Source organism: Bacillus sp. FSL R5-0439 (genome assembly GCF_038008805.1).
In the GTDB taxonomy this organism is placed as follows: domain Bacteria; phylum Bacillota; class Bacilli; order Bacillales; family Bacillaceae; genus Bacillus; species Bacillus safensis.
On the sequence record NZ_JBBOZW010000001.1, the window covers coordinates 2,359,723 to 2,417,393 of the forward strand.

Sequence of the window (57,671 nt, forward strand, 5' to 3'; positions counted from 1 at the left end):
GGGTTGATTTCTTTCAAGATATTGACTACATCTCAGAGCAAGGCTATCAATATGAAGAAAGGAAGGAAGCGTCATGACGTTTACAGCTGGAGATTGGCTGCGGATCTTTTTACAGGTGCTTGAACGCCTGCCACTCACTTTTCTCATTATTGTAGTGTCATTGTTTTTTGCCATCTTGATAGGGCTTTTATTTGCATGCATTCGTATTAAGCAAATCCCAGTGCTGAAGCAATTGGCTGTTGTCTATTTATCTTTTACACGAAGTACGCCATTAATTGTTCAGTTATTCTTAATTTATTTTGGACTGCCTCAGCTTTTACTTGTGGCAGGAATTCAAATCAACCATTGGGATCGTGTGTTATTTGTGATGATGACGTTCTCTTTACATACGGGTGCTTATTTATCTGAAGTTTTTCGCAGTGCGTATTCATCAGTTGGAAAAGATCAACTGGAAGCCGCCTACATTGTTGGGATGACAGATACACAGGCCTTGATCAGGATCATTATCCCGCAGGCCTTTCTCATTGCCCTACCAAACCTCGGAAATTACACCATTGATCTTGTGAAAGACACGGCGATTGCCTTTACGATCGGGCTCATCGATATTATGGGACAGGTGAAGATCATCTTAGGAAATAACTATGGAATCGGCATGTTTGAAGTGTATGTAATCATTGCGATTGTGTACTGGCTCATTTGTATGAGCATTGAACTAGTCACCATGCTGCTTGAAAAGAAATTTGTAAAAGGCCGCACCAGCCTGTCACGTTAAGGAGGCGATTTAGATGCAAACCATTGATATTCAATTTGCGATTGACCAAGTACCTCATATTCTAAAAGGCGTTCCTTTCACCTTATTAATTGCACTAGTTTCTATGGCTGTGAGTCTTGTGATCGGATCTGTTTTTGCTTTTATTCGTCTCTTTCGCATCCCTGTACTCAGGCAGCTGGTCACGCTCTACGTCTCCTTTTTTAGAGGTACGCCTCTAATTGTTCAACTGTTTGCTTTCTTTTATGGGCTTCCTTTTGTTCTAACTAGCATGAGCGGCACATTCGGGCTGACCTTTCACCCGGACATGGTCTCCCCATTAGCTGTTGCCCTCATTACCTTCAGCCTGCATTCAGCCGCCCATTTAACAGAGGTGGTCCGAAGTGCACTTCTTGCAGTAGACAAAGGGCAGCTGGAAGCGGCAAAAATTGTAGGCATGACCACAAGGCAGGCGATGCTTCGCATTATTTTGCCGCAGGCATTTGTTGTGGCCTTACCGAACCTAGGCAATCAGCTCGTTCAGCTATTAAAAGCGACATCTCTTTCGTTTACAATTGGGGTACTCGAAATCATGGGTATTTCCCGGATCATTGCAAATGACGGCTATCAGTTTTTAGAAACTTATCTCGTCTCTGCTTTGATCTATTGGCTGCTGAGCATTTTCTTTGAATTAGCTTTTGCATTATTAGAGAAACGTGTCAGCGTGTACGGCAGAACTCTCGGACGTTAAAAAGTCGATCAGGCACAAAAACCTGATCGACTTTTTTTATTCACCCTTTTTTGGTGTGTTAAACAGTTCTTTTGGTGCGGGATTGAGCTTTGGTGCTGAGCCGAATACGACAGGTGAAGAAATATATCTGAACTCTCCTTTTCCATCCATGCTGCGGCCATGTGCCCATCTGCCTTCCTTGCTTTCTTCCCCTCTTGAGAAGTTAAACAAATCATAGGATACTTGCTGTTTTTCTAGTGAACGAGGGAAAGTGGTTGGTACGACGACATCCCCTTCTCGCTCTTCTAATTCCTTAATTGCTGCAAGCCACATATTTTGATGATATGTATCACGAGCAATGAGGAAGGAAAGCATATCTTTGACGCCGCGGTCATCTGTCATCTCGTAAAGCCTTGTGACCTGAAGTCTCCCCTGTGATTCTGCATTTAAATTGGCTCTGAAATCCGCCATTAAATTTCCGCTTGCAATGATATACTTGGCATTCCACGGATACCCTTGACTATCCGCTGCCATCGCCCCTAAGCCGGCAACAATTGCATGCTGCGGATTCATTCCGCCCATAACAGCCGCAAGTGCTGGATCACTTTGATACGCCTGTTCCTGTTCTTTTACCGGTGCTTTATCAAGTAGACGAGCGATCATTGTCGCCAGCATTTCGACATGACCAATTTCCTCTGTACCAATATCAAATAATAAATCCCTATATTTTTGGTCTGCCCGGCAATTAAAGCCTTGAAATAAATATTGCATCATCACACTAATTTCACCATATTGACCGCCTAATACTTCTTGCAGCTTTTTCGCGTAAAGCGGATCAGGTTTTGAGGGCTTTGCTTCATATTGCAATTCTTTGATGTGATAAAACATGATGTCATCTCCCTTATCATGAAACATCTTTTCAATTATCACTATTCAACCGCAGCTCTCTTTATGAAATGACCTGATCACATAAAAAAAGAGAATGGCTTATGCCATTCCCTTTGTTATCTTACTTATTCAGCACTGACTAAAATTTTCACTTGATCTTTTTCATTGATTAATGCATGGAAGCCATCCTCGATCACATCGTCCAGCTTGATTTTTTTCGTGACGAGTGTGTCTGCAGAGAAATAGCCTTTTCTCATTAAGTTTAATACAGATGGGAATACGTCTCTGTAGCCGATAATTCCTTTTACTGTACGTTCTTTGATGACGATATCATTCGGCATAATTTCTGCGCCTTTTTCCCAAATGCTCACAATGACTGTTTCACCTGAAATTCTAGTTGATTGGATTGCTTGCTTCAATACAACAGGTACACCTGTCACTTCAAAAGATACATCGACGCCACCGTTTGTACGGCTTGCGATTTCTTGAACAACATCTTCATATTGAGAAGGATCTACAATGATCGCTCCAAGCTCTTTTGCTTTCTCTTGGCGTTCTTTCGATAATTCAACTGCATAAATATCAGTAGCACCAGCTGCTTTTAATGCTTCAATGACAAGTAAACCAATTGGTCCGCAGCCAAACACAGCCGCTGTATCCCCAGCTTGTACTTTACTAGAACGTACCGCATATAAAGCAACTGCAGAAGGCTCAACAAGCGCGCCTTGCTCATAGGAGATTTCGTCTGGTAATAAATGAAGTAATTCTTCATCAACTGATACATATTCAGAGAATCCACCGCCGCCTCCGGCAAGTCCTAAAAAGCCCATGTTTTCATCTAAGTTATAAGCACCTTGATGCCCGTGAGTTGCAAAAATAGGTTCAACAACCACTCGATCGCCTACTTTGTAATTGCTCACGCCTTCTCCTACTTCAACAACTTCCCCAGAGAACTCGTGTCCCAGCGTAACTGGTGCTTTTTCTTTTGTAAGTGGATGAGGTTCATTCACAGGAATGAAGATCGGTCCGCCTAAATATTCATGTAAATCACTACCACAAATGCCGCACCATTTTACTTTCAGTTTCACTTTACCTGGAGCAACTGTTGGTTCGTCAATTTCCTCTAGTCGAATGTCCTTTTGATCGTGCCAGCGTAGTGCTTTCATTTGTAAGACTCCTTTTCTCATCAATTTAATTAACTTACTTAAATAATGATAACATAATTTTTTTAATTTTCTAAGTAGGATGCACTATTTTTTTGACAGTCAATGGACGAAAGATGACAAAACATAGCAATAGACAGATAAGAAGCATACATATACACCCAATGATGACGGACATTCTGATTGATAAAACATGAGCGAGCCCGCCGAATATTCCTGTCATGGCTATTGTCAAAATGGCTTCAATGAAAGCATAAAAGCTGGCTATCCTCCCCATCAACTCTACTGGGATATTTGTTTGATAGAACGTCATAAAACCTGTATTCGCAAAAGCTAAAAAGAAGGCTAAAACAAAAAATCCAACAGCGGCTGCAAATAGGGTGCTGGAAAATGCATAAATAAGATAGCCAAACGCCACAAACAAACTGCCGATTCCAAGCATCAGCGAAACTGACAGCCTTTCGACAATGACCGAATTAAGACTTGCCCCTGCGATGATGCCTGCTCCAGCCACACTAACAAGAAGGCCATATTGGGTATCAGTCAGCATCAGTACTTCTTTTGCAAAGGCTGTTTCAAGTGAGTCAATGGCCGTAGGAAGGACCGATATCGCCGCACTAAATAATAAATATACCGCCATGATCTGGCGTGACGTCAGACTAAATCGCAGAACAAGCTTTGCATCCTCTTTTAACATTGAAAGGGAAAACCCCTTTTGGCCAGCATCTGTTTTGAGCAAATTCGGTAAACACATCGTTAACAGAGCAGATATCAAAAGGCAGAACGCATTTACATAAATTGAAAGAACAGGCGTCCCGATGAGAAAAAGTAGACCTGCTGCTGCGGGTCCAAGTAAAAATCCACCGGATTGTAATAAAGAGCGAATGGCATTAAACCGTTTTCGGTTATCGGCCGGGATGAGTCCTGTCATATACACCATCGACGCTGGATGAAACATCGCTTGTGCCATCTGTATGAAAAACACCATGACATACAGGATGAGCAGATGTCCTGAAAATAAGGCAAAAGGGATGCATGCAATGAGCAAAGCACGGGTAATATCTAAACTGATCATCACATTCCGCTGATTCAGCCTGTCAATCAAACTGCCAGACCAGCTATTGGTCAAAAGAGAAGCTGCCGGTCTTAGCAAATAAACTGCTGTTACAGCAAGTACAGAGCCCGTTTCTTGAAAAATAAGCAGATGGAGGGCAATCATATAAATCCATTCTCCTATGTTTGCGATCCCGATGGCTCCAAGCAAAATACTCATATCCCGCCAATGTTTTTTCATCATTGTCCCCCCTATTTGTCATAAAAAAAATCCCGCCCCCAAGACATTTCTGTCTTGAGGACGGGATTTACTCCGCGTTGCCACCTCAGTTCATTCATCTGTTGCCAGATGAACCTTAGCGGGTGATCATTCACCCTTCTCTGTAACGGGAGAAATTCGCTGCACCACCATCCGAGAGAATCCGGTGCAGAGCTAAGAGGCTTGGTTCCATCATGCTTCCCAGCTCCTTCTCAGCTTCACGGAGTTCTCTGTGTGGGGCAGCTATGATGTACTCTTCTCTATTGGCGCTGTGTCTTTTTTTCATCACGATCTTCAGCTGAATTGTTATATATTGTACTGCCGCTCGATCAAAGCGTCAATGTTTTTTTATGTTAATCCGCATAAATCATTTTTCTAGTCATGCCACCATCAACAACCAAATCTGTACCGGTCACAAATTGATTGTCTTCATCTGTTAAATAAAAACAAGCTTTCACAATATCCTTTGGCGTGCCGACTCGATTGGAAAGATGCTGCTGATGGTCAACTTCTCGAAGACTTTTCTCATCCTTCGTTTCAATCCACCCAGGGGAAATGCTATTCACCGTAATGTGATCCTGACTAAAAGAAACCGCCAAGGCATGAGTAAGCGCGGAAATCCCGCCTTTTGATGCAGCATAAGCTTCCGTATGAGGCTCTGACATGGTCGCACGGGTAGATGAAATGTTCACAATGGAACCGCCTTTTGGATTCTCTTTCATATAACGCGCTGCTTCTCTAGCACATAAGAAAGTCCCTCTTACGTTTGTATGCAGGACATGATCCCACTCATCGACTGTTAACTCATAAGGCGATGCTGTGCACATGACGCCTGCATTATTGATGAGAATATCAATCGTTTTGCAGCGCTCCACTGCAAACGACATTAAGCGCTGAATATCCTTCTCCTGTTTCACATCCGTTTTGATAAAATAAACTTCATAGGACTCTTTTCTCAGCTGCTCCTCCAAACGCTTCCCCTTCTCTTCATCTATATCCGCAAGCATCACACGCGCCCCTTCTTTTGCATAGCCGCAGGCGATCGCTTCACCAATTCCATTGGCTGCGCCTGTGATGATGACGGTTTTTCCTTTAAAATTCAGCATTTGATTGATTCCTTTCTATGACTGGTTTGAATGATTTACTTTTACCCTTTCCTGAAAAGAGCAATCCAGTCATCTACCTCTATTGATTCTATTTGATCCTCTGTCATTTTCAATCTATAATATTGCTTTATTTTCTCGTTAGCATCTAACAAGTATTCTGTAACAATCTCTTCTTCCTTTAAATTTTTCGTTGTTCGCTTGACCCATTCCTGAAAAGGATAACGTTTTTTTCGTTCCATTGATCTCACTTCTTTTAATCCCTCTTCTAAAAACAATTTCCCCCATTGTTTTGTCGATAGACAGGAGACATGACTTGGGTCTCTCAATCGTTCTAGCTCATTGATAAATAGTGCAAGCTCTTCATCATTTGGCGAAACATTATCAATAAAGAAAAACAGACCATTTGACTTTAATACACGAGATGCCTCTTTGGCAAACTGTTCAGGGTGCGGGAAATGGTGTGCTGCAATTCGGCATGTGACCATATCAAATGTGCCATCTAAAAAAGGAAGGCTCTCTGCATCCGCTACTACATAAAAAATTTGTGGATACGCTTTTAAATGAAGTGATGTATGAGAAAGCATTTCTTTCGTTAAATCCGTCGCAAACACTTGTTTCACATATGGAGCCAGTGTTTTTGCGGTATGCCCGCCACCAGTTGCTATATCGAGAACGACCCAGCTTTCTTCTGGAGCTGCCCATTCAACAATTAGATCTAGGTCTGCTCCCTTTGCATGAGTTTGACTCGTCACATACTTTTCTGCATTTCTCCCAAATTGTTCTATAACTCTTCTTTTGGCTTGATCTGTATTCATCTGATTCCTCCCCTTTGAAATAGATTGGATTTTCCACAATAAAGAGCCGTCCCATTTTATTGAGCGGCTCCTTTCATGTTAAAAGTTTATCGAGAAAGCATCCCGTGCGGGTCAATCACAAATTTCTTCGCCACACCCGAATCAAAGTCACTATATCCTTTAGGAGCTTGATCAAGGTCAATGACGGTCGCATTGACGGCTTTGGCGATCTGTGCTCTTCCGCTTAAAATGGATTTCATTAGACTGCGATGATATTGCATAACAGGGGTTTGACCTGTCACAAAGGTATGAGCTTTCGCCCAGCCAAGTCCAATTCGCACTTTCAGAGAACCGACTTTTGCATCGGCATCCACTGCTCCTGGATCTTCTGTGACGTAAAGCCCTGGAATTCCAAGCTTGCCGCCAACTTTAGTAATATCCATAATTGTATTTAAAACGGTCGCTGGTGCTTCTCCCTGATCTCCATGACCCGAAGCTTCAAAGCCAACACAATCGACAGCACAATCGACTTCTGGCTCCCCTAAAATATTCGTAATTTGTTCGCCGATTCGATCATGTTTTCGTAAATTGATCGTCTCGCAGCCGAAGCTTCTTGCCTGCTCCAGTCTTTGCTCATTCAGATCTCCAACAATCACAGCAGATGCGCCAAGAAGCTGAGCCGAATGGGCTGCTGCAAGACCTACTGGGCCAGCACCTGCAATATATACGGTCGAACCAGGCTTTACTCCTGCCGTATAAGCACCATGAAAACCTGTCGGGAAAATATCGGAAAGCATTGTCAGATCAAGGATTTTTTCCATCGCTTGATCTTTGTCTGGAAATTTGAGCAGCTGAAAATCTGCATATGGAACCATGACATACTCGGATTGACCGCCAACCCATCCGCCCATATCTACATATCCATAGGCAGAGCCTGGACGGTCCGGGTTTACATTTAAGCACACATGGGTCTTTTGTTCCTTACACATGACGCAGCGTCCGCATGCAATATTAAACGGAACGGACACGAGATCTCCTTTTTGAATAAATTCCACATCTCGCCCAACTTCAACGACTTCACCTGTAATTTCATGACCAAGGACAAGTCCTTCAGGTGCAGTCGTACGCCCTCTTACCATGTGCTGATCACTTCCGCAAATATTCGTCGTCACTACTTTTAAAATGACGCCATGCTCACATTTGCGCCCCACATTGGCTTTAGGTACACCCGGGCCATCTTTTAAGACCAAATCAGGGTATCCAATATCCTCAACTGCTACTTTTCCTGCTCCTTTATAAACGACACCTTTGTTTCCCGACATGATTTCATTCCTCCCTTTTGTTTAAAAATGAAGTCTCTACAATTTTCTCTATTTCTAAAGCAATTTCCTTCTTCAAACCGCACATTATGTGAAAAAGAAGGAGGTACATGTCTACATGAGAAAGAAAAATGTGTCTTCCAGTGAAATAAAAAAGAAAATATTGAAAAAAAAGCTAAACTTTTGCAGAACGGTGTCGATATAAGAAATAAGCCAGACAGGTATCCTTAATCGACAAACAAATTCCTTATATATACTATCATTCCTTACACACCTGGCTGGCGCCTACCTTACATACAAAAGGCTCTTCTGATGAAGAGCCTTTATTTATTTTTACATTCAATTGCAGACAAAGAGGCTCCTCTGACGAAGAGCCTCTTTTTGAGTGCTTGTTCATTACCTGGGAAATATTTTCATCATTTTAAAGCTTTGATACAGATGTATGTATCATAGTGATAAACCGAGACTTCTCTAAAGTGATATGCTGAAAACAGATGGCTGATCTCTTGTTCACTGTACGATGAAAAAGATGTTGACCGTTTTTGTTCCTTTATCAGCTCCTGCTTTTGAAAAGATAAAAATACTTCACCATCCACTTGAAGGACGCGGTACACTTCCTTCATAACTTGCTCAATATCCTTCAAGTAATAGATCGTCTGCACCGTAAATAATTTATTGAATGATCTGTCTTCAAAAGGTAATTGCTCAGCCTTACCAAGCGTAATAACGGCTTTGTCCTGTTCCGCAAGCTTCTTATGTTTTCTTTTTGCATATTTAATCATATGACGAGAGGCATCCACTCCATATACTTTTCCGCGGTCAAGTTTTTCTGCTACCTTTGATAAGGTGATGCCTCTTCCAGTCCCAATTTCTAAAATTCGGTCATTTTCCTGTATATTTAAGAGTTGAAGCGTCCATTCATTGATATTATGATGATTTTTTTCCATATAGCGGGCAACCCATTTTGAGAACAAGCCTTTTGGTTCTCTCATTTGTTTCCCAATCCAGCTTTGAATCAATGTTAACACCTGCTTTTCACCAGTAAATATAACTATTTACAAATTTTCTTACTTTTCATATCGGCTCTCACCTAACAAAAATTAAGACCTAGTCCTAATTTATTTGTCCTTTATAAGACGCTCCTTTTCAGAAAATGTTTCGCAGAAAGTGAAAATTTTTTGACCTGAATAGGCGTTTTCATTATTTGTGCTCAGATTGATTTCGTTTTCTGCATGAGCTGCATAATTTATAAATGTATCTTGATAAGATAAAGGTGGTGCTAGATTATGGGCTTTGGCGGTTATTCTGGAGGCTACTGCGGTGGCTACGGTGGCGGTTTTGCAGGCGGATTCGCATTGCTTGTTGTACTGTTCATTTTGTTGATCATCATTGGTGCAAGCTGGATTTGCTAATGTAAAAGGAGCAGGAAACCATGACGTTTCCTGCTCCTTTTCTTTAATACCAATAAGTCCGGTATTGATACATATAACGTCTGAGCATTTCCTCTTGCTCTCTTTGCATGCGGTATGGATTGCCGTACCCGTGCTTTAAGGAATGCGGAATAGATGCATATCCGTGCCCCACAGACGGAAATCTCATATATGGTGACATCGACATTTATTGATCACCTCACAATCTCCTTTTACGGTTATCATATGTGCAGGTGATCAATGTGGAGCGTGTCTAAACCTGGTCCTTCTCCCTCGTATAACAATCAAGCATGGCAAGCATCATAAACATGTCAATCTCCTCCTTTTCACTTTTTTCATTTCCTGTTTTAGTTCATATACTTTAGTTGTTTCTGTTTCATTTCTTCATAAAATGTTTCGACTTCTTGTTCGTAAAGAACAGTCTCAATATCCTTGTATTTACGTTTGATCGTCAATGTAATAAAAAATAAATGGATTGTCATATACGCTCACCTCCCTTCAGTTCGCAGCACGCGAAATAGCCCGCAGATCTTCTTTATCAGTTGACCTGCGGGCACACAAAAATACAGCTCAAAAGACATTGTCTTCCAACCTGCAATGGATGATACGTGTGAAATCCTCGTTTACTACTTAAACAGTTATAAAGCGTGCACCGTATAAGGCAAAGGAAGAACACGAACTCTTCCACAGGCTGATGACATGATGAAATTGTTGGTTGAATTGATCACAAGTAGATACGAATAACATATTCTTCAGCCTCCTTTACGTTTTTTTAATTACTTTGTAAGTATATCCAGCAAGCACCATTTTGTAAACCTGTTTTTAGTAATATAGATGATTTTTGTGTTTTTGACTAAATTTCTACAGTTATTCTTGTCCGATTGTCCAATACAATGAAAAAAGCCCCTCAGGCACATGAGGAGACTTTCGAATTAATCTTCATCTAATTCTTGCAGTTTCTTTTGAAAGAAAATCGCACGTTTAACACAAACAAAAGCTGCTAATAAGAAAACACAATCTATTCCCATCATCAGCATTTTTGGAGATGCTTCGATGTGCTGGTTCGGTAAGATCGTACCAATATATAAAAAGGTGCTGACAGCAAGCAAAATAAAAGCGTACTGCTTGTAATCTGTCACTAAATCACTCCACTTTTTCTTCACTTGTTTCACCTTCCAGTTATCAATGTCTATTCATAGCTTAACATAGTGAGAGAAAGCGAGGAGCATGTAAATCTATCCATTCGCCAGCGCGCTTAGTCCTTGCTTGATATCATGTAGTAAATCATCAACATCTTCAATCCCAACGGAAATACGAATTAAACCATCTGTGATGCCAAGCTCCTCCCTGCGGTCTTTTGGAATGGACGCATGGGTCATCCGGGCAGGGACAGAAATTAAGCTTTCAACAGCTCCAAGGCTTTCTGCGATCGTAAACAGCTTTAGCTGGCTCAAAAATACATCAACATGTTCTTCTTTTCCAATATCAAAAGAGATCATTCCACCGAAGCCAGATGCTTGTGTTTTCGCAAGTTCATGGCCAGGATGAGTACCGAGACCTGGATAATAAACACGTGTGACAGCTGGATGTTGCTTTAAAAACTCAGCGATTTTCTGTGCATTTTGTTGATGTGCTTCCATTCTTAGCCCAAGTGTTTTCATCCCTCTCATGAGAAGCCATGAATCCTGCGGTCCAAGAATTCCGCCTGTCGAGTTTTGAACAAAGTGCAGTTCTTCTCCAAGCTCTTTCGTCGCTGTGACGACAAGCCCGCCCACAACATCACTATGACCGCCTAAATATTTAGTCGCACTGTGCAGAACAATGTCCGCACCATATTCAATCGGCTTTTGGAAATACGGTGTGAAAAATGTATTATCGACAATCATCAAGATGTTGGCTTCCTTTGTCAATTCGCCGATCGCTTTTAGATCCGTCATTTTGAGTAAAGGATTGGTTGGTGATTCAATGTAAACGGCTTTTGTTTCAGGTAAAATGGCTTTTTTCACCGCTTCAGGATCACTTGTGTCAACAAAGGTTGCAGTAATGCCAATTCGGTTTAGCACCTTTGTGATGACGCGGTAGGTTCCGCCGTACACGTCATCTGTCAGGACAATATGATCCCCGCTGTTAAACAGCATCATCACCGCCGTAATGGCTGCCATTCCTGAACCAAATGCGTAACCGTTTGCTCCTCCTTCAAGATCACGAATGACTGTTTCCAGTGCGGTTCTTGTTGGATTTGCTGTTCTGGAGTATTCATACCCCGTATGTTCGCCTGCTTTTGGCTGCTTATACGTGCTCACTTGGTAAATAGGTACAGACACGGCGCCTGTTCTTTCATCACCCGTTGTTCCGCTGTGAATCATCATTGTTTTTGGTTTCATTCTATTTTCCTCCCTCATAAATTCCTTTACTTAAATATCGCTCACTGCTGTCAGGAAAAATGGTGACAATGACTGTCCCAGGTGCTGCTTTCTTTGCTTCCTCTAAAGCGGCAAATAAAGCGGCACCAGAAGAGCTGCCGATGAGAACACCTTCTTTTTCAGCTGCTTCTTTCACCATTCGAAACGCATCATCATCACTGACAGTGTAAATCTCATCGAATAAAGCCTGCTCCATATAATCTGGGATAAATTCAAGACCAATTCCTTCCGTTCTATGCGGGCCCGGATCCCCACCATTTAAAATTGACCCTTCAGGCTCCACAACAACCGTTTTTAACGACGGATGCTGCTCTTTTAAATAGGCGGCACAACCTTGAAAAGTCCCGCCAGATCCTGCTCCTGCGACGAATACATCGATATTCTCTTTTAAGTCGGACCATAATTCCGGACCGAGCGTTCTGTAGTAAGTCAATGGATTTACTTGGTTTTTAAATTGTAAAACACAATAGGCATTGTCAAGGCTTGCCTCTAGTTCAAGGGCTCGATCAATCGCACCCTTCATGCCTTCATTTCTTGGCGTATGAATAATCTCTGCACCGAGCGCCTTCATCACCTGTTGTTTTTCTTGACTAAAATGTTCTGGTACACAAAAAATGGTCTGCAATTGATGCTTTCTTGCACTTAGGGCAAGCCCAATTCCTGTGTTTCCAGCAGTTGCTTCAATAATCGTTCCGCCTGGACGCAGTTTGCCAGATGCTAATGCTTCTCTGATGAGCATATCACCTAAACGATCTTTAATACTTCCACCTGGATTCATCATCTCAAGCTTTGCATACACCTCAACGCCTTCTGGGACGCCAATCCCTGACAGCTTTAAAAGCGGTGTGCGGCCAATTAATTCGGTAATATCCTTTATGACAGCCATATAATTCCCTTCCTTTGCATGGAAAAGAAGGGGGAAACCCCTTCTTTTATTGTGTTTGCTTTATCATACGCAAGACAAGGTCGGTTGAGTGAATCGCTGCTTGCTCAAGGAATTGATCAAAGGAGATATTGGATTCTTTCCCTGCAATATCTGATAGCGCACGAACGACAACAAATGGCGTACCAAAGAGCTGACAGACCTGTGCAACAGCTGCAGCTTCCATTTCCACCGCATATAGCTCTGGAAACTTCTCTCTTACAAACGCTACACGATCCGGATCATTCATAAATGAATCTCCTGTTGCAATCGTTCCTTTTGCCACTTGAATATGATCGATCTCTAAAGCAGATTCCTCTGCAAGCTTCACAAGCTTTTCATCCGCAATGAAAGCAGCTGGAAGTCCCGGCACTTGTCCATATTCGTAATCAAAGATGGTCACATCTACATCATGATGTCTCACATCAGTAGAGATGACAATATCACCTACATTTAATGAGTGATGGAAACCGCCAGCAGATCCTGTATTGATCACATAATCTGGCTGAAAGCGGTCAAGCAGTAATGTTGTGCTGACCGCTGCATTTACTTTTCCAATCCCTGATTTTAATAAAATCACTTCTTTATCTTCATAAACACCTGTTGTAAATTCACACCCAGCGATGTTTTCTTGTGTAGCATTCTTTAGTTGATCTCTTAAAATCGTCACTTCTTCTTCCATTGCACCTATAACTGCGATTTTCAAAACAAAAACATCCTTTCATTCCCTTTTCTTCGCTTCTACGATCCAAACAAAATCATTCATTTGATGAAAGGATGTGCTAAAACCTTCTTCTTCAAAGATTTCCTTTAGCACATCAATGGATGGATAATATTCCGTTTCTAAATCCTCTGCAAGCTGATCGAACCCTGCAGCTCTCGCTTTGTCGATTTCAGCTTGATGTGCTGCTTGATTTTGAAACATTGTATCAGCAAAGACTATTTTACCATCTGAGTGAAGGATGTTGCTATAGGTGTGAATGGCTTGTTTTTTTTCTTCATCCGTTAAATGGTGGAATGCATATGAGCTGACGATCGTATCCGGCTCAAAAGGCGGCGCTGGAAATGATAAAAAATCCCCATCATGAAGTATATTTGGTATTCCTTTTTGAAGAGCTGCTTTCTTCATGGCATCTGATGGTTCAACACCAAACACGTTTTTATCAGCTGCAAGCAGGAGCGCTGTTAGATTCCCCGTACCGCTTCCAAACTCAAGAACATATTGGCCTGAACGGCGGGTAATTTCTTTTAAAATAGCCGGATACCGGCGAAACACTTCTTTATACTGCTCGTCATGACCACTCACCGTGTCGTCATAAGAGTCAGCCCAATGATCAAATAAAGAAAGAAATTCACGTCCCATTTTCTTTCCCTCCACTTTATCTTTTTATTCCTATGCGTATAGTATGTTTTATTCCGTCGAACAGTTCCTATCCTACCACAACTTCTGTTTCTTTCCTACTAAAAAATACTGGGAGAGGTAGAAAAATATTTGCCCTTCTGAGGGAGAGAGATTAAGATGAATGAAGAGTATAGAGAGGTGAATCAAATGGATTTTCAGCTGGATTTTTTAAAGGATAAAATTGAATTTTTTGAAGCAACATCTTTAAAAGAACTTGAACAAAAGATCCAAAAACAAATTGAACATAATCAGGCGATTCTGCTGACCGTTCATTCTGTCAGTCATCAAACGACTGTGATCGATGAGCGGATTTTGTATACAGCAGTTGTTCATTTTAAAGCGAATGTCTAAACAAAAAAAGATAGCAAATATGCTATCTTTTTTTCGTGTTTATCTTAATTTTTCAACCTTCACAGGTTTCCAGCCTTTTTCATCTACCCACGTAATTTCCACGCGGTAGCGTTCACCTGTTGATTTATCACGGATGGTTCCTTTTGCATCTTGAGGACCTCCGTTATTTCCTAACCAAAGAACGGTCATTTGATCTTCTGAAATTCCTGTCGCATAGGACATGGCTTTGATCATTTCTTTCCAGTCTGTTGAGCTCGAATCATAGGTTGCTGTATGTGAACCGGATTGCTCTGTTCCTACAGGCTCCCAGTCATCGTTTTCGTATGTTTTGTCGACGTCACTTGTTTTGCCGCCGTCTGTTTCTTTGGCGTCTTTTAACGCATCTTTATTAGGTTTTTCTTCATCATCTATCTTCTTCGTATCGTCGTCTTGATCAGACGAATCATCTTTTTTTGCATCTGAATCATCGGATGTGTCTTTCTTTGGATCTTTCACATCTTCTTCTGAGTTTTGTTTATTTTCACTTGTTGCAGGTGCCGTTTTAGATGGCTCTTTCGCTACATCTGGATCTTTCGGCTTATTAAAAATTAACAAACTCGATGCGACAACCAAAATAAGCACCACAACGATACCAATTAATATGTTAAGCACCATATTTGCCTTTCTGCGCTTATCACGATGTTCAAATCGAGAATTTCTACTCAAAATCTCTGCACTCCTTTGCCTCTGTTCCCTAAGTCGTTTCTATTCTAACATGTCATGTAGGGATGTTCTATGTCTGTTTCTTTTCAATTTCATTGACCTTTTTTACAATATCATAAAACGCATCATTTGTCTTAGCCCGGCCACTTGTCTCGTCAAGGTGAACAACGACAAGGGCGTATTTTGGTTTTTCTACCGGAAAGTATCCAGCAAACCACTTATGATAAAGCGGATTCCCCTTTTTGTCTTGACCGCCGGTTTGGGCAGTACCTGATTTCCCCGCTACTTTGTATGGCAAATCTTGAAACCTTCTTCCGGTTCCCTTGTCAGAGGTCACCACCTGTCTTAAGAATTTTTGCAGCTTTTGAGCTGTATAGCGGTCTATGCTGCCCCCTTCAGGCCGTTTGTTTTGAAAGGACAGCATCGTTGTTCCGTTTTGATACAGCACTTTTTCTGCGATTTTCACTTCTTTTCGTTCTCCTCCTCTTGCAATCGCAGCCATCATATTCGCGATTTGCAGAGGAGTCGTTTTGACATTTTTTTGTCCTATTGCGGTTTGTGCAATGGCTTTTTTGACATGCTTGTCTCTTTTATCTCCCCACACACTGCCTGTTTCTTCACGATCAAACTGTTTGAAGTGCTGCTTATGATAGACATCCCCTTCCCAGCCAGTTCGATCTAAGAGTCCAAGCTTTGCAGCCGTCTTTTCGATGATTTGATCATCTGTTTGAATGAGCCTTTCAGCAAGTGTCGCAAAGGTATAATTGCAGCTCTCTGAGAAACTGTCCGTCAGATTTAGCACTTCCTGTTTTCCTTCCGGCTCTCCATATAAATTCTTTCGACAGTCATACATGGTTTGTGGCTGGTTAAGGTTTTTTTCGATTGCTGCGGCAAGCACAGCCGTTTTAAAGACAGAGCCAGGTGCAATAGCTGTCAGCATGTAATTTCTTGCCTCATGCCGGTTTTTGCTTGTGACATTTGGGGTACTCGCCATCGCCAGCACACTGCTTTTTTCAATGTCGAGCAGAACGGCACCGCCTTTTTCAACGCCTTGTTCTTTGAGCACCTTTTCCATTTCAGCCTGCATGTCCTCATCTATTGTTGTCTGTACCTGAAGTGGATAAAAGGAATGAGCTTCTGCTGTATATTTGACGTCCATACCGAACAAAGGGTTTCCCCTTCCGTCCACATGATATAACAATTTTGTGTCTTGCTCGGGTAATAGAAATTCGTCAAAGGTGCTTTCCAGCCCAAATGTGCCGATTTCAGTACGAATGGAAAGCTCTTTTTTGTCAGGATAACGCTTTCTCAATAGTTCTGGATTCTCGCTTGTGAAACCTAATGTGTGGAGGGCAAGTCTTTTTTTGTCCTTCTCTTTCATATATACGCCGTACACACCTGAATATTTCATATCATTGATGTCTTTCAGCTTTTTTTTCGAAATGTCATCTTTTAAAATGAGCGGTTTTTTCGTTTCTGTTAACTGTTTTTTGAGTTCATTCTCTTCCATCTCAAGAATTGAGGCAGTTTGCTGCAAGCGCGGAAGATCATATTGCAGGAAAGGAAATAAGATAACCGCGGGCTGTTCTTTTGTAAGAAGTGCTTGGCCGTTTCGATCTAAAAACTCACCGCGTCCGTCTGAAATGACGACTTCTTCTGTTCGCTGTTTGACACTTTCTTGTATTAAATTGATATCAAGCTTTGAAAACGATTCTGTGAAGAACAGCTGAATTTCTGCCAGTCTCATCAGAAGACCGAGAAATAGCATAAAAATAATCGCACCTGTCCATTGAATTCTTCTTTTTTTGCGCATAAAAACACCTCGTCCCTATTGTGGACGAGGTGTTTACGTGATAAACGTGATTATGAAATTTTTACAATTTGGACGAACATTTCTCCGCCAGGTGTTTGAACGGTTACTTTGTCGTCTACTTGTTTACCTAAAAGGCTTTTTGCAATCGGTGAATCGTTTGAAATCTTGCCTTCAAACGGATCAGCTTCTGCACTTCCCACAATGGTGTAAGACTCTTCTTCGCCGTCTGGTAATTCAACGAATGTCACCGTTTTACCAAGTGAAACAACATTTGAATTTCCTTCATCTTCGATAATTTTGGCATTACGAATCATATTATCAAGCGTTGTAATACGGCCTTCTACAAACGCCTGCTCTTCTTTAGCAGAATCATATTCCGAGTTTTCAGAGAGGTCTCCAAAACTTCTAGCGATTTTAATACGCTCTACAACCTCTTTACGTTTAACCGTTTTCAAATGTTCAAGCTCTTCTTCTAATTTACGCTTTCCTTCTTCTGTCATTGGAAATACTTTCTCTTGTGCCATGAATCATTCACTCCTTCTATTAATCCTCATCATACAAACTTTCTGCACGTGAGTGACGACTGAAATATACAAGAATGAGGACATGTTCAGGCCCTCATTCCTTCTGTCCCATATTCGTAAAAGTCCATCTTACATGGCGTCCCTTTTAGATGCAACTATTATGCCTTTTATTAGACAGGACCACTCCGCAGCGGTCTAAAATCGCACAAACTGTGGAAAGGCACAGGAAGCTCCTGTACCTCGTTCGGCCATTTCGATCATATGTAGAAGAATAGCTTACCCATTCTCCAACTTCCAATACATAATATGGTCAGTGTACGATATGTCTATGCTATATTATTACAAAATTGCATTTTGATCAAGAATTGTTTGAAAATTTGTGATGATTTGTTTGTCGTTTTTTTAATATACTTTTTCAACTTCATTCTTTCGCTATGTTGTAGTGATTTCTCCATCTCTTCTTTTCTTCATTGTTTTATTATCATATCAAACCCTCAAGATTCTTTCTGAGATTGATGCTTTCATAAATGTTCACATATAATTAACAAATATTAACAAGGAAATATTTGGTTTTTGTTGAATTCTATCAATGCAAGACCAAATACATGCTAGGGAGTGTTTTAAATGAACATGAAGAAAACAATTGTTTCTGTTCTATCCATCTCTACCTTATCTTTTTCACTAATGGGCATGGCTTCGGCCAAGGAAACAGCGGATTTCACAGTCAATAGCAGCTCGTCTGGATTTCAAACATTAGATGTGATTTCAATTCAAGATTACAGTATATCTTTAAGAGTTGGTGAGCCACCCTACTCGGTCTATGATGCTGCAGCTACACGTTATTGGACAGATAACCAGAGTGTAGCTTCTGTTAGTTCTAGTGGACAAGTGACCGCTCATTCACCTGGCAAAGCCACGATCACTCTTTATAAAGGTACGTCTGTCTTAGGACAAGTTTTTGTGAGAGTTTGGTAAGATGATGCTGAAAAGACCTTTACACTGTAAAGGTCTTTTTCTTCTCTACCTATTACTCTGCACGGTTTTGAAGAATGGTTTGAATTTTTGTGACCATTAAGTCTATCGCCACATGGTTTTGGCCGCCTTCTGGGATGATGATATCGGCGTATCGTTTTGTTGGTTCAATGAATTGATTATGCATCGGTCTGACAACAGATACATATTGTTCGATCACAGAGTCGATCGACCGGCCTCTTTCCTTCGTATCGCGTAAAATGCGGCGGATGATGCGAAGGTCTGCATCTGTATCGACATACAGTTTAATATCCATTAAGTCTCTCAAACGTTCATCTTCGAGCGCAAAGATACCTTCAACGATAATGACATCCTTCGGCTCAACATGAACAGTCTCTTCTGAACGTGTGTTCAGTTTAAAATCATATATTGGTTTTTCAATGGATTCGTACCTTAAGAGCTGTTCCAAATGCTCAAACATCAGGTCATTGTCGAATGCAAGCGGATGATCATAGTTCGTGAGCAGGCGCTCTTCAAATGGCATATGACTTTGATTTTTGTAATATAAATCTTGCTGAAGCATGAGGATGGAATGTCCTTTAAATTTTTCATAAATCGAATTGGTGACGCTCGTTTTACCTGAACCCGAGCCGCCAGCAATACCAATGACAACTGGTTTACTCCTCATGTGGCTGTTATTTCCCCTTTCTCATCATGTTGCTAGGGTATACTTTTTGATCAAGCTTGAATTTGACGATTTGCAGCGGATGACGAGCGGCATCTAGTTCATTGCCTTTTTCATCCCAAATCGTCTCAATTTTGCATGTGAAATTCTCAATTTCTGGTCCGAAGAATTCGACTTCGTCGCCTTGCTTAAAGAAGTTACGCTGCTGCAATGTCACGATTTGTTCTTTTTCATCATAATGAAGAACAAGACCTGCGAAATCAAAGGTCGTTTTCTTTCCATGAATGCCAAACATTTGTTCATCTGTTCCTGGTACGCCTTCGAAAAAGGCTGGCGCTGTGTCACGGTTTGCACATTTATCTAATTCATCTAACCATTCCTGCTGAATGACAAAATTGTCTGGATCAGCACAATACGCATCAATGACTTTACGATACACACTGACAACAGTGGCAACATAATGAATGGATTTCATCCGTCCTTCGATTTTTAAGCTGTCAATTCCCATTTCGATCATTTGAGGAATGGATTCAACAAGCTTCAAATCTTTTGGACTCATCGCAAATGGTGCATCTTCTTCACCAAATAAAGGTGCTTCCTCAGAACCTTCTAGTTTATAAAGATCATAATCCCAGCGGCAGGACTGGCAGCAGCCTCCGCGGTTAGAATCTCTTGCCGTCATATGGTTACTGAGCACGCAGCGGCCAGAGTATGCGATACACATCGCACCGTGAATGAATGTTTCGATTTCAATATCGACTTTTTCCTTCATTTCTCTAATTTCTAGCGCACTTGTTTCACGTGCAAGCACCACACGCTCAAGCCCTTCTTCCTTCCAAAATTGAACAGCTTTCCAATTTGAAAGAGATTGCTGTGTGCTTAAGTGGACTTCAAGCTTCGGTGCAACACGTTTACATGTTTCGATGATCAGTGGATCAGCTACGATAATGCCTGCTACTCCAGCACCTTCAATCCCTTGAAGGTATTCCTCCAGCCCGTCCATGTTTTCATTGTGGGCGAAGATATTCGTTGTCACATAAATGCGTGCGCCATATTTGTTTGCAAATGCGACGCCTTCTGCCATTTCTTCAATTGAAAAGTTATCTGCATTAGAGCGAAGCCCAAATTCTTTCCCGCCAATAAAAACAGCGTCAGCTCCATAATGTACAGCAATTTTCAGCTTTTCCAAGTTTCCTGCGGGTGCAAGCAGTTCTGGTTTTTTTGTAATGACACGTTTCCCATCAATCATTTCAGAAATACCATCTTTCAATAATGCCATTTCCTCTGCCTCCTCTTATCTTAATAAACCGTTTCTTTAAAGAAGAATCCTGTATCAATCGAACGATTCACTGGCTGAATCTCTTCAATCCGCTTCACCCAGTCCTCTTTCTGATCTTCATACGCGTCTTTGTCAGTCGTTAGTAAATCAATTGCTTTTCTATAAAGTGATGTTACCTCTGTCATATAAGAAAGTGACTTTAAAATTCCGTCAATTTTAAATGAGTCAATGCCTGCGTCAACAAACTCTTCTAATTCGTCAATCATACACACATCATTTGGACTCATAATATGTGTCCCGTTGGCATCCTCGAAAATAGGGTATTTGTTTTGACGCTCTTGGTCATGCAGGAATAGCCCTTCCTCCATATGTCTGCCTACGACATCCATTTGTTTGCCTTGGTATTCAAAGTAGTTGCCGATGAGCGTACGTTTTGATTGAAACATACATGTCATGCCATGGACTTGGATTTCAATCTCCACTTCAGCATTTTCTTTGATGTCGATCACACTGTCCATATTCAGCTCTTTTGCAAGAACAGCACGCGATGCACCTTTTTTACCCCAGTAGTTACAAGTGTAATAGTTTGTCCCAGTCGTTTCTGTACTCCAGTGAAGATTCAGGTTCACTCCTGTTTCCTTTGCAGCCATGATCACGGCTGGGTCTCCAAAGACGACACCGTCCACGTTTAATGAATCGAGAAAAGTTAAATAATCTCCAAGCAGCTGGACGCGGTCATTATGAAAAATTGCATTCATCGCCACATACACTTTTTTGTGATGGGCATGTGCAAGCTCAACCGTTTGTTTCACATCTTCTCTTGAAAACTCACCCGCAAGACGAATACCGTATGTTTGTTCGCCTATTAAGAATGCATCAGCTCCTGCCTCAATTAATGGCATGACGTCTGACACGCTGCTTGGCGTTACAAGCAATTCTGGTTTCTTCATGATTGGTCACCTCTTTTTGTACTAATGGCGATCCCGTCTCCAACTGGAATAATGCACGTTTGGAAATCAGGGTTTGACATGAGCCATTGATTGTATCGATCAATTTTTCCAATTAATTGTTTTTTTCGTTTATCTTCAATTTCTTCTTCATAATTCGTTGCCACTAAGCCTTTGAATAATACATTGTCTGTAATAATCATTCCGTCATGAGCAAGCATCGGTTCAAACAATTCAAAAAAACGCTTGTACTGCCCTTTTGCAGCATCAATAAAAATCACATCATAGGGCGCCATCGTTTGGACCGTTTTAGCCGATTCCATCGCATCACCAAAAAACACGTGTATTCTTTCTTTTAACTTTAATTCCTCAATGTTCCGTGTCGCTTCTTCATAGCGCTTTGCATTTCGCTCAATCGTATAAATCTCAGCATCTGGCAGAGCTGTTGCCATTCGAATGGCGGAATAGCCAATCGCTGTCCCAACCTCAAGAATTTTCTTCGGCTTTTTCATCGAAAGAAGCTGCAGTAAAAGCTCGATGCTCACCTTTTCCATAATTGGCACATGATGCTCTTTTGCATATATCTCTAATTGAGCGATTGCATCAGGACTTGGGTGAATTAAATGTTCAATATAATCATTTATTCGATCATCTTCGATAGTCATTATCTGTCTAGCTCCTTCATGACCTGAAAAAGAAGAGTCCTGCCTATTGCAGCTCTCTTTCTCGTCAATCTTTCGTTCATCTAAGTAAAAACAACCCGATATATTTTACCACAAAGAAGTGGTAATTGCGAACCTATAAAATGGATATTCCAACGAAAAAAACTGCAGGCAATCTCGTATTGTCTACAGTCTTTTTCGATTCACTTGTACGTTAATTGCTGCCTGTGATGTATTTCGCTTTTGCTTTATTATGCTCATTTAACGTTTTCGTAAATACGACTTCTCCATTTTTCTTCGCAAGGAAGTAAACGTAATCCGTTTTCTCTGGATGCAGTGCTGCTTTCCAAGAGGATTCACCAGCATTTGCAATAGGTCCAGGCGGCAGCCCTTTGTTGTTATACGTGTTATAAGGAGATTTCACTTTTAGGTCTTTGTAATAAACGCGGGATTTATGCTCACCAAGTGCATAAAGAACGGTTGGGTCAGTTTGAAGCGGCATGTCCTTTTTCAACCGGTTATAGAATACACTTGAGATTTTTGCCCGATCTGTCTTTTCTGTTGCTTCCATTTCAATGAGTGATGCCATCGTTAACACATCATGTATGGACATGTTTCTCTTTTTCATGTCTTTTTCATACGTTTTCACGTATTGATCTGTTTGTTTAATCATCGTTTCAATGATCGTCTCGAGTGATTCATCCTCACGATAAAATGGATACGTAGCAGGGAATAAGTAACCCTCTAACGGATGTTTCACCTGTTTCCCATTCACCTGTGATGTCACGGTTTTCGGATATTTTTTCATTAGTGTTTGAATAAAAGCAGGATCATCCAGCTTTGCTTCAACTTCCTTCGCTGAAAAATTCGTCTGATTTGCAATAATCGCTGCAATATCAGATAGCTGTCTTCCCTCTGGAATCACAAGCTGAAAGGCGTAATCTGTTCCGCCAGATGTCAGCTTTTTGATCAGCGTGTCTGCGTCCATTGTTTGTTTCAAATGAAAATAACCCGCTTTAAAGCCGGACGCATTTTTGTATTTCGCATAATAAGTGAAAATCGTGTCATTCGAAATGAGCCCATTTTCTTTTAAAATGCCCGCAATTTCGCGCACAGATGTCCCATTTGGAATATGAATATTAATCGTTTGTTTACTTTTTTGATCGACCGGTCCGAGTGCTGATTTAACATATAAAAAGCCTGATAATGCTGCAATGATGATGACAGCAAGGACAGATAACAGGACGATCCCCATTTTTCTTTTGAAGAATGGTCGTTTCTTTTGTTCTGAAAACATGCATGGCCCTCCTCACATCTAGCTTTTATAGTACATGATTCGACGGAGTTCGGCAATTCCTTGCTCATGCATGTCATGACAAAACTTGCCACAAAACGGCTAAACCAACACCGCCACCGCTTCCAATAGCAGCCATGACATAGCTTCCATTCGGTAAGGTGTGCGCTTCATAAAATAATCTCACCATCATAGCAGCTCCTGACGCGCTGTATGGATGCCCAAGGCATAGTGCACCGCCTCTTCTATTGATCCGGTCATATGGTATCCCCAGCATGCGGGCAATAAGTGCTGCTTTCAGCGCAAATGCTTCATTGATTTCAAAAAGCGCCACTTCCTCTGCCTTGATGTTCTCTTGATGTAAAAGTTTCTTGATCGCATCAATCGGTGAAGCAGCTGGAAAATGAGGATGTATCGCTGTCACAGCACTTCCGGCATACCGCAGCATCGCCTTACATCCACTTGCTTCCGCTAACGATCTTTCCATCACAGCGACAGCAGCTGCTCCGTCTGCTTCCTTACAGCTATTGGCGGTGGTCACAGTTCCTTTCCCCGGCAAAAATACAGGTTTTGCCCGCTTGATCAGCTTTGTCATTGGTCTTATTTTAGCAGCTGCTTGATCTATACTCAGCCCGTCTACCGAAACGATTTCTTCTGCATATGTACCATGTTTAAATGCGGCTAAACTCCTTTCCCAGCTTAAAAGGGCATAGTCATCTTGTTCTTTTCTTGTAACAGAAAATGCCGACGCGGTCAGCTCTGCTGCTTCTCCCATATGTGGATCTCCTATCCACTCCGGTGAAAAGCGGGCTCTTTCTTTCATTGGTGATCTGGAAATGCTCTCAGTCCCGCCAGCGATATACATCGAGCCCTCCCCCGATTGAACCATGATGCAAGCTGTTCGGATCGCTTCAAGACCAGAGGCACATTGCCTGTCAATCGTCATACCGGGAACGTGTAAAGGAAGCCCTGCTTCTAATGAGGACAGACGGGCCATATTTCCACCGCCTCCGACGACATTGCCTAATATGACGTCATCTGGTGTCATGTTCTGAGACAAATGCCGAATAAGGGGAGCGGCTAATTGCTCTGGGCGATAATCTTTCAGCATCCCATTTTTGTCACCGAAGGGTGTTCGTTTTGCTTGTACGATCATCGCTTGCATGACAATTGCTCCTCCGCCCACCTTTTCATGCTCACGCGGGCAATTTTTCCGCCGGATGTTTCAATCATTTGATCAATCATAAGCCATTTTTTTGGTACCTTGTAGGCCGCAAGCTTTTCTTTAACAGCTTGTCGAACCACCTTTATTTGCTGCACTTGCTCCAGTATGGCAACAGGGATTTCACCCCAATATGGGTCAGGAACGCCCACCACAATCGACCGCTTCACCTCTGGCTGTTCATTTAGCACACGCTCAATTTCCTCTGGGAAAATATTCAGACCTCCATAGACGATCATGCCATTCTCACGACCGCTCATATACAGATAACCGTCTTCATCCAGCCATCCCATATCGTAAACTGTCAGCCACTCCTGCGGCGGTTTCTCCTCATGTAAGTAACCTGAAAAAGTCATTGGGCTCTTTACATAAATCCTCCCTGTTTCATTTGGCTGACAGACAGATTGATCGGGCCGCCTTACTTCTACTTGAATGGAGGAGAAAGGCCGTCCAACAGAAGAAGGTTTTTGCAGAAAGTCATTTGAAGACAAGTAAGAGACAAAACTTAACTCTGATGTACCATAAAAATCAAAAAAAGTGATATGTGGATAGTTGGAGACGAGCTGTTCTTTTGACGAGATGCTCCAATCTGCTCCCGATGACATGACAAGAAGCGGATTGTCTCCTTTAAAAGCATCGATTTGCAGTAACGTTTCTGTCATTGTTGGGACAGTATACATCACGGTGATATCACCTGTCTCTAAGGCTTGCTTCGCTTTTCCTGGCACAAATTTTTCTAAAAGCGTCACTGTGCCGCCAAAGTATAATGTACTGATAGCACCATATAAAAAGTGAGAGGATAAGAGTGTACCTAATATAAGAGCATGATCTTGATGAGTGATTCCAAATGAAGCAGCTGTCATTCGAAAGCTCTCGATCCATGATTGCTGACGTCTAATAAAGGCTTTCGGTGAGCCTGTTGAACCTGACGTAAATCCCATATAAAAGACAGGATCCTTCTCGGTATCGCAGTTGTTACAAGGATTGATGTCTGTGAGAAGGCTCATTCTTTCCTTCCATTCAGATAAAGAAAGAATCGGCATGTCCACGCTTCCCTGTTCAAATCTTTTCATCAATCGATCCTCTATAATGGCGAGATCCGCCTCACTTAACAAGAGCTTTTCTACACATTCTTGATGACTCCATCTCGGATCAAGCGGAACGGCTGTCCACCCTGCACAAGCAGCGCCCGCAAATATTTGAAGAAAAGAAGCACCATTTGATAATAAAAAAGCGATTCTTTTTTGCTGATGAGCCGTTCCTTGTAACCACTGTGCCGATCTCTGCACACGTTCATACCAATCTTCATATGTAATGCTTTCTTGCTCATCTATGATGGCAATCTGATCTCGTTTCATTTCTGCATGTACTGCATAGCTTTCCGTTATTCTGTTCAAACTGCACGCCTCCCTTTATGCAGATCCCTTTTTCGATATGACATGGCCTGTATGATTTTGACCGTAAAGAAAGCGCACATTCCCGCTTTGATGAGATCACCTGGAAGATAAACCAAACTAAGGAAAGCCGCCTGCGACACCTTAATATGCATCATCATGGCTTGAAAAGGAATACCGCTCATATACAAAATCACAATACTGCAAACCGCATAGATCACAAAAAGACGCAGTGCGGTTACTTTTTTCAGCCGGTTCACCCATAAGCTGATCATGAAGGCAGCAACAGGATAAGCAAGAAGAAAACCACCACTTGGACCAAAAAAGACCCCTATCCCGCCTCTCCCACCTGACAAAAGAGGTGCGCCTGCTGCCACAACCAAAAGAAAAAGACATAAACTGATCAGTGCTTGCTTTGGCTTTAACAGCCCCCCAGCAAGCAAAAGACCTGCGGTTTGCAATGTAATCGGTACAGGTGTAAATGTCAGTAAAATCGGCGGGATCAAGCCTAACATCCCGATAACCGCTGTCATTAACGCTATTTGCATCATATCTTGAATTCTCAATATTCATGCCCCTCACTCAATTTATTGTTAAAAATAGAGTAAAAGGTACAGTTCATTATGTCAACATGAAATAAATTTAAGTTAACATAATGATCGTAAAAAAAGACCTGTGAAGAAAGATCAAGAAGATCTGTTCACAGGCCTTTTATTCGTTCTATTCTTCGTCTTCTTGATCTAAGAACGTGTTTAACGTTTCTTCAATCATGTCCCACTCTTCATCCGTTTCAATCGGCTCTAGCTCGCCATCTTCACCGTCTTCGTTCGGTGTGAAGCTTGATGCATGAATTTCAATTTCCTCATTGTCTTGCTCAGAAATTGGGTAGTAAAGAACATAAGATTTGTTAAAATGGTCGCTTTCAAAAGTAAATAGTACTTCGCAAAGCTGTTCATTTCCATTATCATCAACGATTGTAATTTGCTTTTCTCCGTGTTCCATTTGATTCACCTCATTTTAATTTAAGCTGTCTAAATATCCTTGCAGGATCATAACAGCCGCCATTTTATCAATGACTTTTTTACGCTTTTGTCTGCTCACATCTGCAGAGATGAGCATTTTTTCCGCTGCCATTGTTGACAGACGCTCGTCCCAAAGCACAACAGGAACATTGTACGTGTTTTCTAGCACTTTCGCAAATGATTGGCTGGCTTCGCCTCTAGGACCGACCGTGCCGTTCATATTTTTTGGAAAGCCAAGTACAATTTTATCCGCTCCATATTCTGCAACAATCTCAGACAGGCGGCTGAGACCAAAGTCTCCGCCTGCTTCATCAATTTTAATTGTTTCAATCCCTTGCGCTGTCCATCCCATTTCATCACTGATCGCAACACCAAGGGTTTTCGTGCCTAAATCTAAGCCTAAAATTCTCATGTTTTACGCCTCTTTATGTGTCTCTAAGTACGATTTAACCAATTCCTCAATTAATTCGTCTCGTTCTAGTTTACGAATTAGGTTGCGTGCATCCTGATGTCTTGGAATATAAGCAGGGTCGCCTGACAGCAAGTATCCGACAATTTGATTGATCGGGTTGTATCCTTTTTCTTGGAGTGCGTCATGAACTGTAATGAGCACTTCATTCACATTGGTTTCAGCTGAATCATCAGAGAAGTTAAACTTCATTGTCTTATCAAATGAACTCACTGCTTCTTGCACCTCTCTTCCAACATTCTACTAGCAAGCTTTTTTCTAACCGCTCATCTAATACCATTATTCTACACTACATCGCCTGATTATAAAACGGATTTGACAGATTCTTCGACAGATGCCAGTGCTTCTTCAAGTTTTTCTGGTTGTTTTCCGCCTGCTTGTGCCATATCTGGACGTCCGCCTCCGCCTCCGCCGCAGATTTCAGCTGCCTGCTTCACAAGCTTCCCTGCATGCAGACCTTTTTCGATCACGTCTTTTGTCACTCCTGCTGAAATGTTTACTTTTCCGTTTTGAACGGCTCCCAGGACGATGACAGCTGATCCTAATTTAGCTTTCAAGTCATCAACCATTGTTCTTAAATGGTTCATGTCTTTAGCATTTACTTTTTCAGTTAATACTTTTACTCCGCCAATTTCAGTCACTTTCTCTAAAATAGAGCCTGCTTCTGCTTGGCTTAATTTCGCAAGAAGAGATTCGTTTTCTCTTTGAACCTCTTTTAAATCCGCCTGTAATGAAGCGATTCGTTTTGGAACGTCCTTCGTATTTGACTTCAGCTCATTTGCTGCCTGTTCTAAAATCGCCAGCTGGTCATTTAATTCTTCATAGGCACCTTGACCAGTCACAGCTTCAATACGGCGTGTTCCAGCACCAATACCCGACTCAGACGCAATTTTAAACAAACCGATTTCCGCAGTGTTTTGCACGTGACAGCCGCCGCATAGCTCGATGCTGTAATCGCCGACTTGGACTACGCGGACAATATCGCCATACTTTTCGCCAAACAGCGCCATTGCGCCCATTTCTTTTGCTTCAGCAATTGGCTTCAGGTCAATCGCAACCGAAATGCCTTCCCAAATCTTTTCGTTCACGATTTTTTCAATTTGAGACAATTCTTCTTTCGTCACTTGTCCAAAGTGAGAGAAATCAAAACGAAGTCTGTTTTCATTCACCAATGACCCTGCTTGGTTCACGTGGCTGCCTAATACATCTTTTAGCGCCTGATGCAGAAGGTGTGTCGCTGTATGGTTTTTCACAATACCTTTTCGAAGAGCTGATTCCACTTCTGCAGTGACTTCGAGACCTTTTTGAGCCGTACCGCTTACGACGACTCCTTCATGGACATGCTGACCGTTTGGCGCTTTTTTCACATCTTTGATCTCAATGATGGCTTCTGCACTTTTTAGTGTCCCTTTATCCGCTACTTGTCCGCCGCTTTCCGCATAGAATGGAGTTTCATCTAACAAGATTTGCACCGTGTCTCCTTCATGTGCTTCCGAGACAATTTCACCATTTTGAAGCAATTCAATGATACGGGCATCTGCTGTTAGATTTTCATAGCCAACGAAGGTGCTTTCTACTTTAATATCGCCTAGAGCGCCCCCTTGAACCTGCATACTGCCGACATCTTGTCTCGCATTTCTTGCTCGTTCACGCTGCTTCTCCATTTCCGCTTGGAAGCCTTCTCGATCAACTGTCATGTTCTCATCTTCTGCGTATTCTTCTGTTAGCTCGACAGGGAATCCATACGTATCATACAGCTTAAATACATCTTCACCTGAAATTTTTGAGCTGCCTTTGTCTCTTTCTTTTTTGATTACTTCTGACAAAATGGCTAACCCTTCGTTCAGTGTTTCGTGGAAACGTTCTTCTTCGTTTTTGATGACTTTCGCAATAAATTCTTCTTTTGCTTGTACATCTGGGTAGAAATCCTTCATGATTTCAGCAACAACTGGCACTAAATCATACATAAACGGACGGTGGATATGGATCGTTTTTGCATAACGCACAGCGCGGCGCAGCAAACGTCTTAATACATATCCGCGGCCTTCATTGGAAGGAAGTGCTCCGTCACTTACAGCAAAGGCAACTGTCCGGATGTGGTCAGCAATCACTTTGAATGCTGTATCCTTTTCCTTTGTTTCGCCATAGCTTTCTCCAGAGATCGTTTCGACTGCGCGAATAATCGGCATGAATAGGTCTGTATCGAAGTTCGTCGGCACATTTTGAATGACAGATACCATTCGTTCAAGACCCATCCCTGTATCAATGTTTTTCTTCGGCAGTGGTGTATATGTACCATCTGGATTATGGTTGAATTCAGAGAACACAAGGTTCCATACTTCTAAATAACGCTCGTTTTCCCCGCCTGGATATAATTCTGGATCGTTCATATCGTGACCGTATGATTCACCGCGGTCATAGAAAATTTCTGTATTTGGTCCGCTTGGGCCCTCGCCAATATCCCAGAAGTTGCCTTCAAGACGGATAATACGTTCTTCAGGCACACCAATTTTATCTCTCCAAAGGATATACGCTTCCTCGTCCTCTGGGTGGACTGTCACAGATAACAAATTCGGATCAAAGCCAATCCACTCGTCACTTGTGAGGAATTCCCACGCCCATTCAATGGCCTCTTCTTTAAAATAGTCACCAATAGAGAAGTTGCCAAGCATTTCAAAGAACGTGTGATGGCGTGCTGTCTTCCCTACATTTTCAATATCATTCGTACGAATCGATTTTTGCGCGTTGCAAATACGCGGATTTTCAGGTACGACGCGACCATCAAAGTATTTCTTTAATGTTGCCACACCACTGTTGATCCATAAAAGTGTCGGATCGTCATGCGGTACAAGAGACGCACTCGGTTCTACAGCATGTCCTTTTTCTTTAAAGAAGTCTAAAAACATTTGACGTACTTGAGCTGAAGTTAAAGTTTTCATTCAAAAATCCTCCCTTATCATTCATCAATCTCCACACAAACGAAAAAACATCCCGCCCTATGCAAGCACAAAACGACTTACACAGGGACGAGATGTTCTCGCGGTACCACCCTGATTATAGACAAATTCGTCTATCACCTTCACATCCGATAACGCCGGAAGAGAGCGGCAGTGTTTATCTGCACTCGGGACTAGCTTCCGTTAAAGGTCTGATAAGGCTTTTCTCAGCAAATAAAGCCTCTCTCTGCAACAGCTTTTTAACGTACTCGGGTCCGTCATTGAATTTCAATATGTATGAATCGAAATTATTATAGACAACTCGGCTCGTCTTGTCAATGAACGCTTCGTCTCATCAGGATATATTGCACAATGATCACCCTGATAATTGCAGCTGCTGGTACGGCTAAAATCATCCCAATTAAGCCAAACAGCTCTCCTCCTGCAAGCAAGACAAGCATAATGACGACAGGATGCATATGAAGACTTCGCCCTACAATGATTGGGCTGAGGACATTACTCTCTAAAAATTGCAGCACCGCTACTGTGATCAGTACAATGATGACCGATTTCACCGAGATGGTAAACGCAATAAAGATGGCAGGAACTGCGCCAATAATCGGTCCAAAATAAGGAATCACGTTCGTTGCCCCTATCAGCATCCCAAGAACAAGCGGATACGGGATATGAAAAAGCCAGAGCACAATGGCTGCTGCACCCCCGATTAAAGAACAAACAAGCAGCTGCCCTCGAATATAATCACCAAGCGATTCATCCACTGCTTTGACAAAAGCTTTTCCCCTCTTTCTAAATGATGGCGGCGTTAAATACCATGCCGCCCGCTTCATCGTGTTCATATCCTTCACCATATAAAAAACAAGAAAAGGAATGAGTGCTGCGACTAATGCGTAATCAAATAAAACCTTACAGCTAAGAATCATCCGCTCAGCACTATTGGCTGCATATGTCTCCAATTGAACAATGAAGCGGTCCAAGCGGTCGTGAAGTCCGTCAGGCCAGTGGCTCGTATGACGATGAATATGTGATAAAGCGCCATTATAAGTTTCGGCGAGGACCGGAATTTGTTCTGACAGCTCATTTAACTGTGCGATCATCACAGGCGCTCCTTTATAAACCGCAAACCCAATCCCGCCAAAAAACAGGACATAGATGAGTAAGAGACTGACTGTTCTCGGCAGCCCTCGTGCATGAAGTCTTTCCACAATCGGATAAAGCAGATAAGAAATAAAAATGGCGATGAGAAGCGGAATGAGAACCGCCTTCAGCAATAAAAAAACAGGCATCCATAACTCGTCGAGCTGAAGTAAAATGAGCAAGGATGCAAGGACAAGCAAGATCCCTGCAGCATATATCAGAAATTGGATCGGACGTTTCTTCACCTTTTTCACCTCTTTTCTTATTGTTTAACCATCTTCTGCAATTATCCACGTAAATAAAATTTGTCCTAACTTTGTTAAAAATGAATACACATGAATCATACAGCTCCATCCAAAGTCACTATTTGCTGTAAAATCTCGTCAGAAAATATTCCATCATTTACTTCTTTTTACACAAGTTGTGCTAGAATCCACTTTAGCTTTAGCCAATGAAACACAAGAGGAGGTTCTTCATGATCACATTCGAAGAAGTCAACAAGCATTATGGCCAGTTCCATGTACTTAAGGACATTAACCTACATATTCAAAAAGGGGAGGTTGTTGTGATCATCGGTCCTTCAGGATCTGGTAAAAGCACGATGCTCAGGTGTATCAATCGTCTTGAAAGCATTGATGCGGGAAAAGTTCTCGTCAACCAAGTGTCTGTTCAGCATCCGAAGACCAACATCAATCTTGTCAGGCAAAATATCGGAATGGTCTTTCAGCATTTTCACCTCTATCCGCATAAGACGGTGCTTGAAAACATTATGCTTGCGCCGATGAAGGTCAAAAAAGTGAGCAAGGAAGAAGCAAAGGAAACAGCTGAATTTTATTTAAATAAAGTCGGCATTCCTGAAAAAGCAGACACCTACCCTTCACGACTCTCAGGCGGACAGCAGCAGCGCGTTGCCATTGCAAGAGGGCTTGCGATGAAACCAGAGGTGATGCTTTTTGACGAACCGACATCTGCACTTGATCCAGAGATGATCGGCGAGGTATTAGATGTGATGAAGCAGCTGGCCCGTGAAGGCATGACCATGGTTGTTGTCACGCATGAGATGGGCTTTGCCCGTGAAGTGGCCGACCGCATTGTCTTTATTGATGAGGGCAGAATTCTTGAAGAATCAACACCGGCTGCATTTTATGAAAAACCGCAAGAGAAACGTGCTCAATTATTTTTAAGCCGTATTTTAAATCACTAGGGGGAATGGTTTAATGAAAAAAATGAAACGCTTTGGCCTGCTGCTCTTTATGACTTGCTGCATCGCCGCTTTGACTGCTTGTGGATCTACAGAAAAAGGTTCAACTGATGCAAAACAAGGAAGCTCATTAGAAACCATTAAGAAAGACAAAAAAATCATTTTCGGTGTAAAAAATGACACACGTCTATTCGGTCTAAAAAATCCGAGCAGCGGTGATATTGAAGGATTTGATATTGATATTGCAAAAGCCATCACAAAGGAAATACTCGGCGATGAAGGAAAAGCAGAATTTAAGGAAGTGACATCTAAAACAAGAATTCCTTTGCTTCAAAAAGGGGATATCCATGCGATTGTTGCGACCATGACAATTACAGAAGAGCGTAAAAAAGAAGTCAATTTCTCAGATGTTTACTTTGAAGCAGGACAATCACTGCTTGTGAAAAAAGGAAGCGACATTCAATCCATTGATGATCTTAAAAAAGGAACGAAGGTGCTGGCCGTGAAAGGATCTACTTCTTCTCAAAATATCCGTGAGAAAGCACCTGAAGTATCCGTATTAGAATTTGAGAACTATCAAGAGGCTTTTACAGCATTAAAATCAAATCAAGGGCAAGTGCTGACAACTGATAATGCGATCTTATTTGGTATGGCAGATGAAGATTCAAATTATGAAGTGGTCGGCGGCACCTTTACAGATGAGCCTTATGGCATTGCTGTGAAAAAAGGGGATCAAGAATTAACTGATGCGATCAATAAAGCCTTAAAAACGTTAAAAGACAATGGTGAGTATGACAAAATTCTTAAAAAATGGATCAAAGAATAACATTTGATTGGTTAACATCAATGCCTCAGGTGAGCCGCTCAATGGCTCCCCTGTTGATCAGGAAGGAAGTGAACTGATTGCTGCGGTTTTCCATTCTCACTGAAAATTTTCATCTTTATTTAGAAGGCTTTAAATATACCATTGGTGCAAGTGTCATTGCTCTGATTGGAAGCTTTTTGATCGGTACACTCATTGCCATTATGAGAATTGCGCCATTTAGGCCGCTCAACTGGTTCGGAACGGCTTATGTGGAATTTATTCGGAATATTCCGTTATTATTGATCACCTTTGTTTTCTTCTTTGGTTTACCCGTGCTAGGTATTGTAGCAGATGGGTTTACTGCTGGGACGATTGCTCTTGCCATTTATACGTCTGCCTTTATTGCTGAAGCCATTCGTGCAGGGATACAAGCTGTACCGCTTGGACAAATGGAAGCAGCCCGTGCTTCAGGTCTGTCATATGGCGGGACGATGCGGTATATCATTTTGCCTCAGGCGATTAAAATCGTCATTCCCCCTCTTGGGAATCAATTTATTAACCTTGTCAAAAACTCCTCGATTTTAGGTGTCATTGCAGGGTTTGATCTCATGTATCAAGGTGACCTTATTGCATCTAGAACATTTGTGACGTTTGATGTCTACATCTTTGTTGCCATGTTCTATCTGCTATTAACCATTCCGCTTAGTCTAGGCGTTGGTTATTTAGAAAGAAGATTAGCAAGAAGCCACTAGAGAGGAGGAAATATCTTGGATTTTATAGGTGCCTACCAGCCTGATCATCTCGCCTTTTTACTTGAAGGATTTGCTGTCACCTTAAAAGTGGCTTTTATCTCCATCATTTTGAGTTTTATCATTGGATTAGTCGTCGGCACATTGCGGTTCGCTCAAATCCCGGTTTTATCAAAAGTGCTTGCGGTTGTTGTAGAAACTATTCGGAACCTGCCGCTTTTACTGATCATCTTTTTCACGTATTTTGCATTGCCTGAAATCGGTATCAAGCTAAGCATCACAGCCTCTGCCATTGCGGCTTTAACTGTGTTTGAATCCGCGATGCTGTCAGAAATTATTCGAAGCGGCCTTAAATCAATTGATAAGGGTCAGATCGAAGCATCCAGGTCTTCTGGTTTAACCTATATTCAAACATTGAAAATGATTATTATGCCGCAGGCACTTCGCAGAATGGTGCCGCCAATTGTCAGTCAATTCATATCTCTTTTAAAAGATACGTCGCTTGCCGTCGTCATTGCGCTTCCAGAATTATTACATCACGCACAAATATTAAACGGTCAAAGCCAATCCTATTTACTGCCGATTTTCCTATTGGCGGCTATGATGTATTTTGTCGTCAATTTCAGCTTATCCATTCTTGCAAGACGATTAGAATACAGGCAAGCGTAACACCTCAGCTTATAGACAAACACTGCGTCCTGGTCTGAAAAAAAACAAAGGGCTAAAATGAAGATCATTTTAGCCCTTTTGTGTTTACATCATTCTCATAACACGTTTTTTTAGCTTTTTCATATCCCGCTTTGATGGCATATCATATCGGCTTGCAAAGTGATATGCAAGTGCACCTGCACCAAGCGTTAATAGTGAAGAAGTCATTTTGCCCATTCGAAATTCCCCCTTAACACTTATAGTTGAATTGAACGTTCATCGTCACTAAACAGATCATCTAAGCTGCTTAGTGTCCCGTCTTCCTCCACTTGGTGTGTCGATATTTTGCCTTTTGACAGCGTCAATTCAATAAAACAGCCCCAGCAATAATATTGATTGACCCCAATTTTTCCGATGTCTTTACATTTGCAATTTGGGCAAATGAGCATAATCAGCACCTCTTTACGTTCGGTTTAGAACCAGTGCTTCCTTTTGAACGTTCATCAAGGTTCCGGCAGCCTGCAGCTGTTTCCGAATCCCTGATAGCTCTGTAAAGAAGCCGTCCGAGAGTTCATATGCTACGATTGTGCCCGAATTTGTACAAAAGTATACATCTTCCAAAATGCCTAAATTTTCACCATCAGGCGACTGCATCATTTTCTTTTTTAATTTCGAAAATAACAAGAATGGGGCAGAGGAATCCATGCCTACTCCCTCCTGGCAGCTCACATATAAACCTTTGTCTGTAAGCTGATCAAATCCAGAGAATGGAATGAGTGCACAGTCTTTCTTTTTCCCCTCTAACACATATCCTCCGCAGCTGCCTCCGGCTAAAAAGGAAATATCTTTTATGGAACCAAGCGATTGGGACAGCTCATCTGAATAGATCGTCATTCCTTCAAGTTCTCGGCATGTTCTCAAAATGTGCTCAACCACCTTTTGCGGAACAGTCTTATCGTGTGCGTTTGCTTCATGACTCATACGAAGAAATGGCTTCCATGAACGGAATGGAAGAAGTTCTTTCCACGCTAAAAGGCTTCCGTATGGAAGCCTTAGATTGTTGACAAAGGGCTAATTTGTCTTTTTTTCAACGTGATAGAAAACCTTTGCAGTCTAGGAAAGACGAGCATCGGAGCGGAGCGAATTTGACATTCGTGAGCACCGGAGCGCAGGATTGACAACGAATGCGAGGGTTTGTCTACACGCTGAGGCTTCCGTATGGAAGCCTTCTACTCATGCATAAAATCAAACGGAGTGATTCCCTCCATGCCAATATTTGCGTCATGTACGCTAAACGGAAGCTCTTTTTGGAGCGCTTCAAGTTCTGCATCCATGATTTGTTCGGTTTGCACAAGCCGCATCGTTAAGGACGTTTGTCTGAGGGAATCCTCATTGTTTTTCACGCCCCACTCCAGCGCTGATTCCTCGCCGCACAGTATTAAAAACTTTTTACTTCGTGTAATCGCTGTGTACAGCAGATTCCGCCGAAGCATTCGGTAATAGCTCCTCACAACTGGCAGCACAACAATGGGGAATTCACTGCCTTGTGATTTGTGGATGGAGCAGCAATAGGCATGAGTAAATTGATGAAAATCCTTTTTCGTAAAGGTGATTTCATTTCCATCAAAAGAGATCACGGCCATGTCTTCTTTTTCTGTATTTTCTTTTGCATAAAAAATCGAGACAATTTCGCCGATATCGCCGTTAAAGATATTGTTCTCTGGCTGATTCACAAGCTGAAGCACTTTATCACCTGTTCGGTACACCACATCACCAAACGGGATTTCTCTGCCTTTTGGTTTTTTAGGATTCAAAATGTGCTGCAGCATTTTGTTGAGCTCATTGATGCCTGCTTTTCCTTTATACATTGGTGCGAGTACTTGAATGTCCTTTGCCGAAAACCCTTTTTGAGCAGCATTGCTGACGACTTTCTCAATGACTTCTTTCATTTGATCAGCTGAACATTGAATGAAGGACCGATCCTTTGAGCGTGCAGTAATATCCTTTGGCAGCACACCATTTTTCATATCATGGGCAAGTTCAACAATGGTTGAGCCGTCTGCCTGCCGGTAAATATCTGTCAGAGTAACAGCCGGCACAGCTTTTGAGGCAAGCAAATCCCGTAAAACTTGGCCTGGTCCGACAGATGGTAGCTGATGTTCATCCCCTACCATAATGACTTGGATATGATCAGGAATGGCTTTAAACAAATGATTCGCCAGCCAAATATCAAGCATACTTGATTCATCAATGATGACAAGCTTTCCTTCAATCGGCTGTTCTTCATCATGCGAGAAGCCCTCCGATCCGTTCCAGCCTAGCAGCCGGTGAATGGTGACAGCTGGAAGCCCTGTTGATTCTGTCATCCGTTTAGCCGCCCGTCCAGTTGGTGCCGCAAGTACAAATGGGAAGGATTCATCCTTTTTATAATCACTCGGATCAAGAGATACACCGTGAAGATCACTGTAAAGCTCGACAATTCCTTTAATGACCGTCGTCTTCCCTGTACCAGGTCCACCTGTTAAAAGCAGCATCGGGGACATGAGTGCCTTTTGAATCGCTTCCTTTTGTGTCGGTGCATACTGGACGCCTAATCGCTCCTCCAGCTCACCAAGTGCAAGCAGGAATTCTGATTCAGGAAATTGATCTGCGTATTCTGTTTGGGAGACGATTTTTTGAATGCGTTTGGCAACACTTTGCTCCGCGTAAAATAAGGATGGATGATAGCAGCGGTCATCTTCAATGATCATTTCTTTTCCTTCGCCAAGCGCAATGATCTGATTGGCAACATCCATTTCAGTCACTTTGTAATCATTGCCTGTTTGATTGAGCAGCTTGCGGGTTTCGACGATCAAATCTTTTGTTTGTATGTACGTATGACCGTCCTGTAGACTGGCTGTCTCCACTGTATATAGCAAGGCTGCGCGAATCCGCTCTGGATCATTACCTGAGATGCCTGTTCTAGCGCCGAGCTCATCCGCCTTAATAAATCCGATCCCCTCAACATCCTTAACAAGCTGATACGGATTTTCCTCGATCTTTTGCAGCGTTTCACTCTCGTACACTTGGTAAATCTTCATGCTGAGCTGCGGACCAAAGCCATATTGATTCAGGCTGATCATGATTTGTTCCAGTCCTTGATGCTCCTGAAGCGCTGCGGCCAGCTTATCCGCCTTCTTTTTGGATAAGCGCGGTACATCGTACAAAACAGCTGGGTCACGCATAATTTTATGAAGCGTCTGATTGCCAAGCTGTCCCACGATTTCTTCCGCCGTCTTTTTTCCTATCCCCTCAAATAAATCACTTGAGAGATAATGTATGATTCCTTGCTTCGTTGTCGGCACTTCCTTTTGAAAATGAGTGGCCTGAAACTGTTCACCGAATTTCGGATGGCTTGTGACTTTGCCATAAAAGGTGTAGGTTTCCTCCTCATGAAGTGCGGGGAAGTAGCCTGTGACAGATGCTGTTTTTTCCTCTAAGTTTTCCGATGTTTCAATGACTTTCACCTTTAACACCGAGTATAAATTACTTTCATTATGGAAAATAACGGCTTGAATGGTCCCCTTTAAAAACGGTTCGTCCTCAAGCTTCATTTGATCTGGATGTTCCTGCACAGGTCTTCCCTCCTTCCATCTATTCTGTCTCTTGAATCAGCTTTTGCGCATGTAGTGCAAGCATATGGTCAGGCTGCACGTCAATGGCTTTACCCAGCATCTCAAGCGCTTCGTCTTTTTTCTCTAAGTACGCATACGCAACCCCTAAATTATAAAAGGCGTCTGCATGCTGCGGATCACGCGTGATGACTTCAGTAAAAGTTGTCACCGCTTCTTCCAGCATGTGTTCATTGGCTAAGCACATGCCAAATTGGAATCTAGCTTCATTATCTTCTTCGTTTAGTTCAACGGCACGCTGAAAATACGGCATCGCAAGCTTTGGCTGCTCTAATTTGATGAGCGTCTGCCCAAGCATATAAAACAAATCACTATTTTCCATGCCCGCTTTTAGTGCTTGTTCAAAATAATCTTTCGCTTTCATAAAGTCTTCTTTTAATGTATACACATTTCCTGCCCCGTAATAGGCTGCGGCAGCAGTGTGATCAAGTTCAATTGCTTTTTGAAAAAAGTTTAAAGCACGTTCAAATTCATTGATACTTGAAAGTAAGTTCGCAAAGTTAATATATGGAACCGGATCCTTCGGGCTTTCTTCGATCGCTTTTGTAAAAGCTTCAGCTGCTTTTTCGATATTCCCTTGATTCAAGGCTTCTATGCCGATTTCGTTATGATTCATTCGCTCTCTCATCCTTTCATTAAAAAACCTCAACAGCGACGTTGAGGTTTTGAAAACATGCTACACATACGACAGCTTTTGACCATCTTTGAAGACATCGTCAATTGTACCGCCGCCAAGACATTCGTCACCATCATAAAAAACAACCGCTTGTCCCGGAGTAACAGCACGAACAGGCTCATCAAAAATAACCATCGCTTCTTGCTCACCTGTCATTTTGACCTTCACATGGTGATCTTCTTGACGGTATCTGAATTTTGCTGTGCACGTTAATTCACCGTTTTCCCCGACAATATGAGGACGAGTCCAGCTGATATTAACAGCTGAAATGCTTTCAGAGTATAAAAGTGGATTGTGGAAGCCTTGTTCAACAAACAAGATGTTTTTCTCCAAGTCTTTCCCAACGACAAACCAAGGATCACCACTACCGCCAATGCCAAGTCCTTGGCGCTGACCGATCGTGTAATACATCAGTCCATCGTGTTCCCCTTTTACTTCTCCGTCCATTGTCTGCATCACACCAGGCTGTGCAGGCAAATATTGACTGAGGAACGTTTTAAAGTTTCTTTCTCCAATAAAGCAGATACCTGTTGAATCTTTTTTCGTTGCTGTTGCGAGCTCTGCTTCTTTTGCCAATTCACGAACCCTTTTTTTCTCTAAATCACCGATTGGGAACATGACTTTATCAAGTTGTTCCTGTGTCAGCTGATTTAAGAAATACGTTTGGTCTTTGTTTGCATCAAGACCTCGCAGCATTTTGACTTCATCACCAGTTCTATCAACACGGGCATAGTGTCCTGTTGCCAAATAATCCGCACCAAGTGACAATGCATGCTCAAGGAATGCCTTGAACTTAATTTCTTTGTTACACATGACATCTGGGTTTGGCGTTCTGCCCGCTTTATATTCATCAAGGAAATATTGAAACACTTTGTCCCAATATTGCTTCTCGAAATTTACTGCATAATATGGGATTCCAATTTGGTTACACACGCGGATGACATCCTCATAGTCTTCCGTTGCTGTGCAAACACCATTTTCATCAGTGTCATCCCAGTTTTTCATAAATATGCCGATGACATCATAGCCTTGCTCCTTTAGCATAAGAGCGGCAACTGATGAATCGACTCCTCCGGACATACCGACCACAACTCTTGTATCTTCTGGTCTTTTTGTCATCTTCATCAACTCCAATTTCAATGAAACAACATACGCGTTTCGTTCTTCAGGTGCTTCGCTGTTTCATTTTTCACACACGAACAAAAGGAAGCATTTATTTGGCTAGGCGTTTGACAACAGCTGCTATCTTACGTGCCGCCTGCTTCACATGATCCTCTTCATTCCCAAGACCGAAGCTTATTCTGACTGAGGATGTCAGCTCTTTTGCTTCTTCGCCATACATGGCGCTTAACACGTGCGAAGGAAGGACAGATCCAGCCGTACATGCCGATCCGCTTGAAACAGCAATTCCTTCCATATCTAAATTCACAAGCAGCGATTCAATGGAGACGCCCGGGAAATGAACATTTAAAATGTGCGGCAATGTCTCTTTCGGATGTCCATTGATAGAGAAATTAAGAGATTCCTCTTCGAATACTTGCAGCATAGTTTCTTTGAGCTTACCATAATGCATCGATTTTTCTCTTCTATTTTGCTTCGTTAATTGAACAGCTTCTGCAAGTCCAACAATTCCTGCCACATTTTCAGTGCCAGCACGGCGCTTTCTTTCTTGTTCCCCTCCGAATATTTGCGGAGAAAGTTTCACGCCTTCGTTTACATATAAAAAGCCTGTTCCCATCGGACCGTTCAGCTTATGGCCAGAAGCAGATAAAAGATCAATATGGAGATCTGCTACATCAATAGGCACTGTGCCAAACGCCTGTACTGCGTCTGTATGAAAATGAGCAGTGTGATCATGTAGAAGTTCGCCAATGGCTTTGATTGGCTGAATCACACCTGTTTCATTATTGCCGTACATGACGGTCACAAGAATCGTATCATCTCTCAATGCTTGTTTTAATTGATCAAGATGAATCAATCCCGTTTCGTCCACATCTAAATACGTCACTTCAAATCCTAGCTTCTCTAGGCGTTCACATGTATGCAGCACCGCATGATGCTCTGTTTTCACTGTGATGATATGTTTTCCTTCATGCTGTCTTGCCATGGCAACACCTGTGATCGCCAGGTTGTCCGCCTCAGTTCCACCGCTTGTGAGGATGATCTCCTGTGGTTTACAGTGTAATTCTCCTGCAATGACTTCTCTTGCTTCATCGAGCCACTTTCTTGCATCGCGCCCATATGAATGAATACTAGAGGGATTGCCAAATATCTCTGTAAAGTACGGCATCATCTTGTCCACAATACGCTGATCCATCGGCGTTGTGGCTGCATGATCTAAATAGATTCGTTCCATTTCCGGTACACCTCTGATCTAAATATAGAACATATACGAGTCTTGATCCCCGTCATCTGTGTAGCTTGCCAAGTCTTCAAGAGTTGTATTGTCTAGTACGTCTTTTACTGCATCACGAATACGAATCCATAGTTCACGCTTTGCTGGTTCTTCGTTTTCGATGACTTCAACAGGACTAATTGGTCCTTCTAATACACGAATAATATCACCTGCTGTGATCTCGTTTGGTTCATGTGCAAGAACATAGCCGCCATACGCACCGCGGATACTTTTTACAAGACGGGCATTGCGGAGTGGTGATACAAGCTGCTCTAAATAATGCTCAGACAAATCATTGTTTTGAGCGATTGATTTTAATGATGTAGGGCCTTCGCCATGTTTTTTGGCTAATTCGATCATGATCGTTAGACCATATCTGCCTTTAGTTGATATTTTCAAGTTAAACACCTCTGCGTTTTCTATTCTATGTCATCAATTATTTTTCTGATTTCATATACGCTGATATATAGACCAAAAGCAATTATATCATACTTTCAGCCAACTTTCATTTACGGGTACTGAGCATAATAGGAGGACGCATCCCTTTTCTATTTGAAGAAATTTCGGTACTCTATACAAACAAGACATTGCTTTAGGAGAGATAATTATGAAACCTTTAGCGTACCGGATGCGCCCAAGTCATATTGAAGACATTATTGGGCAGGAGCATCTTGTTGGAGAAGGTCAAATTATTAGACGAATGGTCGAGGCAAAGCATTTATCCTCGATGATTTTATACGGACCGCCGGGCATCGGCAAAACATCGATTGCGACCGCAATTGCTGGCAGTACAAGCATTGCTTTTCGTACATTAAATGCGGTCATTCATAACAAAAAGGATATGGAGGCTGTCGCCGCTGAAGCGAAAATGAGCGGACAGGTGATCCTTATTTTAGACGAAGTCCACCGGCTTGATAAAGGAAAGCAGGATTTTCTCCTTCCTTATTTAGAAAATGGCATGATCATTTTAATTGGCGCAACGACGGCTAATCCCTATCATGCGATCAATCCCGCCATCCGAAGCCGGACACAAATATTCGAGCTGAAGCCGCTTGAAACAGAGCAAATCAAAGCTGCGTTAACAAGAGCCTTACAGGATGAGCATCGCGGGCTTGGCGGTTATGAGGTGACCGTGGACGATGAAGCGATGAATCATTTTGCCAATGGATGCGGAGGAGACGTGCGTTCTGCTTTAAATGCACTAGAACTCGCTGTCTTATCGACAAAAGCTGATGAGACCGGGCATATCAAAATTACTCTTGCCGCAGCAGAAGAATGCTTACAAAAAAAGAGCTTCTCACATGACAAGAATGGTGATGCTCATTATGATGTCCTCTCGGCTTTTCAAAAATCCATTAGAGGATCTGATACAGATGCTGCGCTGCATTACCTTGCCAGATTGATCGAAGCAGGAGACCTTGAAAGCATTTCAAGAAGATTACTCGTGATGGCTTACGAGGACATTGGCTTAGCCAGTCCGCAGGCAGGCCCCCGCGTGTTAAGCGCAGTACAAACAGCAGAAAGAGTCGGTTTCCCAGAAGCACGGATTCCGCTGGCGAACGCAGTAATTGAACTGTGTCTTTCTCCTAAGTCCAATTCGGCATATAAGGCGATTGATGCGGCACTTGGTGACATTCGTACAGGGAAAATTGGTGAGGTTCCAACTCATTTAAAGGATGCACACTACAAAGGCGCCACAGCACTCGGAAGAGGTGTCGATTACTTATACCCACATGATTACGAGAACGGCTGGGTGAAGCAGCAATATTTACCTGATCCGCTGAAAAACAAGCAATACTATGTACCGAAGCAAACCGGAAAATTTGAAGGTGCATTGAAACAGGTCTATGAAAATTTAAAACGCCAAAATAAAAAAAGCCCCCTGCATAATTAGCAGGCGGGCTGTTTATTTATCCTTCACACGTGTAATCGGAATATCCTTTAAAAGCTTCATAATGACATGACCACCCATGATCAGTCCGGCAACAGACGGAACGAACGCATTGGATGATGGCGGCATTTGCGCCTTGCGAATCTTCGCTTCATCATTTCCAACTTCTTTTCTGACATCCTCGCGAATGACAATCGGACTTTCATCAGAGAAAATAACTTCAATTCCTTTACGAATCCCTTCCTTACGCAGACGTGTTCTCACGACTTTTGCAATAGGATCGGTATGTGTTTTTGAAATATCATCAATTTTGAAGCGTGTCGGATCTGTTTTGTTCGCAGCTCCCATACTTGAAATGATGTTCACACCGCGGTTCAGACACTCTTTCATTAAATGAATTTTATAGTGAATGGTATCTGAGGCATCAATGACATAATCAAGCGGATACTCAAAAAATTGCTCGTATGTTTCCTCTGTATAAAACATCTTAAGCGCAACAACTTCACATTCTGGATTAATATCAGCGATTCTCGCCTGCATTAAGTCAACCTTTGGCTGGCCAACTGTTGATAGCAATGCTGGAAGCTGACGGTTTACATTTGTAATATCAATATCATCTTTATCAACAAGAACAATACGGCCAACGCCTGAACGAGCGAGTGCCTCTACTGCGAATGAACCAACGCCGCCCACACCAAGCACTGCAACTGTACTGTTTTTTAGTATATTTAAGCCTTCCTTGCCAATGGCAAGCTCGTTTCTTGAAAACTGATGTAACAAGTGCCTCACTCCACCTTTATTTAAAATGAATCGAAAGAATCATATCATATTCAGACTTCTCCGTCATCCTTCTCTAAAAGAAAAAAACACAAAAAAGTCCCGATGACGCCGCCAGCATTTCCTTCGTTTTGAACCCCGCACCATGCAGGTGGGTGCTTTCTTCCTGACTTTATAAGTCCTCTAATGAGGCATTTATGCAGAAAGGAAAGGCAAGCTCCCGTATAAAAAAATGTTCGGTCAAAACTAGGTAACCACCGTACGTATCAGGACTTTATTTATTGATTGATGAAAGCATATCATAGGCATATTTCTTTTTCAAGCGTTTACATACCTATAAACATGCACCTATTTTACTGTTTTACTTTTGTTTTAATCGCTAAACTCAGTTCATCAAGCTGCGCCTCGCTCACATGGCCAGGGGCATCTGTGAGAACGCAGCTCGCACTTGCCGTTTTCGGGAATGCAATCGTATCTCTTAAGTTAGAGCGGCCTGCAAGCAGCATCACTAAACGATCAAGCCCAAGCGCGATTCCGCCATGCGGAGGAACACCATGCTCAAACGCATCTAGAAGGAAGCCGAATTGTTCGTAGGCCTCTTCTTTTGAAAAACCAAGTAAGCCAAACATTTTTTCTTGAATGTCCTTTTCAAAAATACGAATAGAACCTCCGCCAAGCTCGTAGCCATTTAGCACAAGATCGTAAGCCTGTGCCTTCATATCTTCTGGGCTTGTTTCAATTAATTCAAGATCATCGCGAACTGGCATTGTGAATGGATGATGGGCAGCATAGAAGCGGCCTTCTTCTTCATCCTTTTCAAGCAGCGGCCAATCGACAACCCATAAGAAATTGAATACAGACTCATCGATCAGTTCAAGCTCTTTACCAAGTTTTAAGCGAAGTGCACCAAGTGCATCATGAACAACAGACGTCTTATCTGCGACAAAGAGTAAAAGGTCGCCTTCTTCAACTTGCAGCTGTTCTTTTAATTCAGCTTGCTTTGCATCATCAAAGAATTTAGCGATAGGACCTTTTAATTCAGTCCCTTCTGCTTTTAGCCAAGCTAGACCTTTTGCACCGTAGTTCGCTGCAAATGCACCAAGTGCATCAATGTCTTTTCTTGAATAGTTCGATGCAGCCCCTTTGACATTGATGGCTTTCACAGCTCCACCATTTTTCACAGCGCCACTAAACACTTTGAAATCGGAGTCTTTTACCGTATCTGAAATGTTAACCAGCTTCATCTCAAAACGTGTATCCGGTTTATCAGATCCATAGGAATTCATCGCTTCATCGTATGTCATACGAGGTAATGGCAATGTAAGGTCTACACCTTTGACATCTTTCATTACCTTCGCCATCATCTCTTCAGCAAGCGTCATGATGTCCTCTTGACTCATAAAGGACATTTCAATATCGACTTGTGTGAATTCCGGCTGACGGTCAGCACGCAAGTCTTCATCTCTAAAACAGCGGGCAATTTGATAATAACGGTCCATCCCAGAAACCATCAGCAATTGTTTAAATAATTGCGGAGACTGAGGCAGTGCATAAAATTCTCCCTCGTGTACACGGCTTGGAACAAGATAGTCACGCGCACCTTCTGGGGTACTTTTCGTTAAAATTGGTGTTTCAATGTCTAGAAAGCCGTTGTCGTCTAAGAAATGGCGGAATGCTTTTGTGACTTCATGTCGCATTTTCATTGTTTCAAACATTGCAGGGCGGCGAAGATCCAGGTAACGATATTTTAAACGAACATCTTCTGATACCTCGTCTGCTTGATCTGAAATCACAAATGGAGGAGTCTTCGCTTCATTTAAAACGGTGACCGTTTCGACTTGAATTTCAATTTTGCCCGTTTTTAAATTTGGGTTGATCGTTGCTTCTTCTCTTGCGACAACCGTCCCTTTAATATCAAGGACATATTCGTTACGAATTGATTCTGCTGTCTCAAGCGCCTCTTTTGATAAGTCTGGATTGAAGACAACTTGTACAATCCCTGAACGGTCGCGCAAATCAATAAAGATTAAACCGCCTAGGTCACGCCTTTTTTGAACCCATCCTTTTAATACAACTGACTGACCGATTTGGTCTTCTGTTACTTCTCCACAATAAAAAGTTCTACCAAACACAAACATTCCACTCCTTCTTTACGCTTTCTGGTGGGCCTTCAACATTTGAATCAGCTCATCAAGCTTCACTTCAATTTGTTCACCCGTAGTTGTATCTTTCACATTCACAATTTGCTGTGCAAGTTCATCTTCACCAAGAACTGCAATAAATTTGGCTTTTAAACGATCAGCTGCTTTAAATTGTCCTTTTAGTTTCTTCCCTGTATAGTCCATTTCACTTGAGATACCTTCTTTTCTCAGACGGTTTAATAATGAAACAGAATAATCCTTCGCTTCATCTCCGAGAGCAGCAATGTATAAATCAATACCATCTTGCAGAGGAAGCTCAATTCCTTCAGCATCGATCGCTGATAGGAAACGCTCAATACTCATCGCAAATCCGATCCCTGGTGATTCAGGACCGCCAATTCCTTCAACGAGTCCATCATAACGGCCGCCGCCGGCTAATGTTGTAATCGCACCAAAGCCTTCTGCATTACTCATGATCTCAAATGCTGTGTGATTGTAGTAATCAAGACCGCGCACTAAATTTGGATCGACGACATACTCAATGCCTATATCTGATAAGTATTGTTTGACCTTTTCAAAATACGTCCGTGATTCTTCATTTAAGTAATCTTGAATGGATGGAGCTGTTGTCATCAGTTCATGATCACGATCCTTTTTACAATCAAGAATACGCAGCGGATTTTGGTGTAAACGAGTTTGACAGTCGTGACAGAATTCCTCAATTCTTGGCTCAAAGTGCTTGACCAGTGCTGTGCGGTAGTCTGCACGGCTCTCTTTGTCACCAAGGCTGTTAATGACGAGTTTTAAGTTAGAAAGGCCTGCTTTCTCATACACACTCATCGCAAGTGAAATGACCTCTGCATCAATGGCAGGATCTTTGGAACCAATCGCTTCGATCCCAAATTGATAAAATTGACGATATCTTCCTGTTTGCGGACGTTCATAGCGGAACATTGGTCCGATGTAATACAGCTTAGTTGGCTGAGCCGGCTGTGCAAACAATTTATTTTCAACATAAGAACGGACGGTTGAAGCTGTTCCCTCTGGACGGAGTGTGATGCTACGTCCTTTTTTATCTTCAAATGTGTACATCTCTTTTTGAACGATATCAGTTGATTCGCCTACTCCCCGTGCAAACAGCTCTGTATGCTCAAAAATCGGTGTGCGGATCTCTTTGTATTGAAAGGCTGCACATGTATCTCTCGCAATTTGTTCAACATACTGCCAGCGTTCTGACTCTCCAGGTAAAATATCCTGTGTGCCTCTTGGAATATTAAAACTCATTTTTCGTCCTCCTACGACCATCATTCATTTTTTATGTGGACATATAAAAAACCCCCGCCTCTACTATGTGTATAGTAGGGACGAGAGTTATACCCGTGGTGCCACCCTAGTTGGAACATGATCAAGCATGTTCCCGCTCAAATCCTTAACGCAGATTCACGTTCTCCGCCTATTGACTCATTTTTCGAGCGTTCAGCAGGAAACCTACAGAGTGTTCTTTCGTGATAAATGCCATGCGGATTCGCTTTCAGCCTAAGGCGATTCCTCTCTGCTCACGCAATTTACCCTACTATTCTCTATCATCAGTTCCACATTTTAAATTTTCAAGTGTGTTGATTTATATTATAATAAGGTCGGTGCTGCCACTCTGTCAACCCTTGCCGTGCCTCTTTTTCTTTTCCAGCTCTTCTTTTGACGTACATCCGTATTCAGATGCGGTTTCTTCAAGGAAGCCTGGCTGATCCATTTCGTCGTGCTGCCAGCGGTCGATATCACGATGTCCATTATATTGCACTCGTCCTAATTTTCTGCTTAATCTCATGTTTGTACATCCTTTTATCACATTTTTATTTAGTATAAACAGATTGATTCATTTTTATTAGGGAAACTGCAAGGAATTCAACCACTACATAACGAATTAACATTCATCGGTTTTACAAGGGAGGGGAAAACACCGTTTTGAATCTGAAAAAACACAATCAAATGATGATGCTGCTTACTTGTTTTGTTCTCATCGCGAGTTCTTTGCCTATGACACATGCTACAGCACAAACAGATCAAGCTGTGGTCGCAACAGATGAAATCAATGTGAGAACGGGCCCTGGTTTAAGCTATGGAATTGCAGCTGTTGTAAAACGCGGCGAAAGTTATCCTATTCTCACTGAACAAGGAGAATGGGTGCAGATCCAATTATCAAACGGACAAAAAGGCTGGGTCGTCTCATGGTTGATCACCACATCATCCGGCGCTCAAAAAACAGCGAAACCAAAGGCGCAAGGTCAAAGCACGGCTGGAGGCAGTACCATTACATCGACAGCTTCCGACCTTCGCATCCGGACAGGCCCTGGGACTTCCTATCAAGTGATTGGTACTTTCCCGCAAGGCGCTTCCGCTAAAAAGCTCGAGACAAGCGGCGAATGGACGAAAATTTCTTATAAACAAGCAGAAGGCTGGGTTCACTCTGATTATGTTTCAGGTGGGCAGAAAACTTCTCAATCAAGCTCCGGCGGGTCTTCTCGCTCTAACCAGACAGGCACAGTTGGCGTATCGAGCTTGAATGTGAGGCAATCCGCGGCACCAAATGCACAAGTCATCGCTTCTCTTGCCCGCAACACACAGATCACCATTTTGCGAGAGCAGAACGGTTGGTATGAAATTGAGGGGAAAGGCGTAAAAGGCTGGGTTGCAAGCTATTACATTGTCACAGGCAAAGGAGCAGGCTCTGCACCTGAAAAGAGTTCATCCTCTTCGGCTTCTGAGCAAAAAGCGTACATTGTCTATGATGGCACCAACATTCGAAAAAGCGCTTCTACCTCTGCTGGGATTGCAGAAAGAGCAACAAAAGGAGCTGCCTATCACATTGTTCGGACGCAAGGTGACTGGTACGAGGTGACACTATCGAACGGCGGGACTGGCTATGTGGCGAGCTGGGTCGTTCAAACGAAGAAAAATAGCAGCGAAGCGCCAAGACCTCAGCATGATTCATCGTCTGGAACTGGTTCTTTAAAAGGAAAAACGATTGTTCTTGACCCTGGTCATGGCGGAAAAGACAGCGGCACAATTGGCGCAGACGGTGCTTTTGAAAAGAACATCACCATCAAAACCGCCAATTTACTAGCAGGCAAATTAAGAGCTTCTGGTGCAAATGTATATTTAACTAGAAGTGACGATACATTTATCAGCCTTCAATCGAGGGTGGCGACATCTCATTACCGAAATGCAGATGCATTTATTAGTCTTCATTATGATAGTTTTATGGACCAAAGTGTTAGAGGAAGTACTGCGTATTATTATCACGCAGCAAAAGATCAGCAATTAGCGTCAAGCGTTCATTCCGAAGTCGCAAAACGCTCTCAAATCCCTGATAAGGGTGTCAAATTCGGAGATTACTTTGTTTTAAGAGAAAATAAACGCCCTTCCCTTTTATATGAACTCGGGTATTTAAGCAATCCTCAGGAGGAAGCGATCATTTATAGCGCCTCTTACCAGGAACGAGTCACAGAAGGAATGACTGAGGGATTAAAACAATATTTCCGTTAAAAAGAAAGAGGCCTCAGCGCCTCTTTTTTTGTTTGGCCACAAAAGAAAAAGACTCTAAACAAACTCCCGCATGAGTTCATCTACAGTCTAAAGAGAATCTATTCTTTGCTGTCCATCAAGATCGTGACTGGTCCTGAATTGGTCAATGACACGTCCATCATCGCACCAAAACGGCCAGTTTCAACATGGATACCTTTTTCTCTAAGGGTTTTATTGAAACATTCGTAAAGCGAATTGGCTGCATCCGGCTTGGCGGCTTTCATAAAATTCGGCCGTCTGCCCTTTCTCGTATCACCATAAAGGGTAAATTGCGACACAGACAGAATGCTTCCTTTTATATCCAATAGCGAACGATTCATTTTCCCATTTTCATCTTCAAAAATACGTAAATGTGCAAGCTTTTCAGCTAAGTAAAGCACATCTTCTTCTGTATCTTCGTGTGTGACACCAACAAGCACCATATATCCATCGCTGATGGCACCTGTGATCTCTTCTTCTACCTTCACAGATGCATTTGTCACACGCTGCACAACAAGCCTCATAGACGATATACTTCCTTTCTAATTCATGAATCGGCGAACAGAGTAAATGTCTTTGATTTGTTTAATGCGCTCGACTACTTTGTGCAAATGATTAATATTTTGGATAAAGATCGCCATATGGATCGTCGCCACTTTGTTACGATCAGACTTCCCAGAAACAGAGGAGATGTTCGTTTTGGTTTCGTTAACTGCTTGAAGCACCTCATTGAGTAAGCCGCGTCTATCATATCCTAATATTTCAATTTCCACATTGTATTCTTTACGGTTTTGAGCAGGCTGCTCATGCTCCCACTCGACCGGAATTAACCGCTCCTGCGCTTCTCCTGTCTTCACGTTCGGACAGTCCTCACGGTGAACAGATACGCCTCGGCCCTTCGTAATAAAGCCGACAATGCTATCGCCAGGAACAGGGTTACAGCACTTAGATAAGCGGACAAGCAGGTTATCAATCCCTTTGACCCTTACGCCAGCTTCCCGTTTTTTCCCGTGATACGTCTTTGGTTCCACCGTCACTTCTTGAACGGTTTTCTCTTGCTCTTCTTGATCTCTTTGTTTTCTTTCTTTTTCCGTTAAACGATTGGCGACTTGTAGTGCAGTAATGCCGTTATATCCAACAGCTGCATACATGTCCTCTTCGTTTGAAAAATTAAATTTGTCAGCCACTTTTTGCAGGTTTTCAGCGGTCAGAATGTCTTTGACATCAAACTCAAGGTTTTTGATTTCTTTTTCTACGAGCTCTCGGCCTTTTTCGACATTTTCTTCACGGCGCTGTTTTTTGAAAAACTGTCTGATCTTGTGCTTTGCTTGGGAGGTTTGGGCAAGCTTGACCCAATCCTGACTTGGCCCGTAGCTGTGCTTCGATGTCAGAATTTCAATAATGTCACCTGTTTTTAGTTTGTGATCGAGTGTGACCATTTTGCCATTGACCTTGGCACCGATCGTTTTATTCCCAATTTCCGAGTGAATTCGGTAAGAGAAATCAATCGGAACTGAGCCCGACGGCAGTTCAATGACGTCTCCTTTTGGTGTAAACACAAACACCATATCAGAGAAGAGATCGATTTTTAATGATTCCATAAATTCTTCTGCATCTGTGGATTCGTTTTGGAATTCAAGAATTTCTCTAAACCAAGAAAGCTTCTTCTGGAAGACCGCTTCTTCCGTTGATTCTGCTGACTCTTTGCCTTCCTTATATGCCCAGTGTGCCGCAATCCCGTATTCAGCAATTTCATGCATTTCCACTGTACGGATCTGAACTTCAAGCGGATCACCTTTTGGCCCAATCACCGTTGTATGAAGAGATTGGTACATGTTCGGCTTTGGCATCGCAATATAATCCTTAAATCTGCCTGGCATCGGTTTCCAGCATGTATGGATAATACCGAGCACCGCATAACAGTCTTTAATGCTGTCGACCAAAATACGAACGGCAAGCAGATCATAAATTTCATTAAACTGCTTATTTTGCAAGACCATTTTGCGATAAATGCTATAAATATGTTTTGGTCTTCCGGAAAATTCAGCCTTGATGTTCACCTCAGACACGCGGTCTTTCACTTCATTTACAACCTCGTCCAAGTATTCCTCACGTTCCGCTCGTTTACGCTTCATCAGATTCACAATTCGGTAATATTGCTGCGGATTTAAATAGCGGAGTGCTGTATCTTCAAGCTCCCACTTAATCTTTGAAATCCCTAATCTGTGCGCAAGCGGTGCAAAGATTTCAAGTGTTTCATTTGAAATTCTCCGCTGCTTTTCCTGCGGAAGATGTTTGAGCGTTCTCATGTTATGAAGACGGTCTGCCAGCTTAATCAAGATCACGCGGATATCCTGCGCCATTGCAACAAACATTTTTCGATGGTTTTCGGCCTGCTGTTCTTCTTGTGATTTATATTTAATCTTCCCGAGCTTTGTGACACCATCAACAAGCATTGCTACTTCTTCGTTAAAATGCTCTTTTAAATCCTGTAATGTCACATCTGTATCCTCAACTACATCGTGCAGGAAACCGCCTGCAATGGTTGATGGATCCATTTCAAGGTCAACAAGAATGCCCGCCACTTGAATTGGATGGATAATATAGGGCTCACCAGATTTCCGGTATTGCTCCTTGTGTGCATTTTCAGCATATTCATATGCTCGCTCTATAAATTGAATATGTTCAGCGGACAGGTATTCTCTTGCCTTGTCAATGACCTGCTGCGCCGTTAAAACTTGTTCGTTCGCCATGGAATCACCTTTTTAAATGAAAACTGTATTGTAGTTTATTATCAAGAAAAATTCGATAGATGTAAAGAGAAGAAGTCCGCTAAAAGATTTTTGATAGGAAAAAAGCACCCTTCTTACTGAGTGCTTTTTACGAAAAACTCCATTAGTATTGCATTAACGTCATGATGTCGTAGCCGTCAAGCTTCTTTCTGCCATCCAGATACGTCAGCTCAATCAAAAATGCAATCCCTGCCACAACGCCGCCTAATTCCTCTACAAGCTTGATGGACGCTTCAATTGTTCCACCAGTTGCCAGTAAGTCATCAGTAATCAGGACACGCTGACCGGGACGAATCGCATCTTTATGAATCGTTAATACATCTTTACCATATTCCAAGCCGTAATCGACTTTAATGACTTCACGAGGAAGCTTTCCTTCTTTACGAACCGGTGCAAAACCTACACCAAGTGCGTATGCTACAGGGCAGCCAATAATGAATCCACGCGCTTCAGGTCCAACAATGAGATCAATGTCTCTTTCCTTCGCGTATTCAACGATCTGATCCGTTGCATAACGGTACACTTCGCCTTTATCCATTAACGTTGTAATATCTTTAAATTGTACACCTTCCTTTGGGTAGTCAGGTACAACTGTCACATATTGTTTTAAATCCATCTTTTCCTTTTCCTCCTCGTACGTCAAAGCACAGGTGAGACTTCGCTCATCATGCTATTCAGCCATTCCTTCAGCTCTTTAGCTGAGGAATATGTTAGTGTTTGATCGAGTTCCATCAATCGTTGTTTTGCTGTATAGGACGCTGATGCCGTTAAATCTTTTTTAGGGGCATCAAGTACTATTGACAGCACACCATTCTCTATTTTAACAAAACCGAGTTCAAAAAACACCTTTGTCATAAAAATGATTGTATCTTTTGTCCAGCCTCTATGTTTGGCAAGCTCCATTCCTTGTTCTTTGATAGGAAAACTTCCCCGTTTAAACAAGAACCCATAAAACCATTTGAATTGATCACGGCTTGGGAAAGAGGACATAAAATGATCTTCTTCTCTTTGAAAAACCGTATAAATTCTGGCAGGCTTCTGATTTTCTAAAAGCTGCTTCAGCAATTGCTCATCTGCGGGAACATCCGCAAAGACCACATACTTTCCGTGTACATCAAACGTTGATACATTTTCTGCATGAACATGATGAATGGGGATATCGACGTTCTGTTTTGTTGCTTCCTCAAAACAGACAACCAAAGATTTTTCTGAATCAAGCGTCGAAACTTTCTTCTCCCAATCCTTTTTCCCCCGCAGATCAAACAGCTGCCATTCATCAACTCGTGCATCTTTTAGCATTAGCTGGGGCTTTTTCCGGTTATTCCATTCATTGACGGACATTTCTCCAATCACGGAAATGCGGCTTCCTGGAACAATTTCTTCTTTTAATTTCCCTTGGTGAAAGCCGACACAGTCAAGCAGCTTGTCTTCGTCTTTCAGTGACATTTTAATATGGTTGTGATTTGCCCCAATTGTTCGGATATCTTCAAGCTTCGCATCTTCAATCATAATGAACGGTTTTGGGTTTGACATACCAAATGGTGACAGCATCCCTGCTTCTTCAATTGCTTGAACCGTCAATTCGTCTACCTTGCACACGGCATCGACCCGCTGAATGGGAATAAAATCTTCTTCCGTCAATGTTTCATTGGCATATTGATTTAATCTTTCCCTTAGTAAAGCGACATCATCCGCTCGAAGTGTCATCCCTGCTGCCATCGGATGCCCGCCGAAATGCGGCAGGATGTCGCGGCATTTGCTTAGATGGAAGAATAGATCGAAGCCAGGAATGCTCCGGGCTGATCCTTTTGCCATTTGCGTTTCTTCATCTATTCCAAGCACAATCGCTGGACGAGAAAAAGTATCCGTCAATTTAGAGGCAACAATTCCAACAACGCCCGGATTCCAGCCAGCTTTCGCTACAACGATCGCAGACTGGTCATCGCCTGCCTCTTCCACCATTTGAATGGCTTCTTCTGTGATCGTACTGACAATCTTTTGTCGTTCTTTATTCAGTTCCTGTACAAAACGAGCGAGCTCTTCTGCTTCATCCTTATCCTCAGTCATAAGAAGGTGAACAGCTGGATCTGCCTGTTCAATTCGTCCTACAGCATTCAGCCTTGGCGCAATTTGAAAGCCGACCGTTTCCTCGTTCGCTTCTTCTAAAGTGGCTCCCGCTTCTTTCAATAACGCTTTCAGCCCCGGTCTATTCGACTGACGAAGCTGCATAAGCCCTTTTTTGGCGAGCCATCTATTCTCATCATGAAGCGGTACAAGATCCGCGATTGTCCCGATTGCTGCAAGATCTAACAGCTGAACTGGCAGCTCCCCAAGAAGTGCATGCGCCACTTTAAACGCTACACCTACACCAGCAAGTTCTTTAAAGGGATACTCACAGCCTGGCTGCTTAGGATGGACAATGGCAAGTGCCTCAGGCAGCTCCTCACTTGGTTCATGGTGATCTGTAATGATCAGGTCTAGCCCTATTTCTTTTGCAATACGTGCTTCATTTACAGCAGCAATGCCTGTATCAACCGTGATGACAAGCGATGCTCCTTGCTCCTTGATATATCGAAAAGCCTGTTCATTAGGCCCATAGCCTTCTTTAAACCGATCTGGAATATAAAAGTCTACTATCGCAGACCGCTCTTTTAATGTATGTAAAAGTACAGACGTACTTGTCACACCATCTGCATCATAGTCTCCGAAGATCACAATCGATTCCTGCTCTTCGATCGCTTTGTTGATGCGCTCTACTGCTTCTTTCATTCCTTTTAATAAGAATGGATCATGAAATTCGGCTTTTTGATCAAATAAAAAAGACCTCGCCTCTTCTACTTCTTCAAGTCCTCTTTTTACGAGAAGCGATGCAGTCAGCGCTGAAATATTCAGATTTTCAGAGAGTGATTTCACTTTTTCTTCGCTTGGATGTTCATATTCCCAGCGCATTTTGGATAATAACATAAATTCACCCCTCAACCACACTATTATACTAGAGTGGCCTGAGGGGTTTCAATTTTTATTTTATGAAATTGTGCTGGAAGATTATTTTTCCTTCCGGTCAAATGATGCTGGTTGTTCTTTTAAAGGCGTAACATGCGATTTTTTTTGAAGATCTTTGTCTGCCTTTTTCGTCGAAGTAGCAGGTGCAGCGGCTGCACGCTCAGCTTTTAATGCCTTTAGTTCACGTTTCAGTTTCACAATTTGGAAGATCCCTGCAAATGCCACAATCAGTCCGCCCATTAAAACAGAACCGATAATGACGAGGATCAGCGGCCATTCAGCCGTTCCAAATAAGTAGTCTACCTCGACAGGCCGTACATTAATCACGGCAAATACTGAGACAATTAATACGAAAATAAATGCGAGTATGATGGTCCATTGTTGTTTGTTCATCTACAAATCCCCCAAGCTTTTTCTTTTATTCTTCCCTTTTCACTGCCTTTTTTAAACACAGAAAAAAAGCAGCGGAAGAAAACCTATCAGCATGGGCATCATCAGCTGCTGAGTTTTTCTTTAATCAGGTTCTTTAATTCTTTTCTTTCTCCAGAAATAACAAGGGTATCCCCTTCTTCGATGATGGTATCTGGTCCTGGATTTAAAATCTTCTCGTGTGATTTTCTCATAATGGCGATGACTGTTACTTGATAGTTTTGGCGAACATTGAGTTCACCGATGCTTCTTTGAACAGCTGGTGCATTCTTTTCAATTTTAAACCATTCAATCACTAGATCATCAATGGCTACCTCTACGGTTTCAAGCGCTTTCGGCTTATAGACCATGCCGCCTAAAATAGCCGCAATTTGTCTTGCTTCTTCATCGTTTAGCAGGATACCAGAAATCGTTTCTTCGTGGTCGTCCTCCTGAAAATGATACATTTCTCTTCTGCCGTCATTATGTGTAATGATGGCAAGCTTCTCATTATTTCTTGTGATCATTTCGGCTTTATGACCGATACCTGGCAGTTCAGTTTCCCGAACCTTCATCACAGCCCCTCCAATGAATAAAGCAAAATGCCTTAAACAGACACCCGCTTTCTATACTGATCTAAACGTAAGTCATTATAGCAAAAGACCATTTTAAGATCAATGAAACCCGAAATGTTTTTTCAATAGAAAAAGACTGCCGAGAAGGCAGTCTTTCCAGATTAAATATCTTGATCTGTATCTATCTTAGCTGGTTTTTTCAGCTCGCGGCCTTTCCACATCAGCCAAATTTGTGCCGCGATATAAAGGGATGAATACACCCCTGTTAATAAGCCGACAAGTAAGGCGATGGAGAAGTTTGTAATCGACGCCGATCCGAAGATAAGCAGTGCGACAACAACGACAAGTACAGTCAGCACCGTATTGACAGATCGCGTAAAGGTTTGCTGTAAGCTTAAGTTCACAATGTACGATAGATCTTCAATGGTTTTCGGTTTGCGTTTCTTCATTTGCTCACGAACCCTGTCGAAGGTAACGATCGTATCGTTGATCGAGTACCCGATGACCGTGAGGATCGCGGCAATGAAGGTGACATCCACCTCTAGGCGCGTAATACTAAAGAAGGCCACGATAAAGAACGCATCATATAGCAGTGAAATAATTGCCGCAATCGCCATCTTATACTCAAATCGGACAGATACATATAAAATGATCCCGATGGAGGCAATGATGACGGCATATAGCGCATTACGTGCAAGTTCTTTTCCTACAGTC

At 42.3% G+C, this 57,671-nt stretch carries 61 protein-coding genes, 1 other RNA gene and 2 other annotated features (2 of these 64 only partly in view); of the genes, 12 read left to right on the top strand and 50 right to left on the bottom strand.

The genetic code is table 11. The features are described 5' to 3' along the window. The 3 genes in view from NST59_RS12125 to NST59_RS12135 are tightly spaced (at most 13 nt apart) and all read left to right on the top strand, a layout consistent with a single transcriptional unit that may run on beyond the window. Positions 1 to 77, top strand: partial view of an amino acid ABC transporter substrate-binding protein gene (locus NST59_RS12125; protein WP_039180202.1) — the 3' portion only. It extends 784 nt beyond the left edge of the window; only the last 77 of its 861 coding nucleotides appear in the window; its start codon lies off the left edge, out of view; it ends in the stop codon at positions 75 to 77. Beyond that, positions 74 to 772, top strand: coding sequence for an amino acid ABC transporter permease (locus NST59_RS12130; RefSeq protein WP_039180205.1), 699 nt, complete (start codon positions 74 to 76; stop codon positions 770 to 772). Before NST59_RS12125 ends, NST59_RS12130 begins: the two co-directional genes overlap by 4 nt. Positions 773 to 785: 13 nt before the next feature. Continuing rightward, positions 786 to 1,499 carry an amino acid ABC transporter permease gene (locus NST59_RS12135; protein ID WP_144490357.1) on the top strand — a complete coding sequence of 238 codons (714 nt, stop codon included), beginning with the start codon at positions 786 to 788 and terminating at the stop codon, positions 1,497 to 1,499. 36 nt (positions 1,500 to 1,535) lie between these two features. Here the strand turns inward: NST59_RS12135 and NST59_RS12140 are convergent, their stop codons facing one another. The 7 genes from NST59_RS12140 to NST59_RS12170 form a co-directional block, all read right to left on the bottom strand. Next, a complete protein-coding gene (locus NST59_RS12140) occupies positions 1,536 to 2,366 on the bottom strand; it encodes a manganese catalase family protein (protein ID WP_144490358.1) in 831 nt (276 codons plus the stop codon). Between the two features lie 125 nt (positions 2,367 to 2,491). Next, positions 2,492 to 3,532 (bottom strand): 2,3-butanediol dehydrogenase, encoded by a 1,041-nt coding sequence (locus NST59_RS12145; protein WP_047201964.1) that lies wholly within the window; start codon positions 3,530 to 3,532, stop codon positions 2,492 to 2,494. Positions 3,533 to 3,602: 70 nt separating this feature from the next. Further along, positions 3,603 to 4,823, bottom strand: coding sequence for an MFS transporter (locus NST59_RS12150; RefSeq protein ID WP_247544500.1), 1,221 nt, complete (start codon positions 4,821 to 4,823; stop codon positions 3,603 to 3,605). 371 nt (positions 4,824 to 5,194) lie between these two features. Next, complete coding sequence (locus NST59_RS12155; protein WP_144464272.1) at positions 5,195 to 5,944, bottom strand: glucose 1-dehydrogenase; 750 nt, start codon at positions 5,942 to 5,944, stop codon at positions 5,195 to 5,197. A gap of 44 nt (positions 5,945 to 5,988) precedes the next feature. Beyond that, complete coding sequence (locus NST59_RS12160; protein WP_106025823.1) at positions 5,989 to 6,762, bottom strand: class I SAM-dependent methyltransferase; 774 nt, start codon at positions 6,760 to 6,762, stop codon at positions 5,989 to 5,991. 86 nt (positions 6,763 to 6,848) lie between these two features. Then, positions 6,849 to 8,063, bottom strand: a complete 1,215-nt coding sequence (gene fdhA / locus NST59_RS12165; RefSeq protein WP_024423097.1) for a formaldehyde dehydrogenase, glutathione-independent — start codon at positions 8,061 to 8,063, stop codon at positions 6,849 to 6,851. A 413-nt stretch (positions 8,064 to 8,476) separates the two neighbouring features. Then, positions 8,477 to 9,079 (bottom strand): class I SAM-dependent methyltransferase, encoded by a 603-nt coding sequence (locus NST59_RS12170; RefSeq protein WP_039183230.1) that lies wholly within the window; start codon positions 9,077 to 9,079, stop codon positions 8,477 to 8,479. Positions 9,080 to 9,346: 267 nt separating this feature from the next. Between NST59_RS12170 and NST59_RS19165 the strand changes: the two genes are divergently transcribed. Beyond that, a complete protein-coding gene (locus tag NST59_RS19165) occupies positions 9,347 to 9,472 on the top strand; it encodes a YjcZ family sporulation protein (protein ID WP_008342643.1) in 126 nt (41 codons plus the stop codon). Positions 9,473 to 9,515: 43 nt separating this feature from the next. On the opposite strand, the gene NST59_RS12180 is transcribed toward NST59_RS19165, so the two are convergent. The 7 genes from NST59_RS12180 to NST59_RS12210 form a co-directional block, all read right to left on the bottom strand. Further along, positions 9,516 to 9,677, bottom strand: a complete 162-nt coding sequence (locus NST59_RS12180; protein ID WP_155267112.1) for a hypothetical protein — start codon at positions 9,675 to 9,677, stop codon at positions 9,516 to 9,518. Between the two features lie 160 nt (positions 9,678 to 9,837). Then, positions 9,838 to 9,972, bottom strand: a complete 135-nt coding sequence (locus tag NST59_RS12185; protein ID WP_064497892.1) for a YrzI family small protein — start codon at positions 9,970 to 9,972, stop codon at positions 9,838 to 9,840. 450 nt (positions 9,973 to 10,422) lie between these two features. Continuing rightward, positions 10,423 to 10,653, bottom strand: coding sequence for a YrhC family protein (locus NST59_RS12190; protein ID WP_034279976.1), 231 nt, complete (start codon positions 10,651 to 10,653; stop codon positions 10,423 to 10,425). A 72-nt stretch (positions 10,654 to 10,725) separates the two neighbouring features. After that, positions 10,726 to 11,874, bottom strand: a complete 1,149-nt coding sequence (locus NST59_RS12195; protein ID WP_039180222.1) for a bifunctional cystathionine gamma-lyase/homocysteine desulfhydrase — start codon at positions 11,872 to 11,874, stop codon at positions 10,726 to 10,728. A gap of 1 nt (position 11,875) precedes the next feature. Beyond that, positions 11,876 to 12,799, bottom strand: a complete 924-nt coding sequence (locus NST59_RS12200) for a PLP-dependent cysteine synthase family protein (RefSeq protein WP_144490360.1) — start codon at positions 12,797 to 12,799, stop codon at positions 11,876 to 11,878. Between the two features lie 46 nt (positions 12,800 to 12,845). Continuing rightward, the gene (gene mtnN, locus NST59_RS12205) at positions 12,846 to 13,541 is read right to left on the bottom strand and encodes a 5'-methylthioadenosine/S-adenosylhomocysteine nucleosidase (RefSeq protein ID WP_024423101.1); all 696 of its coding nucleotides are present in this window, start codon (positions 13,539 to 13,541) and stop codon (positions 12,846 to 12,848) included. Between the two features lie 15 nt (positions 13,542 to 13,556). Beyond that, positions 13,557 to 14,198, bottom strand: a complete 642-nt coding sequence (locus tag NST59_RS12210; RefSeq protein WP_059374690.1) for a class I SAM-dependent DNA methyltransferase — start codon at positions 14,196 to 14,198, stop codon at positions 13,557 to 13,559. A gap of 186 nt (positions 14,199 to 14,384) precedes the next feature. Here NST59_RS12210 and NST59_RS12215 point away from each other — a divergent pair, with 186 nt between their 5' ends. Beyond that, positions 14,385 to 14,588 carry a YrzA family protein gene (locus NST59_RS12215; RefSeq protein ID WP_024423103.1) on the top strand — a complete coding sequence of 68 codons (204 nt, stop codon included), beginning with the start codon at positions 14,385 to 14,387 and terminating at the stop codon, positions 14,586 to 14,588. A gap of 39 nt (positions 14,589 to 14,627) precedes the next feature. On the opposite strand, the gene NST59_RS12220 is transcribed toward NST59_RS12215, so the two are convergent. The 3 genes from NST59_RS12220 to greA form a co-directional block, all read right to left on the bottom strand. Next, complete coding sequence (locus NST59_RS12220) at positions 14,628 to 15,293, bottom strand: DUF1510 family protein (protein WP_247544498.1); 666 nt, start codon at positions 15,291 to 15,293, stop codon at positions 14,628 to 14,630. A 67-nt stretch (positions 15,294 to 15,360) separates the two neighbouring features. Continuing rightward, a complete protein-coding gene (locus NST59_RS12225; RefSeq protein WP_341040645.1) occupies positions 15,361 to 17,103 on the bottom strand; it encodes a peptidoglycan D,D-transpeptidase FtsI family protein in 1,743 nt (580 codons plus the stop codon). 50 nt (positions 17,104 to 17,153) lie between these two features. Beyond that, on the bottom strand, positions 17,154 to 17,627 hold the full coding sequence (gene greA / locus NST59_RS12230; RefSeq protein WP_047202506.1) for a transcription elongation factor GreA: 474 nt from the start codon (positions 17,625 to 17,627) through the stop codon (positions 17,154 to 17,156). A 624-nt stretch (positions 17,628 to 18,251) separates the two neighbouring features. Here greA and NST59_RS12235 point away from each other — a divergent pair. Then, the gene (locus tag NST59_RS12235; RefSeq protein WP_106025818.1) at positions 18,252 to 18,602 is read left to right on the top strand and encodes an Ig-like domain-containing protein; all 351 of its coding nucleotides are present in this window, start codon (positions 18,252 to 18,254) and stop codon (positions 18,600 to 18,602) included. Positions 18,603 to 18,654: 52 nt separating this feature from the next. On the opposite strand, the gene udk is transcribed toward NST59_RS12235, so the two are convergent. The 13 genes from udk to NST59_RS12300 form a co-directional block, all read right to left on the bottom strand. After that, entirely contained in the window at positions 18,655 to 19,287 is a 633-nt protein-coding gene (udk, locus tag NST59_RS12240) for a uridine kinase (protein WP_024423106.1), read from the bottom strand. A gap of 7 nt (positions 19,288 to 19,294) precedes the next feature. After that, positions 19,295 to 20,563 (bottom strand): peptidase U32 family protein, encoded by a 1,269-nt coding sequence (locus tag NST59_RS12245; protein ID WP_024423107.1) that lies wholly within the window; start codon positions 20,561 to 20,563, stop codon positions 19,295 to 19,297. Between the two features lie 20 nt (positions 20,564 to 20,583). Continuing rightward, complete coding sequence (locus tag NST59_RS12250; RefSeq protein ID WP_059374682.1) at positions 20,584 to 21,513, bottom strand: peptidase U32 family protein; 930 nt, start codon at positions 21,511 to 21,513, stop codon at positions 20,584 to 20,586. Continuing rightward, positions 21,510 to 22,175 carry an O-methyltransferase gene (locus NST59_RS12255; protein ID WP_039180249.1) on the bottom strand — a complete coding sequence of 222 codons (666 nt, stop codon included), beginning with the start codon at positions 22,173 to 22,175 and terminating at the stop codon, positions 21,510 to 21,512. Before NST59_RS12255 ends, NST59_RS12250 begins: the two co-directional genes overlap by 4 nt. Before the next feature lie 211 nt (positions 22,176 to 22,386). Beyond that, positions 22,387 to 23,469, bottom strand: a complete 1,083-nt coding sequence (gene mltG, locus NST59_RS12260) for an endolytic transglycosylase MltG (protein ID WP_039180252.1) — start codon at positions 23,467 to 23,469, stop codon at positions 22,387 to 22,389. Between the two features lie 73 nt (positions 23,470 to 23,542). Then, complete coding sequence (locus tag NST59_RS12265) at positions 23,543 to 24,631, bottom strand: acetyl-CoA C-acyltransferase (protein WP_106025816.1); 1,089 nt, start codon at positions 24,629 to 24,631, stop codon at positions 23,543 to 23,545. Continuing rightward, entirely contained in the window at positions 24,619 to 26,085 is a 1,467-nt protein-coding gene (locus tag NST59_RS12270) for an acyl-CoA synthetase (protein ID WP_144491371.1), read from the bottom strand. Before NST59_RS12270 ends, NST59_RS12265 begins: the two co-directional genes overlap by 13 nt. After that, on the bottom strand, positions 26,082 to 26,648 hold the full coding sequence (locus NST59_RS12275) for a biotin transporter BioY (protein ID WP_341040650.1): 567 nt from the start codon (positions 26,646 to 26,648) through the stop codon (positions 26,082 to 26,084). Before NST59_RS12275 ends, NST59_RS12270 begins: the two co-directional genes overlap by 4 nt. A 154-nt stretch (positions 26,649 to 26,802) precedes the next feature. Beyond that, positions 26,803 to 27,084, bottom strand: a complete 282-nt coding sequence (locus NST59_RS12280; RefSeq protein ID WP_024423112.1) for a DUF1292 domain-containing protein — start codon at positions 27,082 to 27,084, stop codon at positions 26,803 to 26,805. Between the two features lie 15 nt (positions 27,085 to 27,099). Then, a complete protein-coding gene (ruvX, locus tag NST59_RS12285; RefSeq protein ID WP_034279935.1) occupies positions 27,100 to 27,516 on the bottom strand; it encodes a Holliday junction resolvase RuvX in 417 nt (138 codons plus the stop codon). Positions 27,517 to 27,519: 3 nt separating this feature from the next. Then, on the bottom strand, positions 27,520 to 27,786 hold the full coding sequence (locus NST59_RS12290) for an IreB family regulatory phosphoprotein (RefSeq protein ID WP_008358522.1): 267 nt from the start codon (positions 27,784 to 27,786) through the stop codon (positions 27,520 to 27,522). An 89-nt stretch (positions 27,787 to 27,875) separates the two neighbouring features. Continuing rightward, positions 27,876 to 30,512 carry an alanine--tRNA ligase gene (gene alaS, locus NST59_RS12295; RefSeq protein WP_327842214.1) on the bottom strand — a complete coding sequence of 879 codons (2,637 nt, stop codon included), beginning with the start codon at positions 30,510 to 30,512 and terminating at the stop codon, positions 27,876 to 27,878. An 80-nt stretch (positions 30,513 to 30,592) separates the two neighbouring features. Beyond that, positions 30,593 to 30,800, bottom strand: a binding site (T-box leader). Between the two features lie 44 nt (positions 30,801 to 30,844). Continuing rightward, positions 30,845 to 31,909 (bottom strand): AI-2E family transporter, encoded by a 1,065-nt coding sequence (locus NST59_RS12300; protein WP_059374674.1) that lies wholly within the window; start codon positions 31,907 to 31,909, stop codon positions 30,845 to 30,847. A 230-nt stretch (positions 31,910 to 32,139) separates the two neighbouring features. Here NST59_RS12300 and NST59_RS12305 point away from each other — a divergent pair, with 230 nt between their 5' ends. From NST59_RS12305 to NST59_RS12320, 4 genes are all read left to right on the top strand, one after another. Beyond that, positions 32,140 to 32,868: an amino acid ABC transporter ATP-binding protein gene (locus NST59_RS12305; RefSeq protein WP_024423116.1), complete on the top strand. Its 729-nt coding sequence runs from the start codon at positions 32,140 to 32,142 to the stop codon at positions 32,866 to 32,868. A gap of 13 nt (positions 32,869 to 32,881) precedes the next feature. Further along, positions 32,882 to 33,691, top strand: coding sequence for a transporter substrate-binding domain-containing protein (locus NST59_RS12310; RefSeq protein ID WP_059374671.1), 810 nt, complete (start codon positions 32,882 to 32,884; stop codon positions 33,689 to 33,691). A gap of 77 nt (positions 33,692 to 33,768) precedes the next feature. Further along, positions 33,769 to 34,422 (top strand): amino acid ABC transporter permease, encoded by a 654-nt coding sequence (locus NST59_RS12315; RefSeq protein WP_039180271.1) that lies wholly within the window; start codon positions 33,769 to 33,771, stop codon positions 34,420 to 34,422. Between the two features lie 15 nt (positions 34,423 to 34,437). Continuing rightward, on the top strand, positions 34,438 to 35,088 hold the full coding sequence (locus NST59_RS12320) for an amino acid ABC transporter permease (RefSeq protein WP_059374669.1): 651 nt from the start codon (positions 34,438 to 34,440) through the stop codon (positions 35,086 to 35,088). 84 nt (positions 35,089 to 35,172) lie between these two features. Here NST59_RS12320 and NST59_RS12325 read toward each other — a convergent pair whose 3' ends face one another. The 8 genes from NST59_RS12325 to cymR all read right to left on the bottom strand — a co-directional run bounded on the left by NST59_RS12325 (position 35,173) and on the right by cymR (position 42,208). Then, the gene (locus NST59_RS12325; RefSeq protein ID WP_064497881.1) at positions 35,173 to 35,304 is read right to left on the bottom strand and encodes a YrzQ family protein; all 132 of its coding nucleotides are present in this window, start codon (positions 35,302 to 35,304) and stop codon (positions 35,173 to 35,175) included. 20 nt (positions 35,305 to 35,324) lie between these two features. Further along, entirely contained in the window at positions 35,325 to 35,516 is a 192-nt protein-coding gene (locus NST59_RS12330; RefSeq protein ID WP_003216308.1) for a hypothetical protein, read from the bottom strand. A 13-nt stretch (positions 35,517 to 35,529) separates the two neighbouring features. Beyond that, on the bottom strand, positions 35,530 to 36,048 hold the full coding sequence (locus NST59_RS12335; RefSeq protein WP_341040656.1) for a PRC-barrel domain-containing protein: 519 nt from the start codon (positions 36,046 to 36,048) through the stop codon (positions 35,530 to 35,532). Between the two features lie 248 nt (positions 36,049 to 36,296). Next, complete coding sequence (recD2, locus tag NST59_RS12340) at positions 36,297 to 38,681, bottom strand: SF1B family DNA helicase RecD2 (RefSeq protein WP_024423121.1); 2,385 nt, start codon at positions 38,679 to 38,681, stop codon at positions 36,297 to 36,299. A gap of 19 nt (positions 38,682 to 38,700) precedes the next feature. After that, positions 38,701 to 39,354 carry a tetratricopeptide repeat protein gene (locus tag NST59_RS12345; RefSeq protein ID WP_341040658.1) on the bottom strand — a complete coding sequence of 218 codons (654 nt, stop codon included), beginning with the start codon at positions 39,352 to 39,354 and terminating at the stop codon, positions 38,701 to 38,703. A 60-nt stretch (positions 39,355 to 39,414) separates the two neighbouring features. Next, a complete protein-coding gene (gene mnmA, locus NST59_RS12350) occupies positions 39,415 to 40,533 on the bottom strand; it encodes a tRNA 2-thiouridine(34) synthase MnmA (protein WP_039180282.1) in 1,119 nt (372 codons plus the stop codon). Between the two features lie 94 nt (positions 40,534 to 40,627). Next, positions 40,628 to 41,770, bottom strand: a complete 1,143-nt coding sequence (locus tag NST59_RS12355; RefSeq protein ID WP_341040659.1) for a cysteine desulfurase family protein — start codon at positions 41,768 to 41,770, stop codon at positions 40,628 to 40,630. Positions 41,771 to 41,788: 18 nt separating this feature from the next. Then, on the bottom strand, positions 41,789 to 42,208 hold the full coding sequence (gene cymR, locus NST59_RS12360) for a cysteine metabolism transcriptional regulator CymR (protein WP_024423125.1): 420 nt from the start codon (positions 42,206 to 42,208) through the stop codon (positions 41,789 to 41,791). A 208-nt stretch (positions 42,209 to 42,416) separates the two neighbouring features. Here cymR and NST59_RS12365 point away from each other — a divergent pair, with 208 nt between their 5' ends. Further along, complete coding sequence (locus NST59_RS12365) at positions 42,417 to 43,703, top strand: replication-associated recombination protein A (protein ID WP_341040661.1); 1,287 nt, start codon at positions 42,417 to 42,419, stop codon at positions 43,701 to 43,703. A 12-nt stretch (positions 43,704 to 43,715) separates the two neighbouring features. On the opposite strand, the gene NST59_RS12370 is transcribed toward NST59_RS12365, so the two are convergent. The 5 genes from NST59_RS12370 to NST59_RS12390 all read right to left on the bottom strand — a co-directional run bounded on the left by NST59_RS12370 (position 43,716) and on the right by NST59_RS12390 (position 48,443). Next, positions 43,716 to 44,480, bottom strand: a complete 765-nt coding sequence (locus NST59_RS12370) for a tRNA threonylcarbamoyladenosine dehydratase (RefSeq protein ID WP_039180291.1) — start codon at positions 44,478 to 44,480, stop codon at positions 43,716 to 43,718. A 92-nt stretch (positions 44,481 to 44,572) separates the two neighbouring features. Next, positions 44,573 to 44,753, bottom strand: a non-coding RNA gene (gene ssrS, locus NST59_RS12375) — 6S RNA. Positions 44,754 to 44,830: 77 nt separating this feature from the next. Then, a complete protein-coding gene (gene aspS / locus NST59_RS12380) occupies positions 44,831 to 46,609 on the bottom strand; it encodes an aspartate--tRNA ligase (protein ID WP_099663571.1) in 1,779 nt (592 codons plus the stop codon). A gap of 18 nt (positions 46,610 to 46,627) precedes the next feature. After that, positions 46,628 to 47,902, bottom strand: a complete 1,275-nt coding sequence (hisS, locus tag NST59_RS12385; RefSeq protein ID WP_024423129.1) for a histidine--tRNA ligase — start codon at positions 47,900 to 47,902, stop codon at positions 46,628 to 46,630. Between the two features lie 73 nt (positions 47,903 to 47,975). Next, positions 47,976 to 48,214, bottom strand: a binding site (T-box leader). A gap of 58 nt (positions 48,215 to 48,272) precedes the next feature. Then, on the bottom strand, positions 48,273 to 48,443 hold the full coding sequence (locus NST59_RS12390; protein ID WP_003216250.1) for a YrzK family protein: 171 nt from the start codon (positions 48,441 to 48,443) through the stop codon (positions 48,273 to 48,275). Positions 48,444 to 48,604: 161 nt separating this feature from the next. On the opposite strand from NST59_RS12390, the gene NST59_RS12395 reads away from it, so the two are divergent. Next, the gene (locus NST59_RS12395) at positions 48,605 to 50,161 is read left to right on the top strand and encodes an SH3 domain-containing protein (protein ID WP_371412187.1); all 1,557 of its coding nucleotides are present in this window, start codon (positions 48,605 to 48,607) and stop codon (positions 50,159 to 50,161) included. A gap of 98 nt (positions 50,162 to 50,259) precedes the next feature. On the opposite strand, the gene dtd is transcribed toward NST59_RS12395, so the two are convergent. The 7 genes from dtd to secDF all read right to left on the bottom strand — a co-directional run. Beyond that, positions 50,260 to 50,703: a D-aminoacyl-tRNA deacylase gene (gene dtd, locus NST59_RS12400; RefSeq protein WP_039180301.1), complete on the bottom strand. Its 444-nt coding sequence runs from the start codon at positions 50,701 to 50,703 to the stop codon at positions 50,260 to 50,262. A gap of 18 nt (positions 50,704 to 50,721) precedes the next feature. After that, positions 50,722 to 52,932, bottom strand: a complete 2,211-nt coding sequence (locus tag NST59_RS12405; RefSeq protein WP_024427858.1) for a RelA/SpoT family protein — start codon at positions 52,930 to 52,932, stop codon at positions 50,722 to 50,724. Positions 52,933 to 53,074: 142 nt separating this feature from the next. Then, positions 53,075 to 53,587: an adenine phosphoribosyltransferase gene (locus NST59_RS12410; RefSeq protein ID WP_024423133.1), complete on the bottom strand. Its 513-nt coding sequence runs from the start codon at positions 53,585 to 53,587 to the stop codon at positions 53,075 to 53,077. Positions 53,588 to 53,610: 23 nt separating this feature from the next. After that, on the bottom strand, positions 53,611 to 55,935 hold the full coding sequence (gene recJ / locus NST59_RS12415; RefSeq protein ID WP_341040668.1) for a single-stranded-DNA-specific exonuclease RecJ: 2,325 nt from the start codon (positions 55,933 to 55,935) through the stop codon (positions 53,611 to 53,613). Between the two features lie 81 nt (positions 55,936 to 56,016). Continuing rightward, positions 56,017 to 56,367: a LapA family protein gene (locus NST59_RS12420; RefSeq protein WP_058838999.1), complete on the bottom strand. Its 351-nt coding sequence runs from the start codon at positions 56,365 to 56,367 to the stop codon at positions 56,017 to 56,019. 101 nt (positions 56,368 to 56,468) lie between these two features. Then, positions 56,469 to 56,957, bottom strand: a complete 489-nt coding sequence (locus tag NST59_RS12425; RefSeq protein ID WP_058838998.1) for a cation:proton antiporter regulatory subunit — start codon at positions 56,955 to 56,957, stop codon at positions 56,469 to 56,471. A 161-nt stretch (positions 56,958 to 57,118) separates the two neighbouring features. Further along, on the bottom strand, positions 57,119 to 57,671 hold the end of the coding sequence (gene secDF, locus NST59_RS12430; protein WP_039180313.1) for a protein translocase subunit SecDF. 1,676 nt of this gene lie beyond the right edge of the window; only the last 553 of its 2,229 coding nucleotides appear in the window; its start codon lies beyond the right edge, outside the window; the stop codon is at positions 57,119 to 57,121.

Excerpts from the sequence above, each read along its gene's own strand:
- NST59_RS12310 (WP_059374671.1), top strand. The coding sequence starts at position 32,882 with ATGAAAAAAATGAAACGCTTTGGCCTGCTGCTCTTTATGACTTGCTGC.
- NST59_RS12250 (WP_059374682.1), bottom strand. The coding sequence starts at position 21,513 with ATGAAGAAACCAGAATTGCTTGTAACGCCAAGCAGCGTGTCAGACGTC.
- NST59_RS12180 (WP_155267112.1), bottom strand. The coding sequence starts at position 9,677 with ATGTCGATGTCACCATATATGAGATTTCCGTCTGTGGGGCACGGATAT.
- NST59_RS12265 (WP_106025816.1), bottom strand. The coding sequence starts at position 24,631 with ATGCAAGCGATGATCGTACAAGCAAAACGAACACCCTTCGGTGACAAA.
- NST59_RS12355 (WP_341040659.1), bottom strand. The coding sequence starts at position 41,770 with ATGGAACGAATCTATTTAGATCATGCAGCCACAACGCCGATGGATCAG.
- NST59_RS12195 (WP_039180222.1), bottom strand. The coding sequence starts at position 11,874 with ATGAAACCAAAAACAATGATGATTCACAGCGGAACAACGGGTGATGAA.
- NST59_RS12420 (WP_058838999.1), bottom strand. The coding sequence starts at position 56,367 with ATGAACAAACAACAATGGACCATCATACTCGCATTTATTTTCGTATTA.
- hisS (WP_024423129.1), bottom strand. The coding sequence starts at position 47,902 with ATGAGTTTTAATATTCCAAGAGGCACACAGGATATTTTACCTGGAGAG.
- NST59_RS12395 (WP_371412187.1), top strand. The coding sequence starts at position 48,605 with ATGATGATGCTGCTTACTTGTTTTGTTCTCATCGCGAGTTCTTTGCCT.
- NST59_RS12390 (WP_003216250.1), bottom strand. The coding sequence starts at position 48,443 with ATGAGATTAAGCAGAAAATTAGGACGAGTGCAATATAATGGACATCGT.
- NST59_RS12245 (WP_024423107.1), bottom strand. The coding sequence starts at position 20,563 with ATGGCATTATTGAAAGATGGTATTTCTGAAATGATTGATGGGAAACGT.
- NST59_RS12150 (WP_247544500.1), bottom strand. The coding sequence starts at position 4,823 with ATGAAAAAACATTGGCGGGATATGAGTATTTTGCTTGGAGCCATCGGG.
- mnmA (WP_039180282.1), bottom strand. The coding sequence starts at position 40,533 with ATGACAAAAAGACCAGAAGATACAAGAGTTGTGGTCGGTATGTCCGGA.
- NST59_RS12225 (WP_341040645.1), bottom strand. The coding sequence starts at position 17,103 with ATGCGCAAAAAAAGAAGAATTCAATGGACAGGTGCGATTATTTTTATG.
- udk (WP_024423106.1), bottom strand. The coding sequence starts at position 19,287 with ATGAGGAGTAAACCAGTTGTCATTGGTATTGCTGGCGGCTCGGGTTCA.
- NST59_RS12185 (WP_064497892.1), bottom strand. The coding sequence starts at position 9,972 with ATGACAATCCATTTATTTTTTATTACATTGACGATCAAACGTAAATAC.
- NST59_RS12135 (WP_144490357.1), top strand. The coding sequence starts at position 786 with ATGCAAACCATTGATATTCAATTTGCGATTGACCAAGTACCTCATATT.
- NST59_RS12305 (WP_024423116.1), top strand. The coding sequence starts at position 32,140 with ATGATCACATTCGAAGAAGTCAACAAGCATTATGGCCAGTTCCATGTA.
- NST59_RS12130 (WP_039180205.1), top strand. The coding sequence starts at position 74 with ATGACGTTTACAGCTGGAGATTGGCTGCGGATCTTTTTACAGGTGCTT.
- mltG (WP_039180252.1), bottom strand. The coding sequence starts at position 23,469 with ATGTTTTCAGAACAAAAGAAACGACCATTCTTCAAAAGAAAAATGGGG.
- NST59_RS12410 (WP_024423133.1), bottom strand. The coding sequence starts at position 53,587 with ATGGATTTAAAACAATATGTGACAGTTGTACCTGACTACCCAAAGGAA.
- NST59_RS12235 (WP_106025818.1), top strand. The coding sequence starts at position 18,252 with ATGAACATGAAGAAAACAATTGTTTCTGTTCTATCCATCTCTACCTTA.
- recJ (WP_341040668.1), bottom strand. The coding sequence starts at position 55,935 with ATGTTATTATCCAAAATGCGCTGGGAATATGAACATCCAAGCGAAGAA.
- greA (WP_047202506.1), bottom strand. The coding sequence starts at position 17,627 with ATGGCACAAGAGAAAGTATTTCCAATGACAGAAGAAGGAAAGCGTAAA.
- NST59_RS12215 (WP_024423103.1), top strand. The coding sequence starts at position 14,385 with ATGGATTTTCAGCTGGATTTTTTAAAGGATAAAATTGAATTTTTTGAA.
- dtd (WP_039180301.1), bottom strand. The coding sequence starts at position 50,703 with ATGAGGCTTGTTGTGCAGCGTGTGACAAATGCATCTGTGAAGGTAGAA.
- fdhA (WP_024423097.1), bottom strand. The coding sequence starts at position 8,063 with ATGTCGGGAAACAAAGGTGTCGTTTATAAAGGAGCAGGAAAAGTAGCA.
- NST59_RS12345 (WP_341040658.1), bottom strand. The coding sequence starts at position 39,354 with ATGAATCATAACGAAATCGGCATAGAAGCCTTGAATCAAGGGAATATC.
- NST59_RS19165 (WP_008342643.1), top strand. The coding sequence starts at position 9,347 with ATGGGCTTTGGCGGTTATTCTGGAGGCTACTGCGGTGGCTACGGTGGC.
- alaS (WP_327842214.1), bottom strand. The coding sequence starts at position 30,512 with ATGAAAACTTTAACTTCAGCTCAAGTACGTCAAATGTTTTTAGACTTC.
- NST59_RS12280 (WP_024423112.1), bottom strand. The coding sequence starts at position 27,084 with ATGGAACACGGAGAAAAGCAAATTACAATCGTTGATGATAATGGAAAT.
- NST59_RS12255 (WP_039180249.1), bottom strand. The coding sequence starts at position 22,175 with ATGACTATCGAAGATGATCGAATAAATGATTATATTGAACATTTAATT.
- NST59_RS12405 (WP_024427858.1), bottom strand. The coding sequence starts at position 52,932 with ATGGCGAACGAACAAGTTTTAACGGCGCAGCAGGTCATTGACAAGGCA.
- NST59_RS12200 (WP_144490360.1), bottom strand. The coding sequence starts at position 12,799 with ATGGCTGTCATAAAGGATATTACCGAATTAATTGGCCGCACACCGCTT.
- NST59_RS12210 (WP_059374690.1), bottom strand. The coding sequence starts at position 14,198 with ATGGGACGTGAATTTCTTTCTTTATTTGATCATTGGGCTGACTCTTAT.
- ruvX (WP_034279935.1), bottom strand. The coding sequence starts at position 27,516 with ATGAGAATTTTAGGCTTAGATTTAGGCACGAAAACCCTTGGTGTTGCG.
- NST59_RS12145 (WP_047201964.1), bottom strand. The coding sequence starts at position 3,532 with ATGAAAGCACTACGCTGGCACGATCAAAAGGACATTCGACTAGAGGAA.
- NST59_RS12325 (WP_064497881.1), bottom strand. The coding sequence starts at position 35,304 with ATGGGCAAAATGACTTCTTCACTATTAACGCTTGGTGCAGGTGCACTT.
- NST59_RS12365 (WP_341040661.1), top strand. The coding sequence starts at position 42,417 with ATGAAACCTTTAGCGTACCGGATGCGCCCAAGTCATATTGAAGACATT.
- NST59_RS12335 (WP_341040656.1), bottom strand. The coding sequence starts at position 36,048 with ATGAGTCATGAAGCAAACGCACACGATAAGACTGTTCCGCAAAAGGTG.
- NST59_RS12140 (WP_144490358.1), bottom strand. The coding sequence starts at position 2,366 with ATGTTTTATCACATCAAAGAATTGCAATATGAAGCAAAGCCCTCAAAA.
- NST59_RS12425 (WP_058838998.1), bottom strand. The coding sequence starts at position 56,957 with ATGAAGGTTCGGGAAACTGAACTGCCAGGTATCGGTCATAAAGCCGAA.
- NST59_RS12330 (WP_003216308.1), bottom strand. The coding sequence starts at position 35,516 with ATGCTCATTTGCCCAAATTGCAAATGTAAAGACATCGGAAAAATTGGG.
- NST59_RS12160 (WP_106025823.1), bottom strand. The coding sequence starts at position 6,762 with ATGAATACAGATCAAGCCAAAAGAAGAGTTATAGAACAATTTGGGAGA.